The 56,222-nt window shown below is 74.0% G+C and carries 53 protein-coding genes (2 of these 53 running past the window's edge); 13 read left to right on the top strand and 40 right to left on the bottom strand.

Features of this window, described 5'->3' with window-relative positions; all coding sequences use genetic code 11:
• From AC4H2G_RS00885 to AC4H2G_RS00810, 16 genes are all read right to left on the bottom strand, one after another.
• Positions 1–804: the 5' portion of a polyprenyl synthetase family protein gene (locus AC4H2G_RS00885; RefSeq protein WP_494363891.1), read on the bottom strand. The gene continues 201 nt to the left of window position 1, outside the view; the window shows 804 of its 1,005 coding nt (coding positions 1–804); the start codon lies at positions 802–804; the stop codon falls past the left edge of the window.
• Between the two features lie 38 nt (positions 805–842).
• Positions 843–2,678 carry an NADH-quinone oxidoreductase subunit NuoN gene (nuoN, locus tag AC4H2G_RS00880; RefSeq protein ID WP_494363890.1) on the bottom strand — a complete coding sequence of 612 codons (1,836 nt, stop codon included), beginning with the start codon at positions 2,676–2,678 and terminating at the stop codon, positions 843–845.
• On the bottom strand, positions 2,675–4,372 hold the full coding sequence (locus AC4H2G_RS00875) for an NADH-quinone oxidoreductase subunit M (RefSeq protein WP_494363889.1): 1,698 nt from the start codon (positions 4,370–4,372) through the stop codon (positions 2,675–2,677). The genes nuoN and AC4H2G_RS00875 overlap by 4 nt, the downstream gene beginning before the upstream one ends.
• Positions 4,373–4,380: 8 nt before the next feature.
• Positions 4,381–6,384 (bottom strand): NADH-quinone oxidoreductase subunit L, encoded by a 2,004-nt coding sequence (nuoL, locus tag AC4H2G_RS00870; RefSeq protein WP_494363888.1) that lies wholly within the window; start codon positions 6,382–6,384, stop codon positions 4,381–4,383.
• 13 nt (positions 6,385–6,397) lie between these two features.
• Positions 6,398–6,697: an NADH-quinone oxidoreductase subunit NuoK gene (nuoK, locus tag AC4H2G_RS00865; protein WP_494363887.1), complete on the bottom strand. Its 300-nt coding sequence runs from the start codon at positions 6,695–6,697 to the stop codon at positions 6,398–6,400.
• Positions 6,697–7,602, bottom strand: coding sequence for an NADH-quinone oxidoreductase subunit J (locus tag AC4H2G_RS00860; RefSeq protein ID WP_494363886.1), 906 nt, complete (start codon positions 7,600–7,602; stop codon positions 6,697–6,699). The genes nuoK and AC4H2G_RS00860 overlap by 1 nt, the downstream gene beginning before the upstream one ends.
• Positions 7,599–8,333 (bottom strand): NADH-quinone oxidoreductase subunit NuoI, encoded by a 735-nt coding sequence (gene nuoI / locus AC4H2G_RS00855; protein WP_494363885.1) that lies wholly within the window; start codon positions 8,331–8,333, stop codon positions 7,599–7,601. Before nuoI ends, AC4H2G_RS00860 begins: the two co-directional genes overlap by 4 nt.
• A complete protein-coding gene (gene nuoH, locus AC4H2G_RS00850; RefSeq protein WP_494363884.1) occupies positions 8,326–9,738 on the bottom strand; it encodes an NADH-quinone oxidoreductase subunit NuoH in 1,413 nt (470 codons plus the stop codon). Before nuoH ends, nuoI begins: the two co-directional genes overlap by 8 nt.
• Complete coding sequence (locus AC4H2G_RS00845) at positions 9,735–12,419, bottom strand: NADH-quinone oxidoreductase subunit G (protein WP_494363883.1); 2,685 nt, start codon at positions 12,417–12,419, stop codon at positions 9,735–9,737. The genes nuoH and AC4H2G_RS00845 overlap by 4 nt, the downstream gene beginning before the upstream one ends.
• Positions 12,419–13,792 (bottom strand): NADH-quinone oxidoreductase subunit NuoF, encoded by a 1,374-nt coding sequence (gene nuoF / locus AC4H2G_RS00840; protein WP_494363882.1) that lies wholly within the window; start codon positions 13,790–13,792, stop codon positions 12,419–12,421. Before nuoF ends, AC4H2G_RS00845 begins: the two co-directional genes overlap by 1 nt.
• The gene (gene nuoE / locus AC4H2G_RS00835; protein ID WP_494363881.1) at positions 13,789–14,868 is read right to left on the bottom strand and encodes an NADH-quinone oxidoreductase subunit NuoE; all 1,080 of its coding nucleotides are present in this window, start codon (positions 14,866–14,868) and stop codon (positions 13,789–13,791) included. The genes nuoF and nuoE overlap by 4 nt, the downstream gene beginning before the upstream one ends.
• Positions 14,865–16,187 (bottom strand): NADH-quinone oxidoreductase subunit D, encoded by a 1,323-nt coding sequence (locus AC4H2G_RS00830; protein WP_494364105.1) that lies wholly within the window; start codon positions 16,185–16,187, stop codon positions 14,865–14,867. The genes nuoE and AC4H2G_RS00830 overlap by 4 nt, the downstream gene beginning before the upstream one ends.
• Positions 16,188–16,252: 65 nt before the next feature.
• Positions 16,253–17,053 carry an NADH-quinone oxidoreductase subunit C gene (locus AC4H2G_RS00825; RefSeq protein WP_494363880.1) on the bottom strand — a complete coding sequence of 267 codons (801 nt, stop codon included), beginning with the start codon at positions 17,051–17,053 and terminating at the stop codon, positions 16,253–16,255.
• Complete coding sequence (locus tag AC4H2G_RS00820; RefSeq protein ID WP_494363879.1) at positions 17,050–17,601, bottom strand: NuoB/complex I 20 kDa subunit family protein; 552 nt, start codon at positions 17,599–17,601, stop codon at positions 17,050–17,052. The genes AC4H2G_RS00825 and AC4H2G_RS00820 overlap by 4 nt, the downstream gene beginning before the upstream one ends.
• Positions 17,602–17,669: 68 nt before the next feature.
• Entirely contained in the window at positions 17,670–18,032 is a 363-nt protein-coding gene (locus AC4H2G_RS00815; protein ID WP_021481795.1) for an NADH-quinone oxidoreductase subunit A, read from the bottom strand.
• Positions 18,033–18,150: 118 nt separating this feature from the next.
• Positions 18,151–19,452: a geranylgeranyl reductase family protein gene (locus AC4H2G_RS00810; RefSeq protein ID WP_494363878.1), complete on the bottom strand. Its 1,302-nt coding sequence runs from the start codon at positions 19,450–19,452 to the stop codon at positions 18,151–18,153.
• 272 nt (positions 19,453–19,724) lie between these two features.
• On the opposite strand from AC4H2G_RS00810, the gene AC4H2G_RS00805 reads away from it, so the two are divergent.
• Positions 19,725–20,273: an MOSC domain-containing protein gene (locus tag AC4H2G_RS00805; protein WP_494363877.1), complete on the top strand. Its 549-nt coding sequence runs from the start codon at positions 19,725–19,727 to the stop codon at positions 20,271–20,273.
• Between the two features lie 48 nt (positions 20,274–20,321).
• Here the strand turns inward: AC4H2G_RS00805 and AC4H2G_RS00800 are convergent, their stop codons facing one another.
• Positions 20,322–21,101, bottom strand: coding sequence for a class I SAM-dependent methyltransferase (locus tag AC4H2G_RS00800; protein ID WP_494363876.1), 780 nt, complete (start codon positions 21,099–21,101; stop codon positions 20,322–20,324).
• 62 nt (positions 21,102–21,163) lie between these two features.
• The gene (locus AC4H2G_RS00795; RefSeq protein ID WP_494363875.1) at positions 21,164–21,862 is read right to left on the bottom strand and encodes a demethylmenaquinone methyltransferase; all 699 of its coding nucleotides are present in this window, start codon (positions 21,860–21,862) and stop codon (positions 21,164–21,166) included.
• 65 nt (positions 21,863–21,927) lie between these two features.
• On the opposite strand from AC4H2G_RS00795, the gene AC4H2G_RS00790 reads away from it, so the two are divergent.
• Entirely contained in the window at positions 21,928–23,277 is a 1,350-nt protein-coding gene (locus AC4H2G_RS00790) for an isochorismate synthase (protein ID WP_494363874.1), read from the top strand.
• A gap of 125 nt (positions 23,278–23,402) precedes the next feature.
• The gene (locus tag AC4H2G_RS00785; RefSeq protein WP_494363873.1) at positions 23,403–23,990 is read left to right on the top strand and encodes a GNAT family N-acetyltransferase; all 588 of its coding nucleotides are present in this window, start codon (positions 23,403–23,405) and stop codon (positions 23,988–23,990) included.
• Between the two features lie 148 nt (positions 23,991–24,138).
• On the opposite strand, the gene AC4H2G_RS00780 is transcribed toward AC4H2G_RS00785, so the two are convergent.
• From AC4H2G_RS00780 to pdxR, 6 genes are all read right to left on the bottom strand, one after another.
• Entirely contained in the window at positions 24,139–25,752 is a 1,614-nt protein-coding gene (locus tag AC4H2G_RS00780; protein ID WP_494363872.1) for a S1C family serine protease, read from the bottom strand.
• Between the two features lie 218 nt (positions 25,753–25,970).
• Entirely contained in the window at positions 25,971–27,851 is a 1,881-nt protein-coding gene (gene menD / locus AC4H2G_RS00775) for a 2-succinyl-5-enolpyruvyl-6-hydroxy-3-cyclohexene-1-carboxylic-acid synthase (RefSeq protein ID WP_494363871.1), read from the bottom strand.
• A complete protein-coding gene (locus AC4H2G_RS00770) occupies positions 27,848–28,858 on the bottom strand; it encodes an o-succinylbenzoate synthase (RefSeq protein WP_494363870.1) in 1,011 nt (336 codons plus the stop codon). Before AC4H2G_RS00770 ends, menD begins: the two co-directional genes overlap by 4 nt.
• Before the next feature lie 87 nt (positions 28,859–28,945).
• Complete coding sequence (locus AC4H2G_RS00765; protein ID WP_494363869.1) at positions 28,946–29,581, bottom strand: TetR/AcrR family transcriptional regulator; 636 nt, start codon at positions 29,579–29,581, stop codon at positions 28,946–28,948.
• Complete coding sequence (locus AC4H2G_RS00760) at positions 29,581–29,910, bottom strand: DMT family transporter (protein ID WP_251153462.1); 330 nt, start codon at positions 29,908–29,910, stop codon at positions 29,581–29,583. Before AC4H2G_RS00760 ends, AC4H2G_RS00765 begins: the two co-directional genes overlap by 1 nt.
• Positions 29,911–29,982: 72 nt before the next feature.
• Positions 29,983–31,404 (bottom strand): MocR-like pyridoxine biosynthesis transcription factor PdxR, encoded by a 1,422-nt coding sequence (gene pdxR / locus AC4H2G_RS00755; protein ID WP_494363868.1) that lies wholly within the window; start codon positions 31,402–31,404, stop codon positions 29,983–29,985.
• Positions 31,405–31,471: 67 nt separating this feature from the next.
• On the opposite strand from pdxR, the gene AC4H2G_RS00750 reads away from it, so the two are divergent.
• Positions 31,472–32,494, top strand: coding sequence for a DMT family transporter (locus tag AC4H2G_RS00750; RefSeq protein WP_494363867.1), 1,023 nt, complete (start codon positions 31,472–31,474; stop codon positions 32,492–32,494).
• A 52-nt stretch (positions 32,495–32,546) separates the two neighbouring features.
• On the top strand, positions 32,547–33,551 hold the full coding sequence (locus AC4H2G_RS00745) for a 1,4-dihydroxy-2-naphthoyl-CoA synthase (protein ID WP_494364104.1): 1,005 nt from the start codon (positions 32,547–32,549) through the stop codon (positions 33,549–33,551).
• Between the two features lie 75 nt (positions 33,552–33,626).
• Here AC4H2G_RS00745 and AC4H2G_RS00740 read toward each other — a convergent pair whose 3' ends face one another.
• Both AC4H2G_RS00740 and AC4H2G_RS00735 read right to left on the bottom strand, forming a co-directional pair.
• Positions 33,627–33,866: a hypothetical protein gene (locus AC4H2G_RS00740; protein WP_494363866.1), complete on the bottom strand. Its 240-nt coding sequence runs from the start codon at positions 33,864–33,866 to the stop codon at positions 33,627–33,629.
• Between the two features lie 131 nt (positions 33,867–33,997).
• Positions 33,998–35,107, bottom strand: a complete 1,110-nt coding sequence (locus tag AC4H2G_RS00735) for a DUF3048 domain-containing protein (RefSeq protein ID WP_494363865.1) — start codon at positions 35,105–35,107, stop codon at positions 33,998–34,000.
• A 118-nt stretch (positions 35,108–35,225) separates the two neighbouring features.
• Between AC4H2G_RS00735 and AC4H2G_RS00730 the strand changes: the two genes are divergently transcribed.
• Positions 35,226–36,503, top strand: coding sequence for an AMP-binding protein (locus AC4H2G_RS00730; protein WP_494363864.1), 1,278 nt, complete (start codon positions 35,226–35,228; stop codon positions 36,501–36,503).
• Between the two features lie 29 nt (positions 36,504–36,532).
• Complete coding sequence (locus AC4H2G_RS00725) at positions 36,533–37,402, top strand: 1,4-dihydroxy-2-naphthoate polyprenyltransferase (protein WP_494363863.1); 870 nt, start codon at positions 36,533–36,535, stop codon at positions 37,400–37,402.
• A gap of 28 nt (positions 37,403–37,430) precedes the next feature.
• Here the strand turns inward: AC4H2G_RS00725 and AC4H2G_RS00720 are convergent, their stop codons facing one another.
• Positions 37,431–37,730 (bottom strand): DUF4229 domain-containing protein, encoded by a 300-nt coding sequence (locus AC4H2G_RS00720; protein WP_494363862.1) that lies wholly within the window; start codon positions 37,728–37,730, stop codon positions 37,431–37,433.
• Between the two features lie 31 nt (positions 37,731–37,761).
• Here AC4H2G_RS00720 and AC4H2G_RS00715 point away from each other — a divergent pair, with 31 nt between their 5' ends.
• Positions 37,762–38,325 carry a PLD nuclease N-terminal domain-containing protein gene (locus AC4H2G_RS00715; protein ID WP_494363861.1) on the top strand — a complete coding sequence of 188 codons (564 nt, stop codon included), beginning with the start codon at positions 37,762–37,764 and terminating at the stop codon, positions 38,323–38,325.
• 102 nt (positions 38,326–38,427) lie between these two features.
• Here AC4H2G_RS00715 and ccsB read toward each other — a convergent pair whose 3' ends face one another.
• From ccsB to AC4H2G_RS00685, 6 genes are all read right to left on the bottom strand, one after another.
• Complete coding sequence (ccsB, locus tag AC4H2G_RS00710; RefSeq protein WP_494363860.1) at positions 38,428–39,513, bottom strand: c-type cytochrome biogenesis protein CcsB; 1,086 nt, start codon at positions 39,511–39,513, stop codon at positions 38,428–38,430.
• Positions 39,510–41,447, bottom strand: a complete 1,938-nt coding sequence (gene resB / locus AC4H2G_RS00705; protein WP_494363859.1) for a cytochrome c biogenesis protein ResB — start codon at positions 41,445–41,447, stop codon at positions 39,510–39,512. Before resB ends, ccsB begins: the two co-directional genes overlap by 4 nt.
• Positions 41,447–42,226, bottom strand: a complete 780-nt coding sequence (locus AC4H2G_RS00700; protein WP_494364103.1) for a cytochrome c biogenesis CcdA family protein — start codon at positions 42,224–42,226, stop codon at positions 41,447–41,449. Before AC4H2G_RS00700 ends, resB begins: the two co-directional genes overlap by 1 nt.
• A 101-nt stretch (positions 42,227–42,327) precedes the next feature.
• Positions 42,328–42,951: a TlpA family protein disulfide reductase gene (locus AC4H2G_RS00695; RefSeq protein ID WP_494363858.1), complete on the bottom strand. Its 624-nt coding sequence runs from the start codon at positions 42,949–42,951 to the stop codon at positions 42,328–42,330.
• A gap of 106 nt (positions 42,952–43,057) precedes the next feature.
• Entirely contained in the window at positions 43,058–43,729 is a 672-nt protein-coding gene (locus AC4H2G_RS00690) for a histidine phosphatase family protein (RefSeq protein ID WP_494363857.1), read from the bottom strand.
• 46 nt (positions 43,730–43,775) lie between these two features.
• Positions 43,776–44,279, bottom strand: coding sequence for a MarR family winged helix-turn-helix transcriptional regulator (locus AC4H2G_RS00685; protein ID WP_494363856.1), 504 nt, complete (start codon positions 44,277–44,279; stop codon positions 43,776–43,778).
• Between the two features lie 184 nt (positions 44,280–44,463).
• Between AC4H2G_RS00685 and AC4H2G_RS00680 the strand changes: the two genes are divergently transcribed.
• Positions 44,464–45,015, top strand: a complete 552-nt coding sequence (locus tag AC4H2G_RS00680; protein ID WP_494363855.1) for a YceI family protein — start codon at positions 44,464–44,466, stop codon at positions 45,013–45,015.
• A gap of 158 nt (positions 45,016–45,173) precedes the next feature.
• Here the strand turns inward: AC4H2G_RS00680 and AC4H2G_RS00675 are convergent, their stop codons facing one another.
• Together AC4H2G_RS00675 and AC4H2G_RS00670 are read right to left on the bottom strand one after the other, a co-directional pair.
• A complete protein-coding gene (locus AC4H2G_RS00675; protein WP_463106123.1) occupies positions 45,174–45,845 on the bottom strand; it encodes a redox-sensing transcriptional repressor Rex in 672 nt (223 codons plus the stop codon).
• 63 nt (positions 45,846–45,908) lie between these two features.
• Positions 45,909–46,199, bottom strand: a complete 291-nt coding sequence (locus AC4H2G_RS00670; RefSeq protein WP_494363854.1) for a glutaredoxin family protein — start codon at positions 46,197–46,199, stop codon at positions 45,909–45,911.
• A 48-nt stretch (positions 46,200–46,247) separates the two neighbouring features.
• Between AC4H2G_RS00670 and AC4H2G_RS00665 the strand changes: the two genes are divergently transcribed.
• Positions 46,248–47,063 carry an HAD family hydrolase gene (locus tag AC4H2G_RS00665; RefSeq protein ID WP_494363853.1) on the top strand — a complete coding sequence of 272 codons (816 nt, stop codon included), beginning with the start codon at positions 46,248–46,250 and terminating at the stop codon, positions 47,061–47,063.
• Between the two features lie 301 nt (positions 47,064–47,364).
• Here the strand turns inward: AC4H2G_RS00665 and AC4H2G_RS00660 are convergent, their stop codons facing one another.
• Together AC4H2G_RS00660 and AC4H2G_RS00655 are read right to left on the bottom strand one after the other, a co-directional pair.
• Positions 47,365–47,463, bottom strand: a complete 99-nt coding sequence (locus AC4H2G_RS00660) for a 30S ribosomal protein bS22 (protein ID WP_003792170.1) — start codon at positions 47,461–47,463, stop codon at positions 47,365–47,367.
• A gap of 199 nt (positions 47,464–47,662) precedes the next feature.
• A complete protein-coding gene (locus AC4H2G_RS00655) occupies positions 47,663–48,892 on the bottom strand; it encodes an acetoin utilization protein AcuC (RefSeq protein ID WP_494363852.1) in 1,230 nt (409 codons plus the stop codon).
• A gap of 108 nt (positions 48,893–49,000) precedes the next feature.
• On the opposite strand from AC4H2G_RS00655, the gene AC4H2G_RS00650 reads away from it, so the two are divergent.
• Together AC4H2G_RS00650 and AC4H2G_RS00645 are read left to right on the top strand one after the other, a co-directional pair.
• A complete protein-coding gene (locus AC4H2G_RS00650; protein ID WP_494363851.1) occupies positions 49,001–50,377 on the top strand; it encodes a TrkH family potassium uptake protein in 1,377 nt (458 codons plus the stop codon).
• Between the two features lie 128 nt (positions 50,378–50,505).
• Entirely contained in the window at positions 50,506–51,207 is a 702-nt protein-coding gene (locus AC4H2G_RS00645; protein ID WP_494364102.1) for a potassium channel family protein, read from the top strand.
• A 7-nt stretch (positions 51,208–51,214) separates the two neighbouring features.
• Here the strand turns inward: AC4H2G_RS00645 and AC4H2G_RS00640 are convergent, their stop codons facing one another.
• On the bottom strand, positions 51,215–51,811 hold the full coding sequence (locus AC4H2G_RS00640) for a TetR/AcrR family transcriptional regulator (RefSeq protein ID WP_494363850.1): 597 nt from the start codon (positions 51,809–51,811) through the stop codon (positions 51,215–51,217).
• Between the two features lie 43 nt (positions 51,812–51,854).
• Here AC4H2G_RS00640 and AC4H2G_RS00635 point away from each other — a divergent pair, with 43 nt between their 5' ends.
• A complete protein-coding gene (locus tag AC4H2G_RS00635) occupies positions 51,855–52,751 on the top strand; it encodes an SDR family NAD(P)-dependent oxidoreductase (protein WP_494363849.1) in 897 nt (298 codons plus the stop codon).
• A 98-nt stretch (positions 52,752–52,849) separates the two neighbouring features.
• Here the strand turns inward: AC4H2G_RS00635 and AC4H2G_RS00630 are convergent, their stop codons facing one another.
• Positions 52,850–54,871, bottom strand: coding sequence for an OmpL47-type beta-barrel domain-containing protein (locus AC4H2G_RS00630; protein ID WP_494363848.1), 2,022 nt, complete (start codon positions 54,869–54,871; stop codon positions 52,850–52,852).
• Positions 54,868–56,222, bottom strand: the 3' portion of a protein-coding gene (locus tag AC4H2G_RS00625) for a glycoside hydrolase family 127 protein (RefSeq protein ID WP_494363847.1). 895 nt of this gene lie beyond the right edge of the window; 1,355 of the gene's 2,250 nt are visible here — the last part of the coding sequence; the start codon falls outside the window, past its right edge; it ends in the stop codon at positions 54,868–54,870. Before AC4H2G_RS00625 ends, AC4H2G_RS00630 begins: the two co-directional genes overlap by 4 nt.

Below are 56,222 nucleotides of genomic sequence, written 5' to 3'. Positions count from 1 at the left end.
GAGCTCGACGAGCGCGACGTCCGCCGCATCGGCCGAGCCGTCCGCGACCCGCGCCCGCAGCAGGAGGACGGGCATCGTCGGGACCTTCTCGCGCAGGTCGGTGCCGGGCGTCTTGCCGGACTCGTCGCCGGTCGACGCGAGGTCGAGCACGTCGTCGGCGAGCTGGAACGCGACCCCGAGGCGTTCCCCGTAGGCGGCGACGGTGTCGACCGTGCGCTCGTCGCAGCCCGCGAACATCGAGCCGAGGCGGGCCGACGTGGACAGGAGCGACGCCGTCTTGTCGGCGAGCACCTGGAGGTAGTGCCCGACGGGGTCCTCGCCCTCGCCGGGGCCGACCGTCTCGTGGAGCTGGCCGAGGCACAGTCGCTCGAACGTGCGCGCCTGGATGAGCACGGCCTCGGGACCGAGCGCCGCGACCGTCGAGGCCGCACGCGCGAAGAGCAGGTCGCCGACCATGATCGCGACGGAGTTGCCGAAGACGGCGTGCGCGGCGGGCGCCCCGCGCCGTACGGCCGCGGAGTCCATCACGTCGTCGTGGTAGAGCGACGCGAGGTGCGTGAGCTCCACGACGACGGCGGCCTCCACCACCTCGGAACGGTCCCCGTCGCCGAGCTCCGCCGCGAGCAGCGTGAGCAGCGGCCGCAGCCGCTTGCCGCCGGCGTTGACGAGGTGGCGCGACGCCGTGTCGGCGAGCGGTTCGGCGTGCGCGACGGCGTCCCGCAGCCGGGTCTCCACACCCGCGAGCCGCTGCGTGAGGAGGGCGGCGAGCTCGGGGTCCGAGATCGGGATGGCGGTGGTCGTCACGGGGGTCGTCCGTGCGGGCGGCCCGGGAGGAGCGGAGGTCACGGGACGAACTTAACCGCCTCGGCCGCCAGATCGAGAACCGGGGACGGGAACACGCCCAGGGCGAGCACCCCGAGCGCGCACACGGCGATCGCCACGGTGGTCGGTCCGTTCGACCGGACGACGGTCACGCCGACGCCGCCGTCGGCCTCCGCGCCCTCGTCGGCCGGGGGCGTGAAGAACATGAGCACGATGATCCGGACGTAGAAGAACACCGCGACGGCGGACGCGAGCACGCCGACGACGGCGAGCACCCAGGTCGATCCGCCGCCCTGCCCGTCCGGTCCGGCGATCGCCGCGCCGAACGCCGTGAACTTGGCGATGAACCCCGCGGTGAGCGGGATGCCGGCCATCGAGAGGAGGAACAGCGCGAACGCGCCCGCGAGCCACGGGCTGCGCCGTCCCAGGCCCGCCCACTGCGCGAGGTGCGTGGCCTCGCCGAGGACGGCACCGGCGTCGGGCACCGGGGCCCGGGACGGGTTGTCGGGGACGTCCGCGGGCTCCTCGCCGCTGCCCGACGCCGCGGCGTCGCTGGGCGCGGTGAGCTCGCCCGCCGCTGCGGTCGTGCCGGACCCCACGCCGGCGGACACCGCGGCGCGCACCTCGGCCGGCAATGCGGCAGGCGACGGGGCCTTCTCCCGCACGAGCGTGACGACGGCGAACGCGCCGACCGTCGCGAGGCCGTAGACGAGGAGGTAGAACACGGTCGCGCGCAGCGAGAGCTGCGAGAACCCGATCACGCCGACGAGGATGAAGCCCGCGTGCGCGATCGACGAGTAGGCGAGCAGACGCTTGACGTCCGTCTGCACGGCACCGACGGCGGTGCCGATCACCATCGTGAGCAGGGCGACGACCCACAGGGCGACGAAGAGGTCCTGGCGCAGGTCGGGCGCACCGACCTCGAGGCCGATGGCCACGGAGTAGAGCACGCGCAGGAGCGCGCCGAACGCGGCCGCCTTGGTGCACGCGGCCATGAACCCGGTGATCGGCGTCGGGGCGCCCTGGTAGACGTCGGGCGTCCACGCGTGGAACGGCGCCGCGCCCACCTTGAACAGCAGGCCTGCGAAGATCAGCAGCATGCCGGTGAGCACGAGACCCGGCATGTCGGCGACCGGGCTGCTCCCCGTGGCGAGCGCCAGCTGGATCTCCGCGAGGTCGACCGATCCCGCGTAGCCGTAGATCAGCGCGACGCCGAAGACGAGGAGCGCGGACGCGAAGGACCCGAGGAGGAAGTACTTGAACGACGCCTCCTGGGACAGGAGCCGGCGACGGCGCGCCATCGCGGAGAGCACGTACAGCGGCAGCGAGAGCACCTCGAGCGCGACGAACATCACGAGGAGGTTGCCCGTCGCCGGGAAGATCATCATGCCGCCGACGGCGAACAGCACGAGGGGGTAGACCTCCGTCTGCTCGAGGCCCTGGCGGCGTGCGATTTCCTCGTACGGCGAGCCGGGCACCGCCGCGGCGGTCGGGGCGAACGCGTCCTGGCCGGTCGACGTCCGGTCGGCGACGACGAGCAGCGCCAGGAACGCGAGGACGACCACGGTGCCCTGGACGGCGAGCCCGAAGTGGTCGACCACCATCGACCCGCCGAGCACCCGCACGCCGAGCACGCCGGACTCGGTGCCCTGCACCGCCGGGTCACGCCACAGCACGACGATCGCGGCGAACGCCGCCGCCGTCGCGAGCAGCGCGAGCACGACCTGCGTCGTGCGGCGCACGCGCGCCGGGACGAACGCCTCGACGAGGACGCCGACCACGCCGGCGCCGAGCACCACGAGGATCGGGACGAGGTAGACCCAGTCGACCGTGGGGGCCACGAAGGAGTCGTTCACGACTCGCTCCCTTCTGCGGTGGTGGGCACGGCGGTGTCGACGACGGCGGTGTCGACGACGGCGGTGTCGCCGGCGGCTGCGGCGTCAGGTGTCGGGTCGGACGCGAACGGGTCGGTGCGCGGCGGGTCCTCGACCCCCGCGGGCGCGAGGTCGGAGAGCGTGACCTCTGCCGGCTCGTTCACGAGGTCGAGCGCCGGCGCAGGGTAGAACCCGAGCACGAGCAGCAGGGCGATCAACGGCGCGACGACCCACTTCTCGCGCCCGTTGAGGTCCGGGAGCTGCTCGAGGCCCTCGCGCGTCTGCCCGGTGAACACCTTCTGGTACGTGAGCAGCACGTACAGCGCGGCGAGGACGACACCGAGCACCGCGACGAGAGCCGCCCACGGGCTCCGGGCGAACGTGCCGAGGAGCACCAAGATCTCGCTGACGAACGTCGACAGACCGGGCAGGGACAGCGCCGAGAGGCCCGCGACGAGGAAGGTCCCCGCGAGCACGGGCACGACCTTCTGCAGCCCGCCGTAGTCCGTGAGCCGCTGCGACCGCTCGGGGTGCCGCGCGACGAGGAACCCGGCGAGCAGGAACAGCGCACCGGTCGAGATGCCGTGGTTGACCATGTAGAGCGACGACCCGGCGACGCTCGTCGTGGTGAACGCGAAGATGCCGAGCACGATGAACCCGAAGTGCGACACCGAGGTGTAGGCGATGAGCCGCATGACGTCGCTCTGCCCGATCGCCAGGAGCGCGCCGTAGAGGATCGACACGACCGCGAGGACGATCACGACCGGGGCGGCCCACGCGCTCGCGCTCGGGAAGAGCGGGAGGCACAGCGTCAGCATGCCGAACGTGCCGACCTTGTCGAGGACGCCCACGAGCAGCGTCGACGTGCCTGCCGGGGCGTGCTGCGCGGCGTCGGGCAACCACGTGTGCACGGGGAAGAGCGGCGCCTTGATGGCGAACGCGACGAAGAAGCCCAGGAAGAGCAGCCGCTCCGTCGTCACCGGCATGGGGTTCGCGGCGAACGTCTCGACCAGGCTCGCGGTGAGGAACGCGTCGTCGGGACGGAGCCCGGTCGTCGGGTCGACGGGGACCTGGACGTACAGCGCGATGACCGCCGCGAGCATGATGAGCCCGCCCGCGAGCGAGAAGAGCAGGAACTTCACCGCGGCGTACCGCCGCCGCGCCCCCACGCCGAACCCGCCGATCATGAAGTAGACGGGGATGAGCATCGCCTCGAAGAGGACGTAGAAGAGGAACACGTCGCGCGCGACGAACACCGCGACCATGAACGCCTCGAGCAGGAGCACGAGCGCGAGGTAGTGCCGAAGGCGGCGCACGTCGCCCTCCTGCTCCTTCCACGCGGCCCCGACGACGAGGGGCACGAGCACGACCGCGAGCGCGACGAGCGCGAGCGCGACCCCGTCGGCCCCGACCGCGTAGCTCGCGCCGATCTGCGGGATCCACGCGTACGTCTCGGCGAGCTGGACCGTGCCGGACGCCGCGGTGTCGAACGCGGTGAACGCGCCGACGAGCAGGGCGACCTCGACGAGCGCCGCGCCGAGCGCGATGCCCCGCACGGCGCGGAGGGCGCCGGAACCGACGCCGCGCGTGCGTGCCGCGGCGGTGAGCCACACCGCGGCGGCGCCGACGACGGGCCACGCGACGAGGAGGGTGAGCCAGGGGAAGCCGTTCATCATGAGTCTCCTCAGCTCGCGGTGCCGGTGGTGAGGGCGAGGACGACGGCGGCGATGACGACGAGGCCGCCGAGCATGGTCGCGCCGTAGGAGCGGACATACCCGTTCTGCCAGCCGCGCAACCACTCGCCGACCCTGCCGACGAGGCCCGCGAGGCCGAGCCACCCGCCGTCGACCATCTCCTTGTCCGAGTACACGAGCGACCGCGTCAGGTACTGACCGGGGCGCATGAACACGGTCTCGTTGACGTCGTCCTGGTAGAGGTCGCGGCGGGCCGCCCGCGTGAGGACCGAGCCACGCGGGGCGCGGACCGGGACGAGCGAGACGACGTACTGCCGCCACGCGAGCGCCAGACCCGCGAGGACGAGGAGCAGCGTGAGCGCGATGAGCGACCACACGGGGAGCACCGGCTCGTGGTGCTCGGCGTGCCCCGTCACCGGCTCGAGCCAGTCGACGAACCGCGAGCCCGCGGCGAGGAACCATCCGAGCCCGACCGACCCCACGGCGAGGACGATCATCGGCCACGTCATGAGCCGCGGGGACTCGTGCGGGTGCTGCACCGGCCCGTCCTGCGACCCGAGGCCGTCGACGTCGCCGCGACCGTCGTTCCAGCGCCGACGTCCCAGGAACGTCATGAAGAACATGCGGGACATGTAGAACGCGGTGATCCCGGCGCCGATCAGCGCCGCGCCGCCGAACACCCAGGCGCGCCAGGGCGCGCCGTCGACGGGCACGAACGCGGCCTCGATGATCTTGTCCTTGCTCCAGAAGCCCGAGAACGGCGGGATGCCGAGGATCGCGAGCCAGCCCATCATGAACGTGATCCACGTGACCTTCATGAAGCGCGATAGGCCGCCGAACCGCCGCATGTCGACCTGGTCACCCATGCCGTGCATGACCGAGCCGGCGCCGAGGAACATGCCCGCCTTGAAGAAGCCGTGGGTCACGAGGTGGAAGATCGCGAACGCGTAGCCGATCGGGCCGAGGCCCGCGGCGAGGATCATGTACCCGATCTGCGACATCGTCGAGGCGGCGAGCGCCTTCTTGATGTCGTCCTTCGCGCAGCCGACGACCGCCCCGAAGATCAGCGTCACCGCGCCGACGATCACGACGACGAGCTGCGCGGTCGGCGCTCCCTCGAACACCGGCGCGGACCGGACGACGAGATAGACGCCCGCGGTGACCATGGTAGCCGCGTGGATGAGGGCGGAGACCGGCGTCGGGCCGGCCATCGCGTCACCGAGCCACGCCTGGAGCGGGAACTGCGCCGACTTGCCGCACGCGGCGAGCAGGAGCGCGAGGCCCGTCGCGGTGAGGAGCGCGGTCGACGCCTCCGGCACCTGCTCGAAGACCGACGTGAAGTCCACGGCGCCGAACGTCGCGAACATGAGCATGAGCGCGACGATGAGCCCGATGTCGCCCACGCGGTTCATGACGAACGCCTTCTTGGCCGCGACGGCGTAGTCGCGGCGGTGGTTCCAGAACCCGATGAGCAGGTACGACGCGAGGCCCACGCCCTCCCATCCGACGAAGAGCAGCAGGTAGGAGTCGGCGAGGACGAGCACGAGCATCGCCGCGACGAACAGGTTGAGGTACGCGAAGAACCGGCGGCGGTCGACGTCGTGCTCCATGTACGCGACCGCGTACACGTGGATGAGCGTGCCGACGAAGGTCACGAGCAGCACGAACGTCATCGACAGCGGGTCGATGCGCAGCCCTGCGGCGACGTCGAGGCCGCCGGCGGCGATCCAGTCGAAGAGCCGGTAGTCCACGACCCGCTCGTCCACGGGCAGCGACAGCATCGAGAGGAAGACCCACGCGCCGACGAGGAACGCCGCGCCGGACATGGCCACGCCGAACCACGCACCCCACCGGTCGCTGCGGCGTCCGGCCAGCAGGAGGACCGCCGCGCCGAGCAGCGGGAGCACGATCAGCAGCGGGGCCGCGAGGAACGGGCCGGGGACGATCGTGCTGGCGGGCACGATCGTGGTCTCGAGGGGCAGGAGCATCGTCATCGGTGCCGACCTCTCAGCTCTTCAGGAGGTTGACGTCGTCGACCGAGGCCGACCGACGCGTACGGAAGATGGACACGATGATCGCGAGCCCCACGACGACCTCGGCGGCCGCGACGACCATGACGAAGAACGCGATCACCTGCCCGGTCACGTCGCCGTGGATGCGCGCGAACGTCACGAGCGCGAGGTTGGTGGCGTTGAGCATGAGCTCGATGCCCATGAACACGATGATCGCGTTGCGCCGCAGGAGCACCGTCGTCGCGCCGATCGTGAACAGGATCGCCGCGAGCACGAGGTAGTTCGTGATCTCCATCAGTCGTCACCTCCGAGGGTGCGGGTCCGGCCCGGGTCGTCGGGCCCGGAGACGTCACCGGCGGGTGGTGCGTCGGCGGGCTCCGCCTGGACGGTCCGCTCGTTCGCGTCGCCCGCCCGCAGTGCCGGCAGGGCGCGCTGCGGCTCGTGCTCGACGAGCACCTCGCGCTCGGCGGCGAGGATGGTCCCCGCCGAGCGCTCCTGGCCGCGGATCCGCAGGATGCGCGACACCGACTCCTCGATGGGGCGCCCGGCGGGATCCAGGGCGGGCGTGTCCATCGCGTTGTTCTGCGCGTAAACGCCCGGCGCGGCGAGCGGCGTGAGGCGACCGCCCGACGGGAGGGCGGCGACCTTCGCGTCGGCCTGCTCGCGCTGTCCCACCTTCGGCACGAGACGACGGCGGTGCGTGAGCACGAGGGCCGAGACCGCGGCGGTGATCAGCAGGATGCCGACGACCTCCATCGCGAACACGTAGTCCGCGAACAGGACGCGGGCGAGCGCCACGGGGTTCGTCGCCTCGTTGGCGGCCGCCAGCCCGACGGCGGGCGGGAACGTCGCCTGCGTGACGACGCCCACGAGCACGGCGCCCAGCCCGAGCCCCAGGAGCACGCCGATCCAGCGCTGTCCCTGGATCGTCTCGACGAGCGAGTCGGACGCGTCGACGCCCACGAGCATGAGGACGAAGAGGAACAGCATCATCACGGCGCCCGTGTACACGACGACCTGCACGACCCCGAGGAACGACGCCTCCTGGGCGATGTAGAGGATCGCGAGGTCCACCATGACGAACATGACCGCGATCGCCGCGTGGACGGCCTTGCGCGCGAACAGCAGCGAGAGGGCTGCCAGGACCATGAGGGGGGCGAGGACCCAGAAGAGGGCCGCCTCGCCCGCGCTCGCGGTCATCGGGCCGCCTTCCGGTGACGGTCGGCGTGCTCGACGCGGCGCACCTCGGGCGTCGGACCGGGCGGCTCGGGAGGGAGCGTCGGGTCGTCCGGACGGTGCTCGCGCACCCACGCCACCTGCTCGGCCACCGGGCCGCTCACCTCCCCGCGGTAGTACTCCGTGTCGGTCGTCCCCGGGACCATCGGGTGCGGCGCGGCGAGCATCCCCTGCTCCAGCGGCGCGAGGAGGTCCTCCTTCTCCCAGATCAGGCCCTCACGCGTCGGGCCCGCGAGCTCGTACTCGTTCGTCATCGTCAGCGCGCGTGTGGGGCACGCCTCGATGCAGAGCCCGCAGAAGATGCAGCGCAGGTAGTTGATCTGGTAGACGCTGCCGTACCGCTCGCCCGGTGAAACGTGGGCAGAGGTCGAGCCCCCGCTGTTCTCCGCCAGGTCCGCGTTGTCGGCGCCCTCGACGTAGATCGCGTCGGCGGGGCACGCCCACGCGCACAGCTCGCACCCGATGCACTTCTCCAGGCCGTCCGCGTAGCGGTTGAGCTGGTGCCGCCCGTGGTAGCGCGCCTTCGGGGCGTGCTTCTGCCGCGGGTACTGCTCCGTCACCGTCGGCCGGAACATCGACGAGAACGTCACGCCGAAGCCCGCGACGGGCGCGAGGGCCTCGCGCAGGCCGGAGGCCTGCGGACGCAGGGGCCGGTACTCCCCCGGTGCTGCGGACTGCTGCTGGTCGTCAGCCACGGTCGACCTCCTTGTCGTGGGGCGTGCCGGGACCGGACATCGTCCCGGCGGGCGAGCGGGCGTCGTCGGGCGAGCGGGCGTCGTCGGGCACGAGGGCCCGACGGCGCGGGGACGGCGGGAGCGACTGGCCCGGCAGCGGCGGGACGGGGAACCCGCCCGCGAACGCGTCGAACGGCTCGGCGGGTCCACGGGTGCCCGACGTCGCGGGCCGGCTCGTCCCGGCCGGTCCCGGTGGCGCGGACTTCTTCTCGGGCCAGAACCACGTGATCGCGACGACCACGAGCGCGAGCCCCACGCCGACCCCGATCACGGTGCGCGTGTCGACGTCGCCGAACTGGCGCACGCCCTGGACGACGGACAGGAGCACGACCCAGCCGAGCGCGGCGGGGATGAGCACCTTCCAGCCGAACGTCATGAACTGGTCGTAGCGCATCCGCAGGAGCGTGCCGCGGACCCACACGAACACGAACATGAAGGCCCACATCTTCACGAGGAACCAGAGGATCGGCCACCAGCCCTCGTTGAACATCCCGTCGTTGATCGCCGACAGCGGCCACGGCGCGCGCCAGCCACCGAAGAACAGCGTCGTCGCGATCGCCGAGACGTTGATCATGTTGATGTACTCCGCGAGGAAGAACCACGCGAACTTCATCGACGAGTACTCGGTCATGTAGCCGGACACGAGCTCGCCCTCGGCCTCGGGGAGGTCGAACGGCAGGCGGTTCGTCTCGCCGATCATCGAGATGACGTAGATGACGAACGCCGGCAGGAGCGGCAGCGCCCACCACAGCGGCGTCTGGGAGTCGACGATCTGCGACGTCGACATCGACCCCGCCATGATGAACACCGACACGAGCGACAGGCCCATCGCGAGCTCGTAGCTGATGACCTGCGCCGTCGAGCGCACCGAGCCGAGCAGCGGGTAGGTGGACCCCGACGACCAGCCGCCGAGCACGATCCCGTACACGCCGAGCGCTGCGCACGCGAGGATGTACAGCACCGCGACGGGGAAGTCGGTGAGCTGCGCGGGTGTCACGAAGTCCGTGAACGGGATGCGCACCTCGGGGCCGAACGGGATGACGGCGAACACGAGCAGCGAGCAGAAGACCGAGATCATCGGCGCGAGCAGGTACACGAACTTGTCCGCGGCCTTGACGGTGATGTCCTCCTTGAGCAGGAGCTTCATCGCGTCGGCGAGCGACTGCAGCAGGCCGAAGGGTCCGTGGACGTTCGGGCCGGGCCGCACCTGCATGCGGGCGACGACCTTGCGCTCGAACCAGATCGCGAGGAGCACGCTCGTCAGCAGGAAGACGATGATGAGCACCGCCTTGACCAGGTACGTCCAGCCGTTGTCCTGCGAGAAGTCGGCCGCGATGCCGGGCACGCCGGGTGTCTCGAACCTCATGCCCGCTCCCCTCCCTCGGTGCGACGTGTCGTGTCGTGGCCAGGGGTCACCGGGGTGGTCGTCTCTCCTGACACGTCGGCGGGCGCGAGCGTCACGACGTCGCCCGGCACGGCGGCGAGCGTCGCGTGCACCTGCGACCCGGCGGACCGCAGCGGGACCCACACGACGTGGTCGACCATGTCCGTCACGACGACCGGCAGCGTGATCGCCCCGCGGTCCGTGGCGACCCGGACGAGCTCGCCGTCGAACACGTCGACGGCCGCGGCGGTCGTCGCGGACATCCGCGCGACCGATCGCTTCGCCGTCCCGGCGAGGTAGCGCTCGCCGTCCTGGCCGCGCCCGTCGTCGAGCAGCAGCCGCCAGCTCGCGAGGACGGCGGTGCCGGGGGCGACGGCGGGCGGCTCGGCGGCCGGGACGTCCGGGGCGGCGACGCGCTCACCGTTCCAGGCCTCGAGCCGGCCGAGCTCGGCGCGCACCGCGTCCGCGGTCGGCAGACCGAGGCCGACGCCCGCGGCGTCGGCGAGGGCGTCGAGCACGCGGTGGTCCGTCATCGCGGTCGACGCGAGCGCCGCGGGGAACGGCCGCAGCCGGCCCTCCCAGCTCCAGAACGACCCTGCCCGCTCGACGGGCGGCGCGACCGGCAGCACGATGTCGGCCAGCTCCGTGACGGCCGAGCGGCGCACCTCGAGGCTCACGACGACGTCGGCCGCCTCGAGCGCGCGGCGTGCGTGCGCCGGGTCGGGCAGGTCGGCGAGCTCGAGGCCGCCGAGCAGGACGCCGGAGAGCTGGCCCACGGAGAGCGCGTCGAGCATCTCGGTGACGTCGCGGCCGGGGGTCGCCGGCAGGTCCGCCGCGTCGACGCCCCAGAGGGACGCGACGTCCGCCCGGGCACGGGCGTCGGCCACCGGACGCGCGCCGGGCAGGAGGTTCGGCAGCGTGCCGACCTCGACGCCGCCGCGCTCCCCCGCACGACGCGGGACCCAGGCGAGGCGGGCACCCGTCGCGGCGGCGGCGCGCACGACGGCGCTGTACCCGCCGGGGGTCGCGGCGAGCCGCTCCCCCACGAGGATCACGGCGCCCGGGGCGCGCAGCGCGTCGCTCGCGTCGGCGAGCGCGTCCTCCGAGCCGGCCGCCTCGTCGAGCGTGCGGACCCGGTCGCCCGCGGCGAGGCCGTCGAGCCACTCGGCCTCCGTGCCCGGCGCGGCCGGGAGCAGCGTGCCGTGCATCCGCTCGAGGCCGCGTGACGCGTACGGCGCGAGCGAGAACACCCGCACGCCGTGCTGCACCGCGCCCTTGCGCAGCCGCAGGAACGTGACGCCCGCCTCCTCCTCGGCCTCGAGGCCGACGAGCAGCACCGCGGGAGCCTTCTCCAGCTCGGTGAACGTCACGCCGATCCCGTGACCGGCGACGGCGTGCGCGAGGAAGTCGGCCTCCTCGGCGCTGTGGGCGCGGGCGCGGTGGTCGACGTCGTTCGTCCGGAGCAGCACGCGCGCCACCTTCGCGTACGCGTACGCGTCCTCGACCGTGAGGCGGCCACCGGGCAGGACCCCGACCCCACCGGCATCGCGCGCCCGGGTGAGCGCGTCCGCCGCGAGCTCGAGCGCCTCCGCCCACGACGCCGGGCGCTGCTCGCCGCGCGTGACGGTGCCGTCGGGCGCGACCTCGCGGTCCCGGACCAGCGGGTGGGTGAGGCGGTCGGGCGCGGACTGCCACGTGAACGCGAAGCGGTCCTTGTCGGTGATCCACTCCTCGTTGACCAGCGGGTCGTCGCCCGCGAGCCGCCGCAGCACGACGCCGCGCCGGTGGTCGACGCGGATCGCGCTGCCGCACGCGTCGTGCTCGCCGACCGACGGGGTCGAGACGAGGTCGAACGGGCGCGAGCGGAACCGGTAGGCAGCGCCCGTGAGCGCGCCGACCGGGCAGATCTGGACCGTGTTGCCCGAGAAGTACGACGCGAACGGCTGCCCCGACTCGTCCTCGAGCGCGAGCCCGACCGGACGATCCCCCGGCGCCTCGCCCACGGGCGGCGCGAAGTCGAGGACGGCTTCGTCGAACCGGCCGATCTGCTGCGCGGCCCCGCGCTTCTGCAGGTCGATGAACACGTCGCCCGCGATCTCCTTCGAGAACCGCGTGCACCGCTGGCACAGGACGCAGCGCTCGCGGTCGAGCAGGATCGTCGTCGACACGGAGATCGGCTTGGGGAACGTGCGCTTGACGTCCACGAACCGGCTCGTCGCGCGCCCGTTGCTCATCGCCTGGTTCTGCAGCGGGCACTCACCGCCCTTGTCGCACACCGGGCAGTCGAGCGGGTGGTTGATGAGCAGCATCTCCATGATGCCGTGCTGCGCCTTGTCGGCGACGGGGCTCGTGCGCTGCGTCTTCACCACCATGCCCGGCGTCACCTCGAGCGTGCACGACGCCTGCGGCTTCGGCATGGGCCGCAGGTTGCCCTCGCGGTCCGGCGTCGCGACCTCGACGAGGCACTGGCGGCACGCGCCGGCCGGGGCCAGGAGCGGGTGGTCGCAGAACCGCGGGATCTGGATGCCGATCTGCTCCGCCGCACGGATGACCAGGGTGCCCTTCGGCACGGCCATCTCGACGTCGTCGATCGTGAAGGACACCTGGCCCGCAGGCGGCTGCTCCGTTCCGGTGCCGGAGGTCGCCGGCGTGGTCGTCGTCATCAGTGCACTCCTGCCGTCAGGGCGCGCGCGGCGGCCGGTCGGGGCGTGTAGTCGAACAGTGCCGCGGCGGACGGGTCGAACGGGCACGCGTGGCCCGTGATGTGCGCCTCGTACTCGTCGCGGAACAGCTCGATGCTGCTCGTCACGGGCGACGTCGCGCCGTCGCCCAGGGCGCAGAACGCGCGGCCCAGGATGTTGTCGCACGTGTCGAGCAGCAGGTCGAGGTCGCCCGGCGTGCCCTGTCCCGCCTCGATCCGCGCCAGGACCTGCTTCATCCAGTACGTCCCCTCGCGGCACGGCGTGCACTTGCCGCACGACTCGTGCGCGTAGAAGTCCGTCCACCGGCTCACAGCCCGCACGACGCACGTGGTCTCGTCGAAGAGCTGCAGCGCGCGCGTGCCGAGCATCGAGCCCGCCTTCGCGACCGACTCGTAGTCCAGCGGGGTGTCGAGGTGCGCGTCCGTGAAGAGCGGCGTCGACGACCCGCCTGGCGTCCAGAACTTCAGCGCCTTGCCGCCGCGCATCCCGCCCGCCATGTCGAGCAGCTCGCGCAGCGTGATGCCCAGGGGCGCCTCGTACTGCCCCGGCCGCGTCACGTGACCCGACAACGAGAACAGCCCGTACCCCGCCGAGCGCTCCGTGCCCATCGACGTGAACCAGTCCGCGCCGCGCGCCACGATCGACGGCACGCTCGCGATCGACTCCACGTTGTTCACCACGGTCGGGCGCGCGTACAGGCCCGCGACCGCCGGGAACGGGGGCTTGAGCCGCGGCTGCCCGCGCAGGCCCTCGAGCGAGTCGAGCAGCGCCGTCTCCTCGCCGCAGATGTACGCGCCCGCACCCGCGTGGACCGTGACGTCGAGGTCGAAGCCCGAGCCCTGGATGTCCTTGCCCAGGAAGCCCGCCTCGTACGCCTCCTCCACCGCGCGCAGCAGACGCCGGTACACGTGCAGCACCTCTCCGCGCACGTAGATGAAGGCGTGGTCGCAGCCGATCGCGTAGGACGTGATCGCCACGCCCTCCACGAGCGCCTGCGGGCTCGCCAGCATGAGCGGGATGTCCTTGCACGTCCCCGGCTCCGACTCGTCCGCGTTGACGACGAGGTAGCGCGGTCCGCCGTCGGGCGCGGGCAGGAAGCCCCACTTCATGCCCGTCGGGAAGCCCGCTCCGCCCCGACCGCGCAGGCCCGAGGCCTTCACGGTCTCGACGATCGCCGCCGGCTCCTGCGCCAGGGCGGCTCGCAGGCCGTCGTAGCCACCGCGGTCCGTGTACGACGCAAGCGTCCACGACCGGTCCGCGTCCCAGGTGTCCGACAGGACGGGGGTCAGCGGATCGGGCGTCGGGCGCTCCGGTGTGCTCTGCTGCTCGCTCATGCGTCCGTCCCCTTCGACGCGTCGGGCTTCGCCTCGGGCGTGCCGGGCTTGCCGCCCGGGTCGACGTCGGCGTCGGTCGTGGGTGGGCGTTCGGCGCTGGACTGCTCCTCGCCTGCGGCTGGCTCACCGCCTGCGGGCTCACCGCCGGCCGGGGAGGCGGCGTCGCCTTCGGCGGGCACGGGGGCGCCGGTGCTCGGGCTACCATCCGCGCCGCTCGTTCCTCGCGTCGCTCCCGCCAGGCCCGCCACGCCCTTCGCATCCGGCGCCCCCGTGCCCGCCTCCGCGTCCGGCTCACCACCGGTCGTGGGTTCCGTCGTGCCCGACGGCGGTGTGGGGGCTTCGGCGGTCGGCTCGCCTGCCGACGTGCCTGGTGCGGTCCAGCCGTGCTCGCGGGCCAGGCGCAGGCCCGCGAGGGTGGGCTCGCCCGCGCCGACGCCCTCGTCGGCGCGGCCGTCGGAGAAACCCGCGAGGACGCGGCTCATCTGCTTGAAAGAGCACACGCTCGCGGCGCCGCGGGTCGGGGCGACCTGCTCGCCGGCGCGGAGGCGGTCGACGACGTCGGTCGCCGTCTGCGGCGTCTGGTTGTCGAAGAACTCCCAGTTGACCATCATGACCGGCGCGTAGTCGCAGGCCGCGTTGCACTCGACGCGCTCGAGGGTGATCGCGCCGTCGTCGGTCGTCTCGTCGTGGCCGACGCCGAGGTGGTCCGACAGCTCGTCGAAGATCGCGTCGCCGCCCATGATCGCGCACAGCGTGTTGGTGCAGACGCCGACCGTGTAGGTGCCGTTGGGGTGGCGCTTGTACTGGGTGTAGAACGTCGCGACGGCCGAGACCTCGGCGGCCGTGAGGTCGAGCTGCTCGGCGCAGAAGAGGATGCCGTCGCGCGAGACGTACCCGTCCTCCGACTGCACGAGGTGCAGCATCGGCAGGAGCGCCGAGCGCGCCTGCGGGTAGCGCGCGACGATCTGCGCGGCGTCGGCCGCGAGGCGTGCGTGCGTCTCGCTGTCGTAGCCCGGGCGCGAGCGGGGAGCGCCCGCGGGCGACCCGTTCGTGGCAGGTCCAGCGTCGATCGTCATCGGTCCACCCCTCCCAGCACCGGGTCCAGCGACGCGACGGCGACGACGACGTCGGCGACCTGGCCGCCCTCGCACATCGCGGCCACGGCCTGGAGGTTGTTGAACGACGGGTCGCGGAAGTGCGCGCGGTAGGGGCGCGTCCCGCCGTCGGACACGAGGTGGACGCCCAGCTCGCCGCGCGGGTGCTCCACCGTCTGCCACGCCTGGCCCACCGGGACCCGGAAGCCCTCCGTGACCAGCTTGAAGTGGTGGATCAGGGCCTCCATCGAGGTGCCCATGATCTCCTTGATGTGCGCGAGCGAGTTGCCCTGGCCGTCGGAGCCGATCGCGAGCTGCGCGGGCCACGCGATCTTGCGGTCGCCGACCATCACGGGCTGGCCGGCCGTCGCCTCGAGGCGCTCCAGGCACTGCTCGACGATACGCAGCGACTGGTAGCACTCCTCGAGCCGCAGCACGACGCGGTCGTAGCCGTCGGCGCCCTGCGACGTCGGGACGTCGAAGTCGTACGTCTCGTAGCCGCAGTACGGGTCGGTCTTGCGCACGTCGTACGGCAGGCCCGTCGACCGCAGGACCGGTCCGGTGATGCCGAGAGCCATGCAGCCCGCGAGGCTCAGGTGCCCGACGCCGACCAGGCGTCCCTTGAAGATCGGGTTCGCCAGCATGAGGTCGCCGAGCTGGGCCAGGTAGCGGCGGATCAGCGGCTCCGCCTCGCGGACCTGGTCCACGATGTCCGACGGCACGTCCTGCGCGACGCCGCCGGGGCGCACGTACGCGTGGTTCATGCGCAGGCCCGTGATCGCCTCGAAGATCTTGAGGATCTCCTCGCGCGCCGTGAAACCGACGGTCATGACCGTCGTCGCGCCCATCTCGTTCCCGCCCGTCCCGAGGCACACGAGGTGCGACGCGATGCGGTTGAGCTCCATGACGAGCACGCGGATGACGCTCGCACGCTCGGGCACGTCGTCCGTGATGCCGAGGAGCTTCTCGACCGCGAGGCAGTACGCCGTCTCCTGGAAGAACGGCGCGAGGTAGTCCATGCGCGTGCAGAACGTGACGCCCTGCGTCCACGTCCGGTACTCCATGTTCTTCTCGATGCCCGTGTGCAGGTAGCCGATGCCGCACCGCGCCTCGGTGACCGTCTCGCCGTCGATCTCGAGCATGAGGCGCAGCACGCCGTGCGTCGACGGGTGCTGCGGACCCATGTTGACGACGATGCGCTCCTCGCCGAGCGCCGCCGCCGCGACCGCGCTCTCCGCGATCTCGGCCCAGTCGCCGCCCGACGCCTCGAAGCTCGGGACGCCCTGCTCGAAGTCGCCCACGGGCGGTCGCGTCGAACGGGGTGTCGCGTGCGGGCCCGAAGGGGGAGCCCCGGTGGTGTGCGTGCTCACGAGTACGACCTCCTCGTGTCCGGCGGGGGGACGGTCGCGCCCTTGTACTCGACCGGTATCCCGCCGAGCGGGTAGTCCTTGCGCTGCGGGTGGCCGGGCCAGTCGTCGGGCATCTCGATGCGCGCGAGCGACGGGTGCCCGTCGAAGACGATGCCGAAGAAGTCCCACGTCTCGCGCTCGTGCCAGTCGTTCGTCGGGTAGACGGACGTGGTCGACGGGACGTGCGGGTCGGCGTCGGGCACGGCGACCTCGAGGCGCAGGCGTCGGCCGTGCGTGATCGACGTCAGGTGGTAGACCGCGTGGAGCTCGCGGCCGACGTCGTGCGGGAAGTGCACGCCGCTCACACCGAGGCTCAGCTCGAAGCGCAGGTCCTGGTCGTCGCGCAGCGCCCGGCACACCTCCACGAGGTGGTCGCGGTGCACGTGGAGCGTCAGCTCGCCGTGCCGCCCCGGCGGGTCGACGCTCACGAACTCGACCGCGTCCTGGATCGACGTCCCGCCCTCGGCGAGGACCTCCCCGAGGACGTCGACGACGTCGTCGAACCAGCCGCCGTACGGGCGCGGCGTCGCGCCGGGCATGGCGACGGGCTGCACCAGACCGCCGTAGCCCGAGGTGTCGCCGGAGCCCTGGGCGCCGAACATGCCCGACCGCACCTCGACCACGTCGAGGGTGCCCCGCGTCCCGGGGCCCGCTTCCGTACCGGTGACGAGCTCGCCCGCCCGCGGCCCCCGGACCTCCTCGGGCTGGGGGACGGGCTTCCTCCCGTCGCCCTGACCCGGGTTCGTCGTCGCGCTCACCGGAGCAGGCCCTTCATCTGGAACGTCGGCGTGGCCTCGAGCGCGGCCGCCTCGGCGGCACGTGCCGCCTCCTTGCGGTTGGCACCCAGCGGCTCGTCGCCGATCTGCTCGTGCAGCGCGACGATCGCGTTGATGAGCATCTCGGGGCGCGGGGGGCACCCCGGCAGGTAGATGTCGACCGGGACGACGTGGTCGACGCCCTGCACGATCGCGTAGTTGTTGAACATCCCGCCGCTCGACGCGCACACGCCCATCGACAGGACCCACTTGGGCTCGCTCATCTGGTCGTAGACCTGGCGCACGACGGGCGCCATCTTCTGGCTCACCCGACCGGCGACGATCATGAGGTCCGCCTGGCGCGGCGACGCGCGGAAGACCTCCATGCCGAAGCGCGACAGGTCGAACCGCGACGCGCCCGCGGCCATCATCTCGATCGCGCAGCACGCGAGCCCGAACGTCACGGGCCACAGCGAGGCCTTGCGGAAGTACCCGGCGAGGTCCTCGATGGTCGTGAGCAGAAAGCCTGAAGGAGCTTCCTCGATCCCCATGGTGTTCTCCTAGCCCCTCGTCGGTCGCGCGTGCCGTCGTGCCGCGGACAGGTGCAGATGATCGGTGCTCAGTCCCACTCGAGGCCCCCGCGGCGCCACTCGTAGACGAACGGGACGGTGATGAGCGCGAGGAACGCGAGCATCGCGACGAGACCGAACGTCGCGAGCGTCGCGAAGTCGACGGCCCACGGGTAGAGGAAGACGACCTCGATGTCGAACACGATGAAGGTCATCGCGACGAGGTAGTACTTGATCGGGAAGCGTCCGCCCCCGACGGCGTGGGGCGTGGGCTCGATGCCGCACTCGTACGCGTCCAGCTTGGCGCGGTTGTAGCGCTTGGGGCCGATCACGGCGCTCGCGGCGACGCCGCCGAGGGCGAGCACTGCCGCCACGCCCATGAGGACGAGGAGCGGCACGTACGGGTTGGTCATCGTCGACTCCTCGCGTGGTGGCTCGGGTTCCCCGGACGACGCCGTCCAGGGTGGGGTTCAGGTGGTGGTGCGAGCGACGGCGCCTTCGCCAGGTCGTCTACCGGTCCACCGCGGCTGGTCATGACGATGGCACCACCCTCGTCAGCCCCGCGATGACGCGGTCGACCCAGTCGCCGCCGCGGGGCTCGTAGCAGTCGGACAGGAGCTTGAGGACGAACCGCATGACGACCGGGCGGGGCAGCCCGTACCGCGTGCAGATCCGCATGATCTCGGGGTGCTCGATGAGCTTCACGAAGTACCGGCCGAGCGTGTAGTAGCCGCCGAGCTCGCGCCGCATGGCCTTCGGGTACGTCTGGAGGGCGCGCTCGCGCCCCGCGTCCGTGCCACGCGCCCGCGACTGCGCGACGACGTCCGCCGCCGTGCGCGCCGCCTGCATCGCGTACGCGATGCCCTCGCCGTTGAACGGGCTCACCATGCCGCCCGAGTCGCCGACGAGCAGCACGCCGCGCGTGTACAGCGGCGTGCGGTTGAACCCCATGGGGAGCGCCGCGCCGCGCACCGGACCGAGCTGGTTCTCCTCGGTGAGCTCCCACTCCGCGGGGGCGTTGCGCATCCACGTGGCGAACAGGTCCTTGTAGTCGACGTTCGCCGCGGACTGCCGCGCGGGCGACGAGTTCACCGACCCGAGGCCGACGTTGGCCGTGCCGTCACCGAGCGCGAAGATCCACCCGTAGCCGGGGAGCAGCGCCGACTTGTGGGGCGCTCCCTCCCAGAGCTCGAGGTGGGACTCCATCCACGCGTCGTCATGACGAGGCGTGCGGAAGTACGTACGGACCGCGACGCCGATCGGGCGGTCCTCGCGACGGCTCAGCCCGAGCGCGAGCGCGAACCGCGACGAGACGCCGTCGGCGGCGATGACGACGGGCGCGCGGTACGTGACCTCGTCGCCCGCGCGGCGGCCCTTGTCGTCCACCGGCCGCGCGGTGACGCCGACGACGCGGCCCGTGCGCTCGTCGAGCACGGGGCCGGTCACCGCGGTGCGCTCGAGGAGCTTGGCACCGGTGCGCTGCGCGTGCTCGGCGAGCGTGCGGTCGAACGAATGGCGAGCACGCGCCATGCCGTAGCTCGGGTAGGAGGCGAGGTCGGGCCACGCGAGCTCCCAGGACCGGCCGCTCGCGACGACGCGCAGCCCCTCGTTGCGGATCCAGCCGTCCTCGGCGCGCGTCGGGACGCCCATGCGCACGAGCTCGGCGACCGCGCGCGGGGTGAGCCCGTCGCCGCAGATCTTGTCGCGCGGGAACGCGGACTTCTCGAGCAGCAGGACGTTCAGGCCCGCGGCGGCGCAGTAGTGCGCGGCAGCCGATCCCGCGGGGCCGGCGCCCACGACGATGACGTCCGCGTCGTCGCTGCTGCTACGCACGTCCTCACCTCGCCGTCCGGTCGTCGGAGCACTCTCGGAGCTCGCACCCACCGTGACCCGGGCCGGGGCGCGGTGCACCCACAGCCCTTGTGAAGTCGGTCACAATGAACAACCGTCACTCTAGTCACTCGCAGCGCGCGATGTGTAGCAAGGTGAACCTTCCTCGGAGATCCTGTGCCGGAGGTCCTGCGCACGCCGGCGCGACGCCCCAGGTCAGAGGGCCCTTCGGGGCGGCTCTCGACCCGTCCCGGCCGGTAGGGCAGGATGGCGGCGTGACCCCCGCCCCATACGTCCTCGCCGTCGCCGCAAGCCCCGTCCACGGGTTCAGCAAGCCGGCCGCACCCGCGGTCCGCGTCCTCGCGGGCCACGGCGTCGTCGGCGACACGCACGCGGGCGTCACGGTCCAGCACCGCAGCCGGGTCCGGGCGGACCCGACGCAGCCGAACCTGCGCCAGGTCCATCTCATCCACGCCGAGCTCCTCGACGAGCTCGCCACCGCGGGGTTCGACGTCTCCCCGGGCGACCTCGGGGAGAACGTCACGACGCGCGGCGTCGACCTCCTCGGGCTCCCCCGCGGCACGCGGCTCGCGATCGGGCCCGAGGTCGTCCTCGAGGTCACCGGTCTGCGCAACCCGTGCCAGCAGATCAACGACTTTCAGGCCGGCCTGCTCACGCACGTCGTCGTGCCCGACGGCGCGGGCGGCGTCGTGCGCAAGGCCGGCGTCATGACCGTGGTCGAGCAGGGCGGGACGATCACGGCAGGGGACGACGTCGTCGTCCACCTCCCGGACGCGCCGCACGAGCCGCTCGCGCCGGTCTGACGCGGTCCCCGTCAGGAACCTGCGAGCGGCGTCGACCGCCCGGCGCGGTCAGGCGCCGGCTGTGACGAGGCGCAGGGCCCCGAGGCGCTCGGCCTGGTGGCGCAGGTGTCCGTGCGCGCGGTCCCACGCGCCGCTGGCCAGGTCGTCCTCGAGACGGCGGAGGCCGCGCCGCACCGCGCCCTGGTCGGCCAGTGCCAGGCCCGACGTCGCGGCGCGCAGCTGAGGACGCAAGAAGGCCTCGGGGCGGCCGTAGAACGCCTCGCCGAACCCGTCGGTGCAGTCCCAGGGCACCGGCACACCGTCGACGCGGACGTCGGCGTCGCCGCGCGCGAGGGCACTCGCCACCCGGTCGATCGCCGGGAACCGTGCCTGCTCGGCGGCGAAGACCTCGGGGAGGTAGTCCGCCAGCCAGAACCGTTGCAGCGCCGAGCCGTCGAAGGTGAGGACGACGACGGGTCCGCGGCTGACCCGACGCATCTCGCGCAGCCCCCGGTCGACGTCGCGCCACTGGTGCACCGTCACGGTCGCCATGGCCGCGTCGAAGCTGTCGTCGTCGAACGGGAGGTGCTCCGCCGTCGCGTCCACGGCCGGTGCCGCCCCGACAGGACGTTGGGCGCGCATCGCCGCTGCCGGCTCGACCGCGAGCACGTACCGGTCGGACGGCTCGTACGAGCCCGCACCGGCACCGACGTTGAGAACCGTCCGGCTGCTGCCGAGCCCCGCGTGGACCGTGGCCGCGATGCGTGGGTCGGGCCGCCGGACGTCGGCGTATCCCGCGCCGTGGCGTTCGTAGTCGACGTCGCCCGCTGGAGCTTCTCGGTTCGCCACAGTCCGAGGAAACCACGGCACGGCCCCCGCGTCATCGGGCGCGGGCACCCCGCGTGCGACGCTCAGGCGACGGGGCGCGTCCCGCGGTGCAGCGCGACGATGCCGCCGGAGAGGTTGCGGTACGCGACGTTCGACCAGCCCGCGCGCAGCAGCAGGCGCCCCAGGCCCTTCTGGTCCGGCCACGCCGCGATCGACTCAGCGAGGTACTGGTACGAGCCGCCCTCGCGCGTCACCGCCGCAGCGATCCGCGGCAGCGCCTGCACGAGATACTCCTGGTACAGCACGCGGAACGGCTCCCACGTGGGCGTCGAGAACTCGCAGATCACGACCCGGCCGCCGGGCCGCACGATGCGCAGCATCTCGCGCAGCGCGCCCTCGGTGTCGACGACGTTGCGCAGCCCGAACGAGATCGTCACCGCGTCGAACGTCGCGTCGGCGAACGGCAGGTGCGTGGCGTCGCCCGCGACGAACGGCAGGTCGGGCCGGCGCTCCTTGCCGACCTGGAGCATGCCCAGGGAGAAGTCGCACGGCACGACGCGCACGCCGTCGTCCGCGAACGGCTCGGACGAGGTTCCCGTCCCCGCCGCGAGGTCCAGCACCTTCTCGCCGGGGAGCGCCCCGAGGGCGCGCACCGTCGCCCGACGCCAGGAGCGGTCCTGCCCGAACGACATGATGTCGTTCGTCAGGTCGTAGCGGCGGGCGATGCCGTCGAACATCGACGCGACCTCGGCGGGCTTCTTGTCCAGGCTGGCGCGGGGCATGGGCCCATGCTTCCACGAGCCGCGCGCTGCGCCGCACCGACCGGGCACGCTTACGCTGGGTGGCGATGACTGCAGAACCGTCGACGGCCCCGGCCGCCCAGCCCCACCCGCTCGTCGTCCGGACGAGCCGGATCGACGACCTCCCCGGCGGCCCCGCCGCGCTCGTCGACCTCCTGCCCGACGCGCGGCCCCTCAGCTGGGTGCGTCGCGGCGACGGGATCGTGGGCTGGGGCGAGGCGCTGCGGCTCGAGACGTGGGGGCCGGGGCGGTTCGCCGACGCCGAGGCCGCGTGGCACGAGACGCTCGCGCGCGCCGTCGTGCGCGACGAGGTGGGCCTGCCGGGCACCGGGCCGGTCGCCTTCGGCACGTTCGCGTTCGACGACTCCGCGCCCGGCGACGACGCGCACGAGCCGCTGCGCGCGGGCGGCGTGCTCGTCGTCCCGCGCGTCGTCGTCGGGCGCCGCGACGGCACGACGTGGCTCACGACCGTCGACACCGCCGGCTCGCTCTCCTCCTCCCCCGCGGCCGCCCTGGCCCGCGAACCACGCACGCCCGTCACCGCGCCGGGCGAGGTGACCTGGCGCGACGGCGCCCTGCGCGCGGACGACTGGGCCGCCGTCGTCGCCGAGGGCGTCGAGCGCATCCGCGCCGGGGCGCTCGAGAAGGTCGTGCTCGCGCGCGACGTCGTGGCCCGCACGAGCGCGCCGGTCGACCCGCGCTGGCTCCTCGCGCGCCTCGCCACCGCGTACGAGGCGTGCTGGACGTTCTCCGTCGACGGCATGGTCGGCGCGACGCCCGAGCTGCTCGTGCGCAGCGAGAAGGGCCTCGTCACGTCGCGCGTGCTCGCAGGGACGATCCGGCGCGCCGGGCTGTCCGACGACGAGGCGCTCCTGCGCGCCGCGCAGCTCGCGCGGTCGTCCAAGGACCTCGAGGAGCACGAGTACGCCGTGACCTCCGTGGCGCAGGCGCTCGCGCCGTTCTGCTCGTCGATGAACGTCCCGGACACACCGTTCGTGCTCCACCTGCCGAACGTCATGCACCTCGCGTCCGACGTCACGGGCGTCCTCGCGCGCGGCGCCGCGTCACGCCCGGCAGCGCCCACGAGCCTCGCGCTCGCGGCTGCCCTGCACCCCTCGGCCGCGGTGTGCGGCACGCCGACCGAGGCCGCGCGCGACCTCATCCGGGAGATCGAGGGCATGGACCGCTCCCGGTACGCCGGCCCCGTGGGCTGGCTCGGTTCCGACGGCGACGGCGAGTGGGGCATCGCGCTGCGCTCGGCCGAGCTCTCTGCGTCGGACCCCCGCGACGTGCGGCTCTTCGCAGGGTGCGGCATCGTCGCGGCGTCGGACCCGGCGGCCGAGCTCGCGGAGTCCGAGGCCAAGCTCGAGCCGATGCGGTACGCGCTCGGCTCCTGAGCCCGGGCGGACGCCGGCCCTCGCGCGCGACCCGGCGGATGTGGGGAACGTCACCACCCCGAGCACCTGACCGGGCACCGGACGCCTCTGTCCAGAGGGTTCGAGCCGCTGCTAGGTTCGCGCAGGTGTCCGATTCCTCCCTTCCTCCCGGCCTGTCCGTCACGGATCACGGCCCCGGCCGCACCGGCGTCCTCGTCCGACGTGCCACGGTCGCGGACCGCGACACCGTCTGGCCGCTCGTCCCGGAGCTCCGGTCCGATGCGCCCGACCGGAGGGCGTTCGACCGGTCGTTCGGCCCGCTGCTCGGCGCGCTCGACACGTGGTTCGCGGTGGCCGAGCTGCCGGACGAGGGCGTCGTCGGCTACGTCCTGGCGAACCGGCACCTGAGCTTCGCCGCGAACGGCGACGTGTGCCGCGTCGAGGAGGTGGCCGTCGCCCCCGCACACCGGCGGCGCGGCGTGGGCCGCGCCCTGCTGGCGTCCGCGGAGGACTGGGCGGTCGAGGCCGGCGCGCACCAGGCGGCGATCGCGACGGCCGTGTGCCAGGAGTTCTCGACGGCCCGCGGCTACACGCGCACCGCGGGCTTCTTCACCAAGCCGCTCACGCCCCGCGGCGCCACGCCCGACGCTTCGACGCCGGGTGGGGCGTCGGCCGACGACGCGGGCTGGGCCGGCCCTGCCGCGCCCGCCGAGGACGTGGCAGAGCCGGTCTGACCCGCGGGGACGCCGAGGGCCGGCACGAACCAGGTCCGTGCCGGCCGGGCGGGGCGCGCGGGGGGACGTCCGCGGCGCTCCGCCGATCCCGTCGCGCCGGATGGGAGGACGGCGCGACGGGAGATCAGGGTGCTCGTCAGGCGGTGGGTCAGCCCTGCCCGCCGAAGAACCAGTCGAACGGGTTCGGGACGTTGCCCGGGTCGCTGGGGTCGGTCTCCTGCCCCTGCTCACCCTGCTGGTCGCCCTGGCCCTCGGGCACCTGGCCCTGGCCGTCCTGCCCCTCGGGCAGCTGGCCCTCCGGGAGCTGGCCCTCCGGGAGCTGGCCCTGGCCGGACCCGTCCGAGCCCTCCGAGCCCTGGCCGGTGGTCTCCTGGTCGGCGGGGCGCGTCGCGAGGGTCACGTCGATCTCGGTGCTCTCGCCGTCGCGGACGACCGTGAGGGCCGCGTTCGCGCCGGCCGTGCGCTCGCGGACGAACGCGGTGAGCGACTCGGCGCCGCCCACGGCGTCGCCGTCGATCGCGACGATCACGTCACCGCTCTCCATGCCGGCCTCCGCGGCGGGCGACCCCTCGGTCACCTCGGCGACCTGCGCGCCACGGCGCGTCACGCCGTCGGCCGTCGCGGTCGCGTCCGAGAGCGAGACGCCGAGGAACGCGTGCTCCGCGGTGCCGTTCTCGACGAGCTGCGTGCTGATCGTCTTCGCGAGGTTCACCGGGATCGCGAAGCCCAGGCCGATCGAGCCGGCCTGGCTGCCGCCGCTCGAGAGGGTCGCGATCGACGACGTGATGCCGATGACGCGGCCCTGCGCGTCGAACAGCGGACCGCCGGAGTTGCCGGGGTTGATCGCGGCGTCGATCTGGATGGCGTTGGTCACGACGGACGTGCCGCCCTCGGAACCGGACGCGGAGACCGGGCGGTCCACGGCGGACACGATGCCGGTCGTCGCGGTGTTGGCGAGGCCGAGCGGGTTGCCGACCGCGAGGACGGACTCGCCGACGCTCACGTCGCCGGAGTCGCCGAGCGTCGCGGGCTGCAGGTCGTCCGGGGCGTCGTTGATCTGCACGACGGCGAGGTCCGTCGCCGGGTCGAGCCCGACGATCGTCGCCTCGAACAGGCGGCCGTCGCTGAGGGTCACCTGGACGGTGTCGTCGACGGCGCCCGCGACCACGTGGTTGTTCGTCACGACGTGGCCCTGGTCGTCGATAATGACGCCCGAGCCCTCACCGCCGCCGGACTGGGTCTGGACCTGGATCGCGACGACCGACGGCGCGACGGCCTGCGTCACGGCCTCCCAGTCGGGGTTCTGCGAGGACGAGCTCGAGACGGGCGCCGTCGTCGACTCCTCCTGCTGCTGCCCGACCTGGGCGAGCGAGCTGCTCGGCGAGGCGTCGTCGTCGACCGCGAGGACGAGCCCGGCGGTCCCGAGGCTCGCGACGATCGCGGCAGCGGCAGCGGCGCTCACGACGGGCACCCAGGTGCGACGGCGCTCGGCGCGCGGGCCGGTCGGCTCGCCCTGCACCGGCGGGGCGGGAGGCGGCGGCACGGCGCCGTACCCGCCGGACGCGGCGCCGGCGTGGGGAGCGGCCGGGGCGCCCGCAGCCTGGGCCGGGCGGGCGTACGGGTTCGCGGGCGCCTGCTGCGGCGCGGCCGGCTGGGCGAAGCGGACCTGCTGGACGTGCTGCGGCGCCGCGAGCGGAGCGGTCGGCTGCGTCTGCGGGTGCTCGACGGGCTGCATCGGCTCGGTGGGGGTGTCGTTCGACATGGTGGGCCTCCTCGGTTCTGCCCACTACTTCACACCCTCGGCCTTGAACGACCCTTGAGCGTTCCTGGGAGTTGTCTGCGAATCCGGAGCCTCCGGTCCCGCCACCGTCCGGCGGTCGATGCGGTGGTCGGCGGTCCGCGTCCGCGGTCGGCACCTCGAGACGCCGATCGGCGCACGACGCGCCGAACCGTCGCCGTCCGCGCGAGACCCTCGGCGAGTCAGCCGGCGAGCGCCTCCGCGACGGCGGCCCGGACGGCGGTCGCGAGCGCTGCGGCCGCCGCCCGGCGGTCCGTGCGGGGGACGCGGATCTCGAGCACCTGCACCCCGTGGCTCGGTGCGGCAAGCGCGTGCCGCAGCGACGCGACGTCGGGCACGAGCTGGTGGTCCACGCCGTACCCGGAGCACAGGTGCGCGAGGTTCGCGCCGTGGGGGGTTGCGAAGACCCGCTCGAACGTTGCGCCTGCGGCAGCCGACGACTCCCCCAGCGCGCCCGGTTCGAGCCCCGCGAAGATCGACCCGCCGTCGTCGTTGACGACGACGAGCTGCAGGTCCACGTGCGGCTCGAGCGGCCCGCGCAGGAGCCCGCCCACGTCGTGCAGGAACGTCAGGTCGCCGAGCAGCGCACGGGTGCGCCGTCCGCGCCGGGCCTCGGCGAGCGCGACGCCCAGCGCGGTCGAGACGGTGCCGTCGATCCCGGCGAGGCCGCGGTTCGCGACGACGCGCGGCACCCCGCGTCCGGCTCCGGCCGCCGCCTCGTCGGCGCGGTCGTCGGCGCGGTCGTCCGCCACGTCCTCGGCGAGCTCGACGCCGAGCACGAGGTCCAGGTCCCGCACGGGGTTGGACGACCCGACGACGAGCACGTCGCCGGCTCCGCACGCCTCTGCCACCGCGCGTGCGACGGCCGGGCCGGTCGGGCGGTCCCCGGCCGTCGTGGCGGCGACGACGCGCGCGGTCGCCCGGGCCGCGGCGCGCCACCGCGCCAGCCAGCGCCGGTCGGTCGCCACGTCGTCGGCGGCTTCGGTCGCATCGGTCACCTCGAGCTCCGGGACGAGCCACTCCGCCGGGACGGCGGGCAGCACGGACGACGCGTTGCGTGCGGCGTCGGGCCACGGCGCACCCGGGGGCGCGACGACCGCGACGGACACGTCCTCGCGGCCGAGCAGCCGTTGCACCGGCCGTGTGAGGGTGGGGCGGCCGAGCACGACGACGTCCTCGACGTCGTCCGCGAGCCCGGCCACGCCGAGGACGAGCGACGCCGCCGGCACGGCGTTCGGCCCTCCGACGGCCCCCGACGACGGCTCCGCGAGCAACGGCCAGCCACGCGCCTCGGCGAGCTCGCGGGCGACCGCACCGGCGCCGTCGCCCGCGACGACCACGGTCAGGCCGGTGGCCCACCCCTGTCGGGGCGCGGAGACGAGGGCGGGCACCACCTCCGTGCGCCGGACGCCCGCGGTCGCAGGATCGACGTCGGCCGCGCCGAGGGGCGCGACCGGGACGAGCGGCTCGCGGTACGCGAGGTCCAGGTGCACGGGACCGGGCACGCCCGTGCGGGCGCCGGTCGCCGCGGCGAGGGCGCGGGTCGTCGCGGCGAGCAGGTCGCGCACCTCGCCGTCCCGCCCGTCTGGCGCGGGCTGGTCGACGACGAGGCGCACCGCCCGCCCGAAGAGCCCCACCTGGTCGGTGGTCTGGTTGGCACCCGTGCCGCGCAGCTCGTGGGGGCGGTCGGCGGTGAGGAGCACGAGGGGGACGCCCGCGTGGTGCGCCTCGAGCACCGCGGGGTGGAGGTTCGCGACGGCGGTGCCGGAGGTCGTGACGACGGCGACCGGCCGCGGCACGTGCGTCCCGCCGTCCGCCCCGACCGGCTCGCTCCCCCGGGCGAGGCCCAGGGCGAGGAACCCGGCGGACCGCTCGTCGACGCGCACGTGGAGCGTCAGGAGGCCCGCGTCGGCCGCCGCGGCGACCGCGTACGCGAGCGGCGCGGACCGCGACCCGGGTGCGAGCACGACGTCGCGCACCCCCTCGGCGACGAGGCGCGCCACGAGCGCGCACGCGGCCCGCACGGCGGGCGGCTGAGGCGCACCCTCTGCCGTGCCGCTCATCGCCGCACCGCCCGGGCGGAGGCACCCACGAGCGCGGAGACCCGGTCGAGCCGGTCGCGCCAGCGGCGGTCGGTGTCGCCGTCGGCCTCGGTCGCGTCGAGCCGGTCGGGCGCGGGCTCCGGACGCGTGACGGGCAGCATGCCGTCGACCGGCAGGAGCGGGGTGTCGGTGACGTCGTCGGCGAGGAGCTGGACGGTCGCGAGACCGCACGCGTACGGCAGCTCGGGCAGCGCGGCCGCGAGCGCCACGCCCGCCGCGATCCCGACCGACGACTCGAGCGCGGACGAGACCACCACGGGGAGCCCGACCTGCTCGGCGAGCTCGAGGCACGCCCGGACGCCGCCGAGCGGCTGGACCTTGAGCACCACGACGTCGGCCGCGTCGGCACGGACCACCGCGAGCGGGTCCTCGGCACGACGGACCGACTCGTCGGCGGCGACGGGCACGGCCGTGTCGCCCCGCTGACCGCGGCGGACGGCGGCCAGACCGGCGACGTCGGCGCACGGCTGCTCGACGTACTCGAGACCGCCTGCCGCGCGGTCGAGGTGCGGGAGGCGGCGCAGCGCGTCGTCGACGTCCCACGCGCCGTTCGCGTCGACGCGCACCCGGCCGCCCGGACCGAGCGCGTCGCGCACGGCCTCGATGCGCGCGACCTCGTCCGCGAGCGGTTCGAGGGCGCCGTCGGGCCCGCGCTGGGCGACCTTCACCTTGGCGGTGCGGCAGCCGCGGGACGCGGCGACGATCTCCCGAGCGCGCTCCGGCCCGACGGCCGGCACGGTGACGTTGACCGGGACGACGTCGCGCAGCGGAGCAGGCCAGCCGGCGTCGGCGGCCTCGTGCGCGGCCCGCAGCCACGCGGCGGACTCGGCGTCGTCGTAGTCCCAGAACGGCGAGAACTCACCCCACCCGGCCGCGCCCCGCAGGAGCACGCCGTCGCGCACGTCGAGGCCGCGGAAGCGGGTGGTCAGGCGGGTGCGGTAGACGACGGCGGAGCGGGGGTCGGGCACGCCCCCAGGCTATGCCACCGCACGTGACGACCCGCGGCGAGCCGTGCTCCGTCCCGGTCGGCCGGGTCCAGCTGAGGAGAGCGGTATCTAGCGCTGCCCGTCGTCGCCCAGCAGGTCGGCGACGAGCCGCACGGCGAGGCCACGCACGTCGCGGCCCTCGCTCAGCGCGCTCACGGCGGCGCCGTCCACGACGGCGACGAGGAGCCCGGGGCTCGCCCCGTGCACGCCGAGCACCGTGAGGACGTGGGCGACGGCGGTGTCGAGCTGGTGCCGCCCCTCGGCGTACGCGTGCGCGAGGGCCGGGTACCGGCCCGCGCCGACGAGGTGCTCGTAGAACCCGCGCAGCTCGGTCTCACCGCCCGGCGGCAGGACGGCGTCGACGAGGACCTCGGCGCCGGCGGCGGCCGCGCGCCGCCCGGACGAGGCCCGCCGGATGGCCCGTGCCGCGGCGTCGCGCGCGTGGTCGGCCCACCCGGCGACGATCACCTGCCCGGCGGCGCCGATGAGATCGTCGAGGCCGGTGAAATAGTAGGTCGTCGCCGCGAGCGGGACCTGGGCGCGAGCGGCGACCGCGCGGTGCGTCACGGCCGCGGGCCCCTCCCGCAGGATGAGGTCCGCAGCGGCCCGCACGATCGCGTCGCGGCGCGCGGCGCCGCGCGCCTGCCGGCGAGGTTCGGCGCGCATCCCCTCGGGGCGCGCGAGCTCGGTCGACGTCTCGGGCATCAGTGACCCCCACCGGACAGGTTGAGCCCGACCACCCCGGCGACGATCAGCACGAGGGAGATGACCTTGAGGACCGTGACGGGCTCGTCGAACAGGACGATGGCGAGGACAGCGGTCAGGGCGGCCCCGATCCCCACCCACACACCGTAGGCGACGCCGACGGGCAGGGTCTTGAGGGCGTAGCTCAGCCCGACCATGCTGAGGACGAGGAGGACGACGAACGAGACGCTCGGCCAGAGCTTGCTGAAGCCCTCCGACGCCTTGAGGCTCAGGGCCCAGCCGGCCTCGAGCATGCCGGACAGGATGAGGACGATCCATGCGAGCGCCATGGGGACTCTCCGTGGGTCGGCGCACCGGGTGGCAGATCCCGCCGTCGTGCGTTAAGTGGCACTAACGTACCACTATTCTGCTCGGACGGCTCGGACCACGGCGCCCACCTGCGCGTCCCGCACCCGCGCGGTGCCGACGACGACCCCGAACCGCTCCCCGGGCCTAGCGCCCGTCGCGCTCAGGGCGAGCGCGGGGACGCCTGCGCCCACCAGGATGCGGACGGCCTCGTCCTCGGCCTCGCGCGACGCGAGCTCCACGACCAGGTGCAGGCCCGCGTCGACGCCGCGCACCCGGAGGCCCGGCGCCCGCGCGGCGAGCGCGTCGAGCAGGACCGCGCGACGGCGGCGGTAGATCGTGCGCACCCGGCGCAGATGACGGCCGTAGGCACCGTTGCGCAGGAGGTCCGCGAGCGCCGCCTGCTCGGGGACCGAGCAGCCCAGGTCCGCGCGCGTCTTCGCCTCGACGAGCGCCCCGACGAGCTGCGGCGGCGCCAGCACCCAGCCGAGGCGCAGCGCCGGCGAGAGCATCTTCGACACCGAGCCGAGGAGCACGACCCGGTCCGGGTCCATCGCCTGGAGCGCGGCGACGGGGCGCCGGTCGTAGCGGAGCTCGGCGTCGTAGTCGTCCTCGAGCACGTAGCGGTCGCCGGCCGCCGCCCAGGCGAGCACCTCCCGCCGTCGGTCCGGCGCCAGCACGACGCCGAGGGGGAACTGGTGCGCCGGCGTCACGAGCACCGCGCTCGCGTCCGGCAGCAGGTCCGCACGCAGGCCGTCGTCGTCGACGGGGACCGGGTCGACGTCGAGCCCCGCCGCGACGAGCAGGTCGACGGCTCCCGGCGACGAGGGGTCCTCGACGGCGACGCGCGGGGGTGGCGTCGCCCCGCTCCCTCGCGTTGCACCCGAGCTCGCGAGCAGGCCGGCGAGCAGCGTGAGGCCCTGGGCCACGCCGCTCACCACGACGACGTCGCGCGCGTGGGCCCGCGCGCCCCTCGCCTGCCGCAGATGGTCCGCGATCGCCTCCCGCAGCGCGGGGAGCCCCTGCGGGTCCGGGTACCCGAGGTCCGCGTCGGGGAGGCCGGCCGTCGCGGACCGCACCGCGCGCGACCAGGCGGCACGGGGGAAGAGCGCCGGGTCGGGCGTCCCGACGCTCGGGGACCGTGCGGGCCGGGGCGTCGGCGTCGCGCCTCCTCCCGTCGACGAGCCGGCGGCCGGGGCCAGGAGGGTCGCCACCTCGACGCCGGCACGCTGCCTGCTGACGAGCAGCCCGTCGCCCACGAGCAGGTCGAGCGCCGTCGTGACCGTGCCTCGCGCGACGCCCAGAGCCGACGCGGCCTCCCGGCTCGAGGGCAGCACAGCTCCGGAGCCCACCCTGCCCTCGACGATCGCGGCCCTCAGTCCGTCCTCGATCCACCGTCCGACGCCGCCGTCGGGTCGCGGCCCCAGCAGGAGGAGCAGGGCCTCCGGTTCCAGCCGGTGCTGAGCGAGGTCCGTCATCTGGCCCAGTCAACCAGGTCGGAACTGGCCCTGTCCGCCTGGACCAGCGGTGCCTAGCGTCTCAGGGGTGACCACTTCCGCTCGTCCGGCACCGTCGGCGTCCCCCGTTCCCCTGCCGTCGCGCGTCACCCCTGACGGCCCGTCCGCCGCACGCGCCTCAGTTCTGTGCGCGGCAGGCATGATCATCGTCGGCGCGTCGTTCGTCGCGTCGGGCGCCCTCGCCGACTTCCCGCTGCTCGGCGGTCAGGCGGTGCGCTACGCGGTGGCCGCCCTCGTCCTCGTCGGCGTCCTCGCCTGGCGGAGGGTCCCGTGGGTGTGGCCCACCGCGCGGCAGGCGGGACGGCTCGCAGCGCTCTCGGCAACCGGGCTCGTCGCGTTCAGCGTGCTCGTCGTGCGCGGCGCCGACCGCGCCGACCCGTCGCTCGTCGGCGCCGTCGTCGGGGCGACGCCCGTGGTCCTCGCCGTCGCGGCGGCGCTCCGCGAGCGTCGTGTCGACGCCCGCACCGGTCTCGCGGCCCTCGCCGTGACCGGCGGCGTCGTGCTCGTCGAGGGTCCCGGGGCGGTCGACCTCGTCGGGCTCGGCCTCGCCCTGGGCGCGCTCGCGTGCGAGGTCTGCTTCTCGCTCCTCGCCCTGCCGCTCCTGTCGACCCTCGGCCCGCTGCGGGTCTCCGCCTGGGCGTGCGTGCTCGCCGTCCCGCAGCTCGCACTGGGCGGCCTGCTGCTGCCCGGGCCCTTCCTCGCGGTGCCGACCGCGACGGAGACCGCTGCCCTCGCCTACCTCGCCGTCGTGGTCACGGCCGTCGCCTTCCTCCTGTGGTACTCGGGGCTCGCTCGACTGGGGGCCGCGCGCGCGGGCCTCTTCGCCGGGCTCATGCCCGTCGCAGCCCTCGCCGCGTCCGTCGCGCTCGGCGTCGAGAGCGCGACGTGGCACGCCGTCGCGGGGGTGCTCACCGTCGGTGCCGGACTCGCGGTGGGGCTCGCCCCGCGCCGTCGGGCACCGCACGAGCCGGCGCCCGACCGGGCACCTCGACGAGCCCCGACCGGCTACCGTGGCGGTCGTGAGCAGCCCCAGCAGCCCGAGCAGCGATGACCACACCACGCCGGCCGCGGACCCCGCGACGGCGGCCGCGGGGCGGACGCCCGTGCCGCGCCGCGTGTCCGAGACCTTCGACCCTCTCGCCTGGCGCGACGTCGCCGGCTTCGACGGACTCACGGACATCACGTACCACCGGGGGGTCGAGCGGGCACCGGCCGGCGGTGACGGCGCTGCCGGCGCGCCGGGCACGATCCTGCGCGACCTGCCCGTCGTGCGGATCGCGTTCGACCGGCCCGAGGTGCGCAACGCGTTCCGCCCGCACACCGTCGACGAGCTCTACCGCGTCCTCGACCACGCGCGCATGACGTCCGACGTCGGGACCGTCCTGCTCACCGGCAACGGCCCGTCCCCCAAGGACGGCGGCTGGGCGTTCTGCTCCGGCGGCGACCAGCGCATCCGCGGCCGGTCGGGCTACCAGTACACGACCTCGGTCGAGGACCCTGCCGGGGGCGGTGAGATCCTGGGGGTCACGGCGGACGCGGTCGACCCGGCGCGCGCCGGCCGGCTCCACATCCTCGAGGTGCAGCGGCTCATCCGCACGATGCCCAAGGTCGTGATCGCGGTCGTCAACGGCTGGGCGGCGGGCGGCGGGCACTCGCTCCACGTCGTCGCGGACCTGTCGATCGCGAGCCGCGAGCACGCGCGGTTCAAGCAGACCGACGCGAACGTGGGCTCGTTCGACGGCGGGTACGGGTCGGCCTACCTCGCGCGGCAGGTCGGGCAGAAGCGCGCCCGGGAGATCTTCTTCCTCGCGCGCGAGTACTCGGCGCAGGACGCCTACGAGTGGGGCGCGGTGAACGAGGTCGCGGACCACGCGGACCTCGAGGCGCTCGCGCTCGAGTACGCGCGGACGATCGCGACGAAGTCGCCGCAGGCGATCCGCATGCTGAAGTTCGCGTTCAACCTCGCGGACGACGGCCTCATGGGCCAGCAGGTGTTCGCGGGCGAGGCCACGCGCCTCGCCTACATGACGGACGAGGCCGTCGAGGGCCGCGACGCGTTCCTCGAGCGCCGGGACCCGGACTGGGGCCGGTTCGGCTACGCCTTCTGACGCGACACCGGGGAGACCTGTCAGCGCATCACCGGTCCGCGGACCGGCCCGGTGCTGACAGGGCGAGGGCTGCGGTCACTGGCCGAGCATGCCCGTGAGCATCTCGATGATGCCGCGGCCCACGAACGCCGCAGCGACGGCGAGGCCGAAGAGCAGACCGACGGAGACGACGACGGGGACGGCCGAGCGTGCGGCGCCGGGTTCGTCGCGCTGCGAGCGCGGGGCGTACGACGGCGGCGCGGGGGCCGCGGAGGGGCTCTCACCGGGGGTGCGGGCCGAGGACGGGTGGGCGGGGTTCGGGACGACGGTTGCCATGACTCCACGGTGCCGTCCGGGGCGGCCCCGGCGCGTCGGCCCGGCGGGGGCTCCTGGTCGACGCCTGCTCCTCCCGCGGGAGGAACGGTCGTCCGTCCGAAGGAGGACGGGCAGCCCGCCCGCACCACCGTTCAGCCGATGGTCCAGCTCCCGCTGTCCGTCGGGACGAGCTCGATCCAGGTCGTCCCGGGCTCGAGCCGGACGGGCGCGCCGTCGGCGCCGGTGAGGACGAGCGGCGCGTCGACCTCCTCCTTCGACCAGGTCGCCGCGACGTGCTTGCCTCCGCTCGCGACGACGGCGTCCCCCGACCCGACGAGCTGCGTCTCCGGGACCGGGGCTCCCGCAGGGTCGGTGAACGGAGTGTTCACCATGGTCGCGGAGACCAGCACGACGTTCGTCGCGGCGAGGCGTGCGTCGTCGGCCGAGACGGCGGGCTCGTCGCCCTCGCTCCGCAGGTACGCGCCCTGGTCTCCCGCCCAGTCCCAGACCGCCCGGCTCGCGAACGTCAGGGCGACGTCGAGCCGCGTGGCCGGCGCGCCCGAGACCGTCGCGGTGCCACGACCGGCCTCACGCGCGTGGACGAGCTGCGCCGGCGGCGGCGACGTGCGCTCGTCGTCCGCCTGCTCCCAGAGGTCCGCGACCCGGCCGTAGACGTTGTGCGGTGCCCGGCGTGCGCGGGTCGTCTCGAAGCCGTCGTCGCCGTCGTCCATGACGACGGACTGGATCCCCGCCGCACCCACCGCGTCCATGAACGGTTCCTGCCCGCCCGTGTAGACGAGGACGCCGTGCAGCGGCGCGACGATCGCGGGGTCCATCGGACGGACCGAGCGCACCGGCCCGACGAGCTCCGGCGTCTGCGAGTGGTAGACCGCGACGAACCGGGTGATCCCGCCCTCGACGACCTCCTCCCAGACGACGTCGGCGGACTCGAGCCCTGTCTGGGGACGCGCCTGCGGCGCGTTCTCGATCTTCACGGCGAGGGCCGGCCGGACCGCGACCTCCTCGACGGCGACGCCCGTGAGCGGCCAGACGACCGGGACCGCGGGGTCGGGCGGGCCGCCCTTCGCGACGGACGAGTCCGCGTCGACGGTCGCCGTGACGGGCACGACGGGCTCGCCGCCCCCGCACGCCGCGAGCGTCAGGGCCGTGGCGAGCGCGAGCGCGCCGCCGAGGGCGCGGCTCCGGCGACCACCGCGCGGCTCTCGTGGTCCGCGTCGTCCCCGTGGTCCTCCGGCGAGCATCCGCACCGTCGCCCCTCTCGTCGCTCGCCGGACCCCGTCGTCCGCCGTCGTCCTGTCGCTCGCGCGCGTCCCCCTGGCTGGTTCCCGGACACACTACGTCGCGACCTACCCTGATCGGGTGACCCGCGCCGTCGTCCCCGCAGACCTGGAAGAGCTCGTCCGGGCCGTGGGGGCGGCGCTCGACGGCGCCGGCCCGCCCGTCGCTCCCGTCCCGGTGCTCGCCCCCGCGGATCCCGGCGACGCCGCGCTCGTGCTGCGCACGTCAGGGTCGACCGGCGCTGCGCGCGAGGTCGCGCTGTCGGCGCGCGCGCTGCGCGCCTCGGGGAGCGCGACGCACGCGCGCCTCGGCGGCCCGGGCCACTGGCTGCTCACCCTGCCCGCCACGCACGTCGCCGGGGTCCAGGTCGTCGCGCGTGCGCACGCGGGGCTCGGCCTCACCGCCGCGCCGCCGGGCGAGCCCTTCACGCCGGGCGGGTTCGCCGCGCTCGTCGACCGGGCGCCGCGCGACGTCCGGCGGTACGTCTCCCTGGTCCCCACGCAGCTCCACCGCCTCGTCGCGGCGGCGGAGTCGGGCACCGACGGCGGCGCGCGCGGGCTCGACGCCCTGTGCTCGCTCGACGCCGTCCTGCTCGGCGGCGCCGCGACGCCGGTCGCGCTGCTCCGTCGCGCGCGCGACGCCGGCGCCCGCGTCGTGACGACCTACGGCATGACCGAGACGTGCGGCGGCTGCGTGTACGACGGCGTCCCGCTCGCGGGCGTGCACGTCCGCCTCGCGCGGGGGTCGGGCGTCGTCGAGCTCGCCGGCCCGGTCCTCGCGGACGGGTACCTCGGCGACGGCGCGGCGACGGCGGCGGCCTTCCGGACCGACCCCGACGGGACCCGGTGGTTCCGCACGAGCGACCTCGGCCGGATCGCCGGCGAGCCCGACGTCGAGGATCCCCACGCCGGCGAGGTTCTCGACGCCCCGGCGGCGGGACACGTACCCGGGGACGGCACCCGCCGGCTCACGGTCCTCGGGCGCGCCGACGACGTGGTCGTCACAGGCGGCGTCAACGTCGCGCCGGCGGCCGTGGAGGACGTCGTCGCAGGCGTCGACGGCGTCGGCGAGGTGTGCGTCGTCGGCGTGCCCGACCCCGAGTGGGGGCAGGCGGTCGTCGCCGTCGTGACGCTGCGCGAGCAGGCGTCGTCCGGTCGCTCGTCCACCCCTCCGAGCGGCGGGACGTCCGACCTCCCGCCCGGGCTGTCCGGCGCGATCCGCAGCCGCGTCGCGGATAGGCTGGGACGGGCCGCTGCACCGCGCCGCGTCCTCGTCGTGGCGGACCTGCCCCGACGAGGTCCCGGCAAGGTGGACCGGGCCGCGGTGGCGCGGCTCGCCGTCGGGCACGACGGCGCCTGAGCGCGAGCCGCACGACCGATCGGAGCACCATGGCCAGTCCCGCCGAGTGGGTCGCGGGCGCACGCCTGCGCACCCTCCCCGCCGCCGCGACCCCTGTGATCGTCGGCTCCGGCGCCGCGGCACAGGTCGACGGTTTCGCCTTCTGGCCGGCGCTGCTCGCGCTCGGCGTCGCGCTCGCCCTCCAGGTCGGCGTGAACTACGCGAACGACTACTCGGACGGGATCCGCGGGACGGACGTCGAGCGCGTCGGGCCGATGCGCCTCACCGCCACCGGCGCGGCTCGTGCGAGCGAGGTGCGCGCGGCGGCGTTCACCGCGTTCGGGCTCGCGGCCGTGCTCGGCCTCCTGCTCTGCACGGTCTCGGGGCACTGGTGGCTCATCGCGGTGGGCGCCCTCGCGATCCTCGCCGGCTGGTACTACACCGGCGGTCGCAACCCCTACGGCTACCGAGGCCTCGGCGAGGTGGGGGTGTTCGTCTTCTTCGGGCTCGTCGCCACGCTCGGCACGACGTACACGCAGGCGGACGTCGTGACGTGGCCGTCCCTCGTGGGCGCGGTCGCCGTGGGCCTGCTCGCGTGCGCGCTGCTCATGGTGAACAACCTGCGCGACATCCCCACCGACGTCGTCGCGGGCAAGCGCACGCTGGCCGTCCGCCTCGGCGACTGGCGCGCGCGGCGCGTGTTCGTGCTGATGATCTGGGTGCCGCTGCTCCTCGCGGTCGTGTGCGCGCTCGCCTCGGCATGGACGCTGCTGACGCTCGTGCTGCTCCTGCCGGCGGTGCTCCTCACGCTCCCCGTGATCGCCGGTGCACGCGGCCCGCTGCTCGTGCCGGTCCTCGCGGGGACGGGGCTGTTCGAGCTCGCGTACGGGGTGCTGCTCGGAGTCGGGCTCGCGCTGTAGCGACCGGTCGCGCCGGATCCCCGGCGGATCAGCGCGTCGGGTGCGCCTCGGGTCCGTCCGCTGCGTCGACCGCGGCGTCCTCCACCGCGGCGTCGTCCTCGATGTCGCGCGAGAAACGCTCGCCCGTCCGCGCACGGCGCCCGGCCCGTTCCGCGAGATAGCGCGACGCCGCCTCGCGAGGGCGGTTCAGCGTCAGGTAGGACAGCATGAGCGCGACGACCGCCGCGACGAGCACGAGCAGCCAGCCGCGCATCCCGGCGAGCCAGAGCGCGCCGAGAGCCACCGCGAAGAGCAGGAGGCGCAGGACGGAGTAGACGAGGACGGGCACTCCTCCAGGGTACGGCCCGTAGGCTGGAGGCATGCTTCGCGTGCTGCTCCCCCTCATCGCCGTCGGTCTCGCGGTCTACGCGCTCGTCGACCTCGCCTCGAGCGACGACGAGGACCGGGGCGGCATCCCGAAGGGGCTGTGGGTCGTGCTCATCGTCCTGCTTCCCTTCGTGGGGCCGATCGCCTGGATCCTCGTCAAGCGGTCGCACCGCTCCGTCCCCCGCTACGGGAGCGCGCGCCCCGGGGCGGGGCCGACGCCGCCCGCGCGGCGCCGGCGCAACGCACCGCTCGCGCCCGACGACGACCCCGAGTTCCTCTGGCGCCTCGAGCAGCAGCAGCGCCGCCAGGGCAGTGGCACGTCTGACACGACTGACACGTCTGGCGCGCCCGAGGCCTCCGGGACCGCGGACAGTCCCGCGGCGGACGACGTCCCGCCCTTCGGTACCCCACCGGCACCGGGGACCGGCCCGGGCTCGGGCAGCCTGGGCCATGGCCCGGACGACGACATGGACCTCGACGCCGGGGACCCTGACCGGGACGACGACACCGACCAGACCGGCACCGGATCCGAGCGCGACGAACCGGGCAGCCGCTGAGACCACACCGCCCTCCACCGAGAAGTGAGCTTCCGCCCCTGAATCGGCTGGTTCAGGGGCGGAAGCTCACTTCTCGGCGGAGGGAGAGCCTGCGGAGCGGGGTCAGTCGGCCGGGTTGAGGCCCGAGTACGAGTGCTTGCCGCTGAACAGCAGGTTCACACCGGTGAAGTTGAACAGCACGCACGCGTAGCCCACGACCACGAAGTAGGCGGCACGACGGCCGGACCAGCCGCGCGTCGTGCGGGCGTGCAGGTACGCCGCGTAGACGACCCAGACGACGAAGCTCCAGACCTCCTTGGGGTCCCAGCCCCAGTAGCGGCCCCAGGCGTGCTCGGCCCAGATCGCGCCGCCGATGATCGTGAAGGTCCACAGGACGAACGCGACGGAGTTGAGGCGGAAGCTCAGCGCCTCGAGCTGCGCCGGCGTGGGCGTCGAGTCGAGCCAGCGCCAGCCGCGACGGCCGAGGATCGCGCTGCCCTCGTCGCGCGAGTCGCGCAGGAGCTGCAGGACCGACGTGACGAACGCGACGGTGAAGATGCCCGTCGCGATGATCGCGACGCCCACGTGAATGACGAGCCAGTACGACTGGAGCGCGGGCTGCACGCCCGTGGCGTCGACGTAGAACGCGTTCTGCGCGAGGACGAGGAAGAGCACCGCGAGGCCCGTGACGAACGAGCCGAGGAACCGCACGTCCCGCTTGAGCGAGACCACGAGGAACACCGCGAGCGCCACGAAGCTGCCCACGAGCGTGAACTCGTACATGTTGGCCCACGGCGTGCGGCCCGCCGCGATGCCGCGCGTGACGATCGCCGCCAGCAGCAGCGCCGTACCGAGCCACGTCACCGAGATGCCGATGTTCGCGGCCTTGCGCGAGACCGGTGCCGGCCCGTCGACGCCGCCGCCACCCCGTGGGGCGTCATCGAGCGGCGCGCCGTCGAGGTCGTCGCCCGGCCCGTACGGCGAGGCGGCCGCGCTCGCGCCGGACGCCGCGGTCCCCCCGGTCGCCGCGAGCGCCTCGGCACGCTCCGGTGCCGTCGCGCCGTCACGACGCCCGACCCGCTCCGCCGCCCGCTCGTCGTCGCGACGGCCCGCGAGGCGCGAGAGGTCGATCGCGAACGCCACGAGCGCGACGGTCAGCGCGGTCGCCGCCGCCCACACGAGGTCCTGGCTCAGCTCGGCCACGGTCATCGGTCAGCCTTTCGTGCGCGGCCCGTGCGGCGCGCGGTCGTCCCGGTCCCCCGGGCGTCGGAGGACGAGGTCCCGCGCGAGCGCGCCGGACCGGAGGTGAGGTCACCCTCACCCGATGGTGCCACGCCGGGGAGCGCGGCGAGAAGCGAGTCGACCTCGCCCTGGAGCCCGGCGTCGTCGCCGCGCGCGAGCCCGGCGACCCGGACGACGGTGCGCTCGCGGGGCGTGCCCGGGGCCGACCCGGCGGCGTCGGGCACCGGCTCCCGCCACGCGCGCACCCAGACGCGCCGGCGCGGCGTGAACAGCGAGACCGCGAGACCACCCAGCGCACCGAGCGCGAAGACGAGCACCCACGTGAGCGACGGGTCGTGGCGCAGGTCCAGCGCGACGTAGCGCGGCAGGGACTCGAACGTGATCGTGCCCAGGCCGTCGGGCAGCTCGACCGTCTCGCCGGGGGCGACGAGCACCTTGACGCGCTCGCCGTCCTCGTCGACGGACGGCTCGAGGTCCTCGGTGTCGAGCCGGTACACGTTCTGCGGCAGACCCTCGTCGAGGCCGAGGTCGCCGCGGTACACCTCGAGCACGAGCAGCGGGTTGATCGGCTGCGGGTAGACCGAGCTGGCCGTCGTGCCGTCGGCGCTGAGCTCCGCCGTCGGGAGGAACGAGCCGACGAGCCCGATCTGGTCGAGCCCGGGCGAGACGTCCGGGACCTTGATGACGCCGCGCGACGTGTACATCGTGTCCTCGGGCAGGAACGGCACGCGCCCGGCGAACGCGACCTCGCCGTCGGCGTCGCGGACCGTCACCTCGGGCGCGTACCCGTTGCCCTGGAGGTAGATCTTGGCGCCGCCCGCGGTGAGCGGGTGGTTGACCTTGATGGTCTCCTCGTGGCTCTGCCCGTCCGGGTCGCGCACCGTGACGAACGCGGTGAAGTCCCGCGACTGGGCGAACGCCACGGCGTCCGCGGCGAACTCGGCCTCGAACCGGTCGAGCGTCATGGAGAACGGGACGAGCGACGACGGCCGGAACCACGCACCGTTCTCGAACGTGTCGTAGTCCACGACGGCGTTCGCGAAGCCGCGGTCCTCCGTGACGATCGCCTGCCCGCGGTAGTGCAGGAGCTGACCCATCGCGACGGCGACCAGCAGCCCGAGGAGCGACAGGTGGAAGACGAGGTTGCCGGTCTCGCGCACGTAGCCGCGCTCGGCCGCGACCGTCCGCGCCGCGGGTCGGGCCGCCCGCTTCCCGACGGCGGGTGCCGCCTCCTCCGCGCCCGTCTCGACCCGGAACGTCGGCAGCCACCGGACGCGCCCGCGCAGGTGCGCCTGAGCGGCTGCCACGACCTCGTCCGGAGACGCGTCGGTCGTGGCGTTCCCCTGTGCGGGGAACCGGTCGAAGCGGCGCGGTGTGCGCGGCGGGCGGCCGCGGAGCGCCTGCAGGTGCGCCTTCGTGCGCGGCAGGATGCAGCCCACGAGCGAGACGAACAGCAGGATGTAGATCGCGGAGAACCAGACGGACGCGTAGACGTCGAAGAACCCGAGACGGTCGAGCCACTCGCCCGTCGTCGGGTTGTCCTGGAGGTAGCGCAGCACCGCCGCCGGGTCCTGGGGGCGTTGCGGCAGCACCGATCCCGGCACCGCCGCGACGGCGAGCAGCATGAGCAGCATGAGCGCGACGCGCATGCTCGTCAGCTGGCGCCACGTCCAGCGCAGCGTCCCGACGAGCCCCAGCCTCGGGCCGCTGGGCCCTGCCGGTCCCGCCGGTCCTGCGGCGCTGCCCGACCCTGCTCCGTCCGACGCCGCTGCGCCGGGCCCGCCCTCGCCCTCGGCGGACGACGGCGAGCCCGCTTCCGGGCCGCCCTCGGCGAACGCGTCGTCGATGCCCTCGGGGCGGTACCGCGGTGCCGACCTCGGCTCGGTCTTCTCGTCGCTCATCACACCACCGTCACGAATCCGCCGATCCAACCCTGCATCGCCGTCGTCCACGTGCCCCACAGCCCGGTGACGAGCGCGAGGCCGATGAGCACGAGGAGCGCACCGCCGACGCGCATGACGGCGAGGCGGTGGCGGCGCAGGAAGCCCAGCATCCGCTGCGAGCTCTGCAGTCCGAGGGCGATGAGCAGGAACGGCACCCCGAGGCCGATGCAGTACGCGACCCCGAGGACCGCGCCGCGGCCTGCGGACGCCTCGTTGAGCGACAGGACCTGGACGGCGGCGAGGGTCGGGCCCAGGCACGGGGTCCAGCCGAGGCCGAACACGATGCCCAGGAGCGGTGCGCCCCACAGGCCCGCCTGCGGGCTGAGGTGCAGCCGGCGCTCACGCTGGAGGAACGGTACGGCGCCCATGAAGGCGAACCCCATGAGGATCACGACGACGCCGAGCACGCGCGTGATGACGTCCTCCCAGCGCACGAGGTGCACGCCGACCGCTCCTGCGGCGACCATGAGCGCGACGAACACGAGCGTGAACCCGGCGACGAACAGGCCGACCCCGGCGAGGACCCGGCCCCGGCTGGGGGCGGCCACGGCGACCTGGGCGCGGGCCGTCGTCGTGCCGCCTCCCGTGCGGGACGTCCGGGCCGCGCGCCCGGACCCGGCGTTCGCCGCGGCCATGCCGCTGACGTACCCGACGTAGCCGGGGACGAGCGGCAGCACGCACGGCGACGCGAACGAGACCAGGCCCGCGAGGATCGCGACGGGGATCGCGAGCAGCATCGACCCGCTGAAGACGGTGGTCGCGAACGTGTCGCCGACGTCGGCGGCGAGCGACGTGCCGAGAGGCACGGCCGGCGCGAGCGACGAGAGAGGGGACACGGTCAGCCGGCCGCCTCGCCCGAGGACCCGTCCGGGTCCTCGGCGAGCACGTCGTCGACGAGCGCGCCGAGCGTCGTGCCCTCCACGAGGCCGATGACGCGCGCGGCGACCCGTCCCTCGCGGTCGAGCACGACGGTGGACGGCACGGCCTGCAGCGGCACGGTGCCCGAGAGCGCCGCGACGACCTCGCCGCTGCGGTCGTCGATCGACGGGTAGGGCACCTCGAACGTGCGCTGGAACGCCTGGGCGGCCCCCGCCTCGTCGGTCGTGTTGATCCCGACGACGCGGACGCCGTCGGCCTCGCGGTCGTTCGCGAGCTCCACGAGGTCCGGGGCCTCGGCGCGGCACGGCGCGCACGCCGCGTACCAGGTGTTGAGGACCACGACGTCGCCGAGCCACGCGCTCGTGTCGACGGCCCCGCCCTCGTAGTCCGTGCCCGTGAGGGCGACGGGCTCGCCACGGTCGTCGGTGTCCCAGGTGCGCACGGACCCGTCGCCGGAGACGTAGCCCTGGCCCACGACGTCGGTCGTCGCACCGGAGTCCTGGGCGCACGCCGAGAGGGTCGTCGCGGCGACGAGGGCGAACCCTGTCGCGACGAGCGCGCGGGCGCGAGGACGGGCGGTCACGACGGCATCACGGGTCGAACCCTCTCGCTCGAACCTGAGCGGGCGCTGGGAGAGCGCCCGGCGAACCGGGCAGAACGGGCGCCGACGCGACGCGGCATGACCGACGTCACGCCCCGGCGACCTGCGAGGCCCCCGGGAGGAGGTCCGCGACGGGCTCGGAGTAGTGGATCCCCACGAGGCGGTCGTCCTCGAACGTCAGGGACGTGAGCGACGCGAGCGCGCACTGGCGCTTGCGCGGGTCGTGCCACAGCCGCCGGTTCTCGTAGCCGAGCCGCGTGAGCCACACGGGCAGCTGGTGGCTCACGAGCAGGGCCTCGTGCCCGGCCGCCTTGTCGCGTGCGTCCTCGACCGCGGCGCGCATGCGCGCGACCTGCTCGACGTACGGCTCGCCCCAGGACGGACGCAGGGGGTTCCAGAGATACCGCCAGTGCTGGGGGTGGCGCAGCGACCCGTCCCCGACGCCGAACGTCATGCCCTCGAAGTGGTTGGCCGCCTCGATGAGCCGCTCGTCGGTGCCGAGCTCGACGCCGAACGCGTCCGCCGCGGGCGTCGCCGTCTCCTGCGCCCGCTGCAGCGGGGAGGCGACGACGACGGTGACGTCGGCGCGCGGCCGGGACGCGCCGTCGGGCCCGGGCTCGCCCGCGAGGTGCGCGGCGACACGGCGCGCCATCTCGTGCCCGCGCTCGGACAGGTGGTAGCCGGTGATGCGGCCGTACAGGATGCCGTCGGGGTTGTGGACCTCGCCGTGACGCAGCAGGTGGACCGTGGTGGAGACCATGGGTCCAGTATCGGCGATGGCCGGCCCGGCGGGCCTCCCGCGGCCGTCAGGCGTCGTCGTCCGCCTTGCACGCCTCGGCGACCGACGCCATCGCCTCGCCGAGCGCGCGGAACTGCTCCGGCGTGAGGACGTCCACCATGTAGCGGCGCACGGCCGCGACGTGCGCCGGAGCGGCCGCCACGAGGGCGTCGTAACCCTCCGGCGTCATCGCGCAGTTCACCCCTCGCCGGTCGCCGACGCTCGCCGACCGGCGCACGAGGCCGCGCGCCTCCATGCGTGCGACCGTGTGGGTCACGCGGCTCCGGGAGCGTGCGAGACCGTCGGCGAGCGCGGACATGCGCAGGGTGTGGTCCGGGCTCTCGGAGAGCCGGACGAGGAGCTCGTACTCGTTGAGCGAGACCGAGGAGCGCTCCTCGTGGTCACGGCTCAGCGCCTCGATGAAGCGCACCGTGCCGTCGAGATAGGCGCGCCAGTGCTGCTGCTGCTCGGCGTCGAGCCAGCGCGGCTCGAGCCGTGTCGCTGCGGTGCTGGAGACGTGCTGGCTGCTCATGCGGTCCTCGGGCTGTGCATCCGGTCCTCGGGTGGCTCGGTGGGGTGTCCTGACAATTCTTCCATCCACCGGGAATAGACCGTGCACGGGGTCGCGTTGATACCGGCGACTGTGGTTGAATCTTCAACCAATGGACTTCCTCGCGGAACCCCGCGAGGCACACGACCGATCTGAAGGAGCCACCATGGCCACGCCGCTGCCCTCCGGCCTCACCGCCGGCACCTACGCCATCGACGCCTCGCACTCGCAGGCCGCCTTCACCGTCCGCCACGCCGGCATCTCGAAGGTGCGCGGCACCCTCGCGATCACCGGCGGGACGATCGCGGTCGGCGACGACCTCGACTCCTCGACGGTCTCCGCCGAGCTCGACGCCGCCTCGGTCAGCACCGGCGACGCGAACCGCGACAACCACCTGCGCAGCGCCGACTTCTGGGACGCCGAGAACAAGCCGACGTGGACCTTCGCGTCGCGCAGCATCCAGGGCGACGGCGACGACTACGTCATCACCGGTGACCTCACCATCAACGGCGTGACCAAGCCGGTCGAGCTCGAGGCAGAGTTCGCCGGCACCGCGACCGACCCGTTCGGCAACGCGCGCGCCGGGTTCGAGGCGAAGACGGAGATCTCCCGCAAGGAGTTCGACCTCACCTGGAACGCCGCGCTCGAGACCGGCGGCGTGCTGGTCGGCGACAAGATCAAGATCACGCTCGACGTCTCGGCCATCAAGCAGGCCTGACCCGACCGACCACCGCTGCCGACCTGCCGTCCCCTGACCGGCACGGTCGGCGCGGTCAGCCGCCCTTTCCCCCCGGGGCGGCGCGAGAGGCCGTGTGCTCCCCCAGCACGCGGCCTCTCGTCGTCCCCCGGACGCGGTCCGGCGGACGGGCCGAGCGGTCAGCGGTCGGCTGCCGCGAGCGCGCGCGCCTGGGAGTGGAACGCGAGGATCTGCAGCTCGCTGCCCACGTCCACCCCGCGCACGTCGACGTCCGCCGGCACCTGGAGCGCACGCGGCGCGAAGTTGAGGATCTCCTTGACGCCCGCGGCGACGACGCGGTCCGTCACGGCCTGCGCGTGCGCCGCCGGCGTGGCGAGGACGACGATCGTCACGTGCTCCCGGGCCACCACGTCCTCGAGCGCGTCCACGTGCTCGACGACGATCCCCGCCGCGCGCGTCCCGACCACCTCGGGCGAGGCGTCCAGCAGGGCCGCGACGTGGAAGCCGCGCTGCTCGTACCCCGAGTAGTTCGCGAGCGCGTGCCCGAGGTTGCCGATCCCGACGATCGCGATCCGGTGCTCGTCCACCAGCCCGAGCGCCTCGGTGATGTACTGCGCCAACGAGTCGACGTCGTAACCCACGCCGCGCGTACCGAACGACCCCAGGAACGAGAGGTCCTTGCGCAGCTGCGCCGGGCCCACGCCCGACAGCTCCGCGAGCTCGACCGACGACGTCGTCGTCACCCCGCGCGCGACGAGGTCGCGCAGCGCACGCAGGTAGGAGGGGAGCCGCGCCACCGTGGCGCTCGGGATCCCCGGGACCGTCACCTCACCGACAAACTGCTCAGCCACCTGCCACCACCGTCGTCCCGGGACCGTCCTCGTCGACGGTCGCTCGTGCGTACCCGGTGCCGATCATCCCAGGTCCGGGCGCGCGCCCGAAATCCGTCCCACCGCACGCGCCAGCCGACGCGCGTCGACGCGCCAGAACCCCTGCTGCACCCCGGCCACCGTGACGACCGGGACGTACTCGCCGTACTGCTCGCGCACCGCCGGGTCCGTCGCCGGGTCGTCGAGGTCCACCTCCGCCCACGCCACGCCCGCGCCGTCGCACACCTGTGCGACGACGGCCCGTGCGTCGTCGCACAGGTGGCACCCGGCACGGCCGTACAGCAGGACGGGCACGGACGGCTGAGCGGCACTCACCGTCCCAGGGTAGAGGCACGTCCCACGGGCGCCGATAGAGTGGACGGCATGCCGACGTCCCCCGGGCAGCCGCCCGCCCGCCGCACGGCGGCGTTCTTCGACGTCGACAACACGATCATCCGGGGCGCGTCCTCGTTCCACCTCGCCCAGGCGCTGTACCGCCGGGAGTTCTTCTCCACCACGGACCTCGTCCGGTTCGCCGCGCACCAGGCGCGCTACCTCCTCCTGGGCGAGAGCCGCAAGCAGATCGACCGCATCCGGTCCCGCGCGCTCGACCTCATCGCCGGTCGCTCCGTCGCCGAGATCACCGCGATCGGCGAGGAGGTCTACGACACCGTCCTCTCGCTGCGCATCTACCCCGGCACGCGCCGGCTCCTCGACGAGCACCTCGCCGCGGGCAACCAGGTGTGGCTCGTGTCCGCGACGCCCGTCGAGATCGGCGAGCTCATCGCGCGACGGCTCGGCACCACCGGGGCCCTCGGGACCATCGCGGAGCACGAGGACGGCTTCTACACCGGCCGGCTCGTCGGCGACCTCATGCACGGTCGCGCGAAGGCCGACGCCGTGCGCGCCCTCGCCGAGCGCGAGGGCATCGACCTCGAGGCCTCCTACGCCTACGGCGACTCGCTCAACGACGTCGCGATGATGAACGCGGTCGGGCACCCGTGCCCCATCAACCCCGACGCGCGGCTGCGTCGGCACGCTCAGGACGTCGGCTGGCCCATCCGCGAGTTCCGTGGCCGACGGCGACGCGTCGCCCGCAGCGGCGTCCGCACCGCGAGCTGGGCGGGCGCCGTGTGGGCGGGGGCGCTCGTGCTGCGGTCCGTGCGGCGCGCCGTCGACCGGCGGATCGCGCGGCTCTGACGGTCGTCGCGCGGCTGGGGTCGTCTCCGGGGGCGGCGTGGGGGTGTGCGCCCGACCTACCATCCGCGCCGCTCGTCCCTCGCGACGCTCCCGCCAGGCACGCCACGGTCGGGCGCACACCCCCACGCCGCCCCCTCGTCCTGTTCGTCACCATGTCGGGCGCACCCTCCGCCGCCCCACCTCGTGCCCGTCACCCTGGGCGGACGGCTCCATCGGACGACTGGTGGCACGCAGCGAGCCCGGTCACCCCTCGTCGGGGTGCCGGGCTCGGCGGTCGGCGCGCGTCAGGACGCGCGCGACGTCACTTCTTGTTACGACGCTGGTGGCGCGTCTTGCGCAGCAGCTTGCGGTGCTTCTTCTTGGCCATACGCTTGCGGCGCTTCTTGATGACGGAGCCCATACGGTCCTCGCAATGCTTGATCGGTGCTGGTCGGCAGCTGGTCGGCGGGCGGCGGCCGGCGACGGAACGATCCGAACCGGTCGAGCGACTGCCGTGTGGTCCACGGTTGATCAGGTTTCGTGGACCACGAGCCGACCAACACGAGAGAAATCCGCCCCTTAGCCTACCTGCTCGCGCCGGTGGCCTCGAACGCGGGCCGTCAGTCGAAGTGCGGGTCGAGGCCGAGGTGGGGGAAGACGGCCCGCCGGGTCGCGAGCACGGCGCGGTCGACGGCGTCGTCGGGATCGAAACCGGCGGCCCAGGGACGCCAGTCGACGTCCGGGCCGAACGACGGCGGCGCGTCGTAGCCCGCGACGTCGGCGACGAGCTCGCGCCACGGCGCGGGCAGCTCGCGGTCGGCCGGCACGGGGGCGTGGACCACCTCCCCCAGGACCGCCGACCACACGAGGGGCACGACGCGCGCGATCGCGTAGCCCCCGCCGCCGAGCGCGAGCCACCGCCCGCCCGTCAGCTCGTGCGCGAGCTCGTGCATCCGGGCCGCCGCCGTGCGCTGCGCGGCGACGGACACGTCGAGGTCGGACAGGGGGTCGTCGCCGTGGGCGTCGCACCCGTGCTGCGTGACGAGCACGTCGGGGCGGAACGCGCGCAGCACCGGCGGCACGACGGCGTCGACCGCGCGCAGCCACCGGGCGCCGTCGGTCCGGCGCGGGAGCGCGACGTTGACCGCGGTGCCCTCGGCACCCGGACCACCGACGTCGGTCGCGTGGCCGGTCCCCGGGAACAGGGTCGCGCCGCTCTGGTGCACGGACACGGTGAGCACGTCGGGGTCGTCCCAGAACACCTCCTCGACGCCGTCCCCGTGGTGCGCGTCGAGGTCGACGTACGCGACGCGCCCGACGCCCTGCGCGCGCAGGCGCCGGATCGCGACCGCGGCGTCGTTGTACACGCAGAACCCCGACGCCGCGCCGGGCTTCGCGTGGTGCATGCCGCCCGCGACGTTGACCGCGTGCAGGGCGGCCCCCGAGGCGATCGCGTCGGCCGCGGCGCACGAGCCGCCGACGATCCGCGCCGCCGCCTCGTGCATCCCCGGGAAGACCGGGTCGTCCTCCGTGCCGAGCCCGCGGTGCGGGTCGGTCGTGCCGTGGTCCGACGCCGCCCGGACCGCGGCGACGTACGCGGCGTCGTGGACGAGCGCGAGCACGGCGTCGTCGGCCGGAGCCGGGCCGACCACGTCGACGTGCGCGCCGTCGAGGAGGCCGAGGTCGCGCGCGAGCCGCATCGTCAGGTCGAGCCGGGTCGGCGCCATGGGATGGCCCGGTCCGAAGTCGTAGCCGAGCAGCTCGGGCCCCCAGACGACGTGCGCACGGCGGGGTCCGGCGTCGGCGACCGCCTCCGCGGCTCGCGGCGGCGTCGGCTCGGTGCTGGGCATGGCTCACGGTATCGCCCGGTGGGGCGACATGACGCACCCCGGGTCGCGTGGCAGAGTTGCGCTCGTGGTGCGACCGAAGCCTGCGGGCTCGAACGGCTGGGGGGACCGATGCCGTCAGGGCTGACCGGTCGCCTCTACATGGGTCGCGAGATCGTCGACCGCCTCGCCCGCCAGTCCCCCGCCCGGCTCGCCGTGACGGTCTTCGCGGCGGTCATCGCGTTGTTCACGGCGCTCCTGCTGGCGCCGTGGGCGACCGCGTCGGGTCGCTCGGCGTCGTTCGTCGACGCGCTCTTCACCGCGACGTCGGCCGTGTGCGTGACGGGCCTCGTCGTCGTGCCGACGGGCACGTACTGGTCGTTCTACGGCCAGGTCGTCATCCTCGTCGGCATCAAGGTCGGCGGCCTCGGGGTCATGACGCTCGCGTCCATCCTCGGCATGGCGGTCTCGCGCCGGATCGGGCTGACGCAGAAGCTCCTCACGGCGTCGGAGACGAAGACGACGCGGCTCGGCGAGGTCGGCTCGCTCGTGCGCGTCGTCATCATCACCTCGACGTCGCTCGAGCTGCTCATCGCGCTCCTGCTCCTGCCGCGGTTCATCGTGCTCGAGGAGTCCTTCGGCGAGGCCGCGTGGCACGGGATCTTCTACGGCATCTCGGCGTTCAACAACGCGGGCTTCATCCCGACCGAGCAAGGCCTCATGCCCTACGTCGGGGACTGGATGCTGTGCCTGCCGATCATCCTCGGGGTGTTCATCGGCTCGCTCGGGTTCCCCGTCATCCTCAACGTCCTGCGCAACCGACGCCGCGCCGCGAAGTGGAGCCTCCACACCAAGCTGACCCTGACCATGAGTGCCGCCCTGGTGGTCGTCGGGACGGTGCTGTTCGCGGCGCTCGAGTGGGGCAACGAGGGGACGCTCGGGCCCTTGTCCTGGGGCGAGAAGCTCCTGGCGTCGTTGTTCGCGGGGGTCATGCCCCGCTCCGGCGGGTTCTCCACCGTGGACACCGGACAGATGCACGAGGCGAGCTGGCTCATCACGGACGCGCTGATGTTCGTCGGCGGCGGGTCCGCGTCCACCGCGGGCGGCATCAAGGTCACGACGCTCGCCGTCATGCTTATCGCCATCGTCTCCGAGGCCCGGGGAGACCGGGACATGGAAGCGTTCGGCCGCCGCATCCCGCGCGAGACGCTCCGCCTCGCGGTGGCCGTGTCCTTCGTCGGCGCGACGGCGGTCCTCCTCTCGAGCCTGCTCCTGCTGGAGATCACGGGCCTGTCCCTCGATGTCATCCTCTTCGAGACGATCTCCGCGTTCGCGACCGTCGGCCTCAGCACCGGGATCACGCCGACGCTCCCCGACGCCGGGAAGTACGTGCTCGTCGCCTTGATGTTCATCGGCCGCACGGGAACGATCACCTTTGCCGCCGCGCTCGCCCTGCGGGACCGACGCCGCATCGTCCGCTACCCCGAGGAGCGGCCGATCATCGGCTGATGTCCCTGCCGCGCAGGCCTACGCTTCGACGACGACTCCACCCCCAGGAAGGCCGTACCGTGACCGACCCCCTCTTCCCGGCGAACGCCGACGACCGCCTCCCGGCCGACCCCGTCGCCCGGCGCATCGTGGAGCGAGGTCGCTCCGAGCGGGCGCGGCGCGACGAGGCGAGAGCACCCCGCAAGGACGCCGGCGTGCTCGTCGTCGGCCTCGGCCGGTTCGGCACCGCGATCGCGGTGACGCTCGACAGGCTCGGCCAGGACGTGCTCGCCGTGGAGCGCGACCCCGACCTCGTGGCGCAGTGGAGCGGTCAGATCCCGCTCGTCGAGGCCGACGCGTCGAACCCCGTCGCGCTCGAGCAGCTCGGGGCGCGCGACTTCCCCGTCGCCGTCGTGGGCGTCGGGACGTCGCTCGAGGCGAGCGTGCTCATCACGGGCAACCTCGTCGACCTGGGGACGCCGCAGATCTGGGCCAAGGCGATCTCCGCCGAGCACGGCCGCATCCTCCAGCGCATCGGCGCGCACCACGTCGTCTTCCCCGAGGCGGACGCCGGGGCGCGCGTCGCGCACCTGGTCTCCGGCAAGCTGCTCGACTACATCGAGGTCGAGGACGGATTCACGATCGTCAAGATGCGCCCCCCGAAGGAGGTGCAGGGCTTCACGCTCGCGCAGTCCAAGGTGCGCGAGCGCTACGGCGTCACCGTGATCGGCGTGAAGTCCCCCGGCGAGGAGTTCCTCTACGCCACGCCCGAGACCCGCATCAGCGCGAACGACCTCCTCATCGTGTCCGGGCACGCCGAGCTGCTCGAGAGGTTCGCCGCGCGCCCGTGACGGTCGGTCAGCGGGCGGCGACGCCGAGGTGCCCGAGGACCTCCGCGAGCGCCCTCGGGAGCGTCGCGCGCCCGGCCGCCCACTCGTCGTAGGCGAGGTAGAAGGCCGCGATCCCGACCTCGGCCCACAGCGCGGCCTCGAGCGGCGCGACGCCGGGCAGCGCCCGCCGGAGCGAGTCCGCGACCAGCTCGCGCATCCGGGCACGCTTCGCGAGGTCGCGCTCCACGAGCTCGGCCGAACCGGCGATCACCTGCGCGCGGGCCACGGCCTCGGAGCGGCTCGTCGGCCACCGCTCGGCGAGAGCGCGCAGGGCGCGGACCAGGACGTCCCGCGGCGGGTCGTCGGGCGCGGCCGCGGCGAGGGCGTCGTCGACGACGCCGAGGATCGCCTCCTCGTGCCCGAAGACGAGGTCGGACTTCACCGCGACGTACCGGTGCACCGTGCGACGTGCGACGCCGGCGGCGTCGGCGATGTCTGCGACCGTCACGGCGTCGTACCCACGCTCGAGGAACAGTCGCCACGCGGCGTCGGCCACCTCCTCGCGGCTGCGGGCGAGCTTGCGGGCCCGCAGCGACCCGGGCGCCGCCTCGTCGGTCTCGCTCATGGAGGCATTGTGTCACAGCGAGACATATGACACTGTGTGCCACATGACACCCGATGCCACTTCCCCGGAGCCCGCTCCCGTCGTGATCACCGGAGGGACGAGCGGCGTCGGCCTCCGCACCGCCGGTCGGCTCGTGCGAGCAGGCCACCCCGTCGTCCTCACGGGGACACGCCCCATCGGGGTCGCTCGCGCCGCCGAGACCACAGGGGCGAGCGGGGTCGTCCTCGACCTCGCGTCACCGGCCTCGGTCGATCGTGCCGCGGACCAGATCCTCGCTCGCGCGGGCGACCACCTCGGGGCCGTCCTCCTCAACGCCGGCACCCAGGTGTCCGAGCCGACGACCACGCCCGACGGGCTCGAGATCACCATCGCGGTCAACCACGTCGGCCACGTCCAGCTCTGGGAACGTCTGCGTGCGGCGGCACGCGTCGACCGTCTCGTCGTCACGTCGTCCGGGACGCACGACCCCGCGCAGCGCACCGGGATGCCCGAACCGCTCCCCGTGGTCCTGGACGACCTGGTGCGGCCTCCGACACCCGGCATCACCGCGTCCCTGCGGCGCTACCCCACGTCGAAGCTCGCGAACGTCCTCACGGCGTACGAGATCGCGCGACGCTCGCCGCGTACCACGGTCGTGGCCTACGACCCCGGGCTCATGCCCGGCACCGGCCTGGTGCGGCACCAGCCGACGTGGTTCCGGACTGTGTGGCGCGGCGTCGGCCCCCTGCTCGCCGTGCTCCCCCGCGTCACGACGCCCGCGGCGTCCTCCCGGCACCTCGCTGCGCTCGCCGACGGCAGCCGGCGCGTCCCGACCGGCGTGTATGTCAGCGGCGGGCGGGTCGTGCCGTCCTCCGCCGCGAGCCACGACGAGGACGTCGCCCGCAGGCTCTACGACGACACCCTCGCGCTCGTCGAGCGCCGACGTGCAGCCGTCGCGTGACGCGCACGACGAGACCCGGCCCGCACCCCGAGGGGTACGGGCCGGGCAGGGACCCGAGCGACGCCGGCACGCCGCCCGGGGGTCTGTGGCGGTGACGGTCAGCCGCAGTCGACGGCGTCGAACGCGGCCTCCAGAGTGGTGCTCACCTCCTCGCCGTCGACCGTCGCGCTGCCCGTCACCGTGACGGTGCCCGCGGGGGCCGACACGGCGCGCACCGCGAACGACTGGTACGCCGCCCGTCCCGGCGCGACGTCGGCGAACGTCTTCTGGCCATAGGGAGTCGACAAAGTCACGTCGACGGGCCCGTCCACGACGCCACCTGAGGTGTTCGTCGCGCGTACGGCCACGTAGGCCTTGCCCGCGAGGCAGCGCGGCGTCGCCTCGACGGCGAGGTCGATCGACGGCTCGGCGCCGAGCGCCGGCAGGACCACCTGCCCGCGCACCTCCTCGTTGCCCGCCGCGTCGGTCGCCGCGAACTCGATGACCTGCTCCTCCTCGGTGAGCGCGCGCGTGAACGGCTCCGAGTAGGTGCCCCAGAACGTGCCCGGGCCCTCCCACTGGATCTTGTCCACGCCCGAGCCCGCGTCGGTCGCCGCGAGCGTGATCTCGACGCTCGTGCCGAGGTCGCGCACCGTCGCGGTCGTGGCGGGCGCGACGGTGTCGACCCGCAGGTCGCGCGTGCCCTCGCCCACGTTGCCCGTGTCGTCGGTCGCCCGTACCGCGACGGTGTGCTCGCCGTCGTCGAGCGTGAACGGGCCGTCGTAGGCGGCCCACGCACCGCCGTCGACCGCGACCTCCACGACCGGGCTCGCGTCGCGGTTGTCCGTCGCGACGACCGTGACCGTCGGGGCGTCCACGTACCAGCCCGACGTCGCGGGGCCGGGCTGGGCCGAGACGACGACCGTGGGCGGCGTGGTGTCTTCGCCCGTGTCGGGCGCGAGGACGAACACCGTCGCCTCGGCCGCGAGGTCCGTGCCCTCGACGTCGCCCGCCACGAAGAACAGGCCGTCGGGCTCGGCGTAGTCCGCCGGGTCGACCGCCTCCCAGGTCACCGGGATGCGGCTGTCCTTCGACGCGTCCTCGTACGCGGCGGTCACGGTCGCGGGGAGCACCGGCGCCGTGCCCGCGAGCGTCACGACGCTCACGTAGTCGACCGCGGCGATCTCGCCCGGGTCGCCGTCGCGCACGTGCACGGTCCCGCTCACGGGCTCGACGAGCGCGGGCGACGTGCCGCTCACGTCGAACGCGCCGGGCGCGGCCACGTCCTCGACCGTGACGTCCTCCCAGTCGACGTCCACGGTCTCGACACGCCCGTCCGTGAAGATCGCGTCGATCTCCGCGGGGAGGTCGGGCAGCACGCCGACGTCGGTCGGGATGTGGACCGGCGAGTGGTCGATCGGACCGTTGGGGTCGACGGGATCCGGCTCCTCGACGCCGCCCGTGCCCCACAGCTCCCACTCCGAGACCCCGACGGCGGAGTAGCTCGTCGAGGTCGTGCCCTGCAGCGCCTGGAACGTCGCGCGCACGCGCGTCGTCGTCACCGCGTCGAACGTCGTCTCGTTGGTCTCGAGGCGCGCCGTCGGGAAGCCGCTGGGGTTCGGGAGGTCGACGAACGCGCCCGCGTCCTCGTCCCAGTACTGGATCGTCCAGGACGCCGGGACGCGCACGTTGTCGCCGTTCGCCTCGGTGCCGTCGGACCAGAACCGGAGCACCGAGCGGTCCACGGTGACCGGCGCGGGCCACGAGTACTCGAGCCACTGCGACGCCGGCCGGTCGCCGCTCCACGTCGCCCAGGTCGCGTCGTGCGCGCCGCCCTGGCTCACGCCGGCGCCGTCGTTCACGGCCTCGACCTTGTTCCAGGACGCCGTGTAGCTCGCCTCCGGCGTCCCGAGGAGCGCCACGTTCGACGGCTCGGCCTCCGCCGCGGCGACGAGGCCGTCGGCCGGCTCGCCTGCCGCGGCCCAGGCACCGACGCCCGCGCCCGTGACCACGAGGGCGAGCGCCGCGACCGTGGCGACGACGCGACGTCGGGCACGCGGCGGACCGGCCTTCGGGCCGCCGAGGGGGATCAGCACGGTCCCGTCCGCACCGCCCGATGAGATGCTGCGTCGCGCGCTCATGCCAGCCTCGCCTTCCCCGCCGTGACCAGGATCCTCTGCCCGTCGCGGCGGCTCAGGAGGCCGTCCGCGGTGAACTGCTCGACCGTGCGCTGCACCGTCGCGAGGAAGGCCGCGCGGTCCGCGAACCCGCCGTCGCCCCAGACCACGTCCAGGAACGACGTGCCGTTCGCGCGCTGCGCGTTCGTCACGCCGCTGTCCAGGCCCGCGAAGACGACGCGCGGCTCGGACCGCTCGACGTACATGTGGTACTGGGTGTCGTCGCCCGACCACGCGGGCTCGAACGTGGTGCTGCCGAGCCGGAAGTACCCGTCGCCGAGGTCCGTGAACGCGCCGTCGAGCGTGCCGTCGAGACCCAGGTGGGCGTAGAGCGAGAGCTTGAGGTACTCGCGCGACGCGCTGCGCGCGAGCAGCACGCTGGGCCCGTTCTCGATGCTCTGGATCGCGGGGTTGTCGATCGTCGGCACCGCGCGGATGCTCAGCGGCATGTCGATCTCGACGACGTCGCCGGGCGCCCACGAGCGCGAGACGCTCAGATAGGTCCCGGGCACGGCGTCGAGGTCCTGCACCGCGCCGTTGACCCGCACCGTGAAGCCCTTGCGCACCCAGCCGGGCACGCGCAGGCGCAGGTCGAGCTGCCCCGACCCGTTCACCGTGAGGCGGCTCGACCCGACCTTCGGGTACTGCGTCTCCTGGACGACCTCGAATCCCTTCTCCTCCCACGCGAGCGTCGACGCGAGGTAGAGGTTGACGTACAGCGCGCTGCCGCCGACCGTGCGGAAGTAGACGGAGTCCCGGTACTTCACGTGGTTCTCGAGCCCGGTCCCGCCGCAGCACGTGCCGGTGTTGCCGTACTCGCGACGCGTGCCGGGGTTGACGCCGTACATGTAGGTGACGTCGGGGTTCGTGTCCGACTGCGTGTTCTTCTTCGACCCGACGATCTGGTTGAGCAGGCCGCGCTCGTAGTACTCCATGTACTTCGGGTCGAGCGTGTGGAAGAACAGCAGGCGGCTCAGCTTGAGCATGTTGTACGTGCCGCACGTCTCGGCGTTGCGCGCGCCGATGTCGCCCGCGACCGTGTTCGGCGGGCCGAACAGCTCGCCCTCGCCGTGGCCGCCGTGCGCGTAGGTGCGCCCGGGCACGACCATGCCCCAGAACCCCTCGACCGCGTCGAGGTACCGCTGCTCGCCCGTGAGGTCGTGGACCTTGAGGTAGCCCGGGAACTGCGGGATGTGCTGGTTCGCATGCTTGCCGTTGAGGGTGTCCGTGCCCGCCGCGCTCGCGTCGACGAGCGTGTTGAGGTCGAACAGCCGGGCCGTGGCGACGTATGTGTCGTCGCCGGTGATGGCCGCGA

This window comes from Cellulosimicrobium sp. BMG9.23 (assembly GCF_059159985.1).
Note: the sequence above shows the minus strand (reverse complement) of the source record. Positions and strands in the feature narration are given on the sequence as shown.

Excerpts from the sequence above, each read along its gene's own strand:
- AC4H2G_RS00685 (WP_494363856.1), bottom strand. The coding sequence starts at position 44,279 with ATGAGCAGCCAGCACGTCTCCAGCACCGCAGCGACACGGCTCGAGCCG.
- AC4H2G_RS00690 (WP_494363857.1), bottom strand. The coding sequence starts at position 43,729 with ATGGTCTCCACCACGGTCCACCTGCTGCGTCACGGCGAGGTCCACAAC.
- AC4H2G_RS00795 (WP_494363875.1), bottom strand. The coding sequence starts at position 21,862 with ATGCCCCGCGCCAGCCTGGACAAGAAGCCCGCCGAGGTCGCGTCGATG.
- AC4H2G_RS00665 (WP_494363853.1), top strand. The coding sequence starts at position 46,248 with ATGCCGACGTCCCCCGGGCAGCCGCCCGCCCGCCGCACGGCGGCGTTC.
- AC4H2G_RS00875 (WP_494363889.1), bottom strand. The coding sequence starts at position 4,372 with ATGATGAACGGCTTCCCCTGGCTCACCCTCCTCGTCGCGTGGCCCGTC.
- menD (WP_494363871.1), bottom strand. The coding sequence starts at position 27,851 with ATGAGCGGCACGGCAGAGGGTGCGCCTCAGCCGCCCGCCGTGCGGGCC.
- AC4H2G_RS00655 (WP_494363852.1), bottom strand. The coding sequence starts at position 48,892 with ATGCCCAGCACCGAGCCGACGCCGCCGCGAGCCGCGGAGGCGGTCGCC.
- AC4H2G_RS00680 (WP_494363855.1), top strand. The coding sequence starts at position 44,464 with ATGGCCACGCCGCTGCCCTCCGGCCTCACCGCCGGCACCTACGCCATC.
- AC4H2G_RS00815 (WP_021481795.1), bottom strand. The coding sequence starts at position 18,032 with ATGACCAACCCGTACGTGCCGCTCCTCGTCCTCATGGGCGTGGCGGCA.
- AC4H2G_RS00845 (WP_494363883.1), bottom strand. The coding sequence starts at position 12,419 with ATGACGACGACCACGCCGGCGACCTCCGGCACCGGAACGGAGCAGCCG.
- AC4H2G_RS00700 (WP_494364103.1), bottom strand. The coding sequence starts at position 42,226 with ATGCTGCTCGCGATCCCCGTCGCGATCCTCGCGGGCCTGGTCTCGTTC.
- AC4H2G_RS00860 (WP_494363886.1), bottom strand. The coding sequence starts at position 7,602 with ATGACCGCGAGCGCGGGCGAGGCGGCCCTCTTCTGGGTCCTCGCCCCC.
- AC4H2G_RS00820 (WP_494363879.1), bottom strand. The coding sequence starts at position 17,601 with ATGGGGATCGAGGAAGCTCCTTCAGGCTTTCTGCTCACGACCATCGAG.
- nuoL (WP_494363888.1), bottom strand. The coding sequence starts at position 6,384 with ATGACGATGCTCCTGCCCCTCGAGACCACGATCGTGCCCGCCAGCACG.
- AC4H2G_RS00640 (WP_494363850.1), bottom strand. The coding sequence starts at position 51,811 with ATGAGCGAGACCGACGAGGCGGCGCCCGGGTCGCTGCGGGCCCGCAAG.
- nuoK (WP_494363887.1), bottom strand. The coding sequence starts at position 6,697 with ATGGAGATCACGAACTACCTCGTGCTCGCGGCGATCCTGTTCACGATC.
- AC4H2G_RS00660 (WP_003792170.1), bottom strand. The coding sequence starts at position 47,463 with ATGGGCTCCGTCATCAAGAAGCGCCGCAAGCGTATGGCCAAGAAGAAG.
- nuoF (WP_494363882.1), bottom strand. The coding sequence starts at position 13,792 with ATGAGCGAGCAGCAGAGCACACCGGAGCGCCCGACGCCCGATCCGCTG.
- AC4H2G_RS00715 (WP_494363861.1), top strand. The coding sequence starts at position 37,762 with ATGCTTCGCGTGCTGCTCCCCCTCATCGCCGTCGGTCTCGCGGTCTAC.
- AC4H2G_RS00725 (WP_494363863.1), top strand. The coding sequence starts at position 36,533 with ATGGCCAGTCCCGCCGAGTGGGTCGCGGGCGCACGCCTGCGCACCCTC.
- AC4H2G_RS00630 (WP_494363848.1), bottom strand. The coding sequence starts at position 54,871 with ATGAGCGCGCGACGCAGCATCTCATCGGGCGGTGCGGACGGGACCGTG.
- pdxR (WP_494363868.1), bottom strand. The coding sequence starts at position 31,404 with ATGACGGACCTCGCTCAGCACCGGCTGGAACCGGAGGCCCTGCTCCTC.
- AC4H2G_RS00650 (WP_494363851.1), top strand. The coding sequence starts at position 49,001 with ATGCCGTCAGGGCTGACCGGTCGCCTCTACATGGGTCGCGAGATCGTC.
- AC4H2G_RS00740 (WP_494363866.1), bottom strand. The coding sequence starts at position 33,866 with ATGGCAACCGTCGTCCCGAACCCCGCCCACCCGTCCTCGGCCCGCACC.
- nuoE (WP_494363881.1), bottom strand. The coding sequence starts at position 14,868 with ATGACGATCGACGCTGGACCTGCCACGAACGGGTCGCCCGCGGGCGCT.
- ccsB (WP_494363860.1), bottom strand. The coding sequence starts at position 39,513 with ATGACCGTGGCCGAGCTGAGCCAGGACCTCGTGTGGGCGGCGGCGACC.
- AC4H2G_RS00780 (WP_494363872.1), bottom strand. The coding sequence starts at position 25,752 with ATGTCGAACGACACCCCCACCGAGCCGATGCAGCCCGTCGAGCACCCG.
- AC4H2G_RS00790 (WP_494363874.1), top strand. The coding sequence starts at position 21,928 with ATGACTGCAGAACCGTCGACGGCCCCGGCCGCCCAGCCCCACCCGCTC.
- AC4H2G_RS00735 (WP_494363865.1), bottom strand. The coding sequence starts at position 35,107 with ATGCTCGCCGGAGGACCACGGGGACGACGCGGACCACGAGAGCCGCGC.
- AC4H2G_RS00765 (WP_494363869.1), bottom strand. The coding sequence starts at position 29,581 with ATGCCCGAGACGTCGACCGAGCTCGCGCGCCCCGAGGGGATGCGCGCC.
- resB (WP_494363859.1), bottom strand. The coding sequence starts at position 41,447 with ATGAGCGACGAGAAGACCGAGCCGAGGTCGGCACCGCGGTACCGCCCC.
- AC4H2G_RS00635 (WP_494363849.1), top strand. The coding sequence starts at position 51,855 with ATGACACCCGATGCCACTTCCCCGGAGCCCGCTCCCGTCGTGATCACC.
- nuoH (WP_494363884.1), bottom strand. The coding sequence starts at position 9,738 with ATGAGGTTCGAGACACCCGGCGTGCCCGGCATCGCGGCCGACTTCTCG.
- AC4H2G_RS00760 (WP_251153462.1), bottom strand. The coding sequence starts at position 29,910 with ATGGCGCTCGCATGGATCGTCCTCATCCTGTCCGGCATGCTCGAGGCC.